Below are 55,143 nucleotides of genomic sequence, written 5' to 3'. Positions count from 1 at the left end.
CAGCGCTGCCAGGTCTGGTGCGGCGGGTGCCGGTTCGCCAAGCGCTTCGGCGATGGCGGCGCGGGCGTGGCGCAACAGGGCGTTGCCGAGTTCATCCATGATCGGCCTCGTGGAAGGCGAAGGCGGCGTAACCGACGACACGCTGGCGGTCGCCGGCGGTGTCGCCGGAGTTGCACAGGTCGAGCAGGGTCGGTCGCAGGCCGTGGCGTTGCGCGGCGAGCAGCAGACCGTTGACCGGGAAGGCACCACAGGCCTGGTGCGGGTCGATGTCCGTCGCCAGATCGAGGATGTGGCGGCAGGTCTCGCCGTCGACCTGTTGCGCCGTGGCGTAGGGCAGGAAATGCGACAAGTCGGAGCTGATGACGAGCAGCGTCTCCGGCCCGCCCCACAGCCGTTCGAGCACTTCGGCGACGGCCTCTGGCGACGCTTGGCCGACCGCCAGCGGCAGCAGGCTGAAGTCGTCGAGGGCGCGCTGCAGGAAGGGCAGATGAACCTCCAGCGAGTGTTCCCGGGCGTGCGCCGCATCGCTGACGACGACCTGCGGCAGACCGGCGAGCGCGGCGCGGGCGGCGACATCGATGCGCACTTCGCCGAGCGGCGTGGCGAAGGCTTCGCTGGCCGGCAGCGCCAACCCATGGACGGCGACGCGGTGGGTCGGCCCGAGCAGCACGACGCGGCGGATCGTCGCCCGCCACGGCGCCAGCGCCGCGTAGGCGCGGGCGGCGGTCGGCCCGGAATAGACGTAGCCGGCGTGCGGCACGATCAGCGCCTTGGGCTGCGCCATCGTCGATCCCGGCGCGGCGGCGAGCAGGCGGTCGACATCGGCCTGCAGGCTGGCCGCCGAGGCCGGGTAGAACATGCCGGCGACGGCCGGCGGGCGGATCGCGTTCATCATTCCTCCTTCACACCAGCAGCAGGCCGACGCCCATGCCGGCGCCGATCGCCAGCAGGCCGGGCAGCGCGTGGCGGGCCAGCGTCCGGCCGCCGATGCTGATCACCAGGCCGATCTTGAACACCAGGTTGGCGATCAGCGCCAGCGTCACGGCGATCACCGCGTCGGCGGCAAGCACGCGTTCGAGGTTGAACATGCGCAGCGTGGACAGCACGCTGGCGTCGGCGTCGGTCAGGCCGGAGACCAGGGCGACGATGTAGAGACCGCTGTTGCCGGCGATGTCCTGCAGCCAGGCGGCGGCGAGCAGGACGACGGCGTAGAGCAGGCCGAAGGAAACGGCGGTCTTCAGTTCGGTCGGGTTCTTCACTTCCGGCATCGGCAGTTCGCCGGCTTCGCTGAGGATCTTCCAGCCGTACAGCGACATGATCACGCCGGGCACGATGCCGCACGCAAAAATGACGGCAATCGGCCCGATCAGCCCGGGGGCGACGATGCTGGCGATGATGCCGAGGCGGATCATGACCATGACGTTGGCGATCAGGATAACGATCGCCGACATGCGTACCAGGTGGCCGTGTTCGGCGGCGTGCCGGGAGAACATCATGGTCGTCGCGGTTGACGACGCCAGGCCGCCGAAGATGCCGAGCACGGCGGCGCCGTGGCGGGCGCCGATGATGCGCAGGGCGAGGTAGCCGGCGAGCGCCAGGCCGGAAATCAGCACCACCATCCACCAGACCTGGCGCGGGTTGATCGCCGCGTAAGGGCCGAAGCTGGCGTTCGGCAGGATGGGCAGGATGACCAGCGAGAGCACGGCGAACTGCAGGATGGAATTGAGATCCTTCGGCGTCGTTCGTTCGCTGAACTGTTTCAGCTCGGCCTTGAAGTAGAGCAGCACCGTCGTCGTGATCGCCAGCATCACCGCCAGCGTCGCGTAATCCAGCCAGACCGCGGCGCCCAGGCCGTAGGTGACGATGATCGCCGCTTCCGAGGTGAAGCCGCGATACTGCTCTTCCTGCTGCGTGGAAAAATTGGAAGCGACCATCGATATCGCCAGCACTACCAGGCCGACCGCCAGTAGCCAGGGATTGCCGCTTTTCTCGCCGAGCATGGCGAACAGGCAGCCGAGCATGGCGACCAGTGAGAAGGTGCGCAGGCCGGCGGCGGAGTCCGGCCGCCGCTCCCGTTCCATGCCGATCAGCAGGCCGATGCCGAGCGCGGTGGCGAATGCTTCGACCGGTGCGGCCAGTTCGGGAGCGACGAAACTCATGCCCATCCTCTCTTTTGCGTGTTCTTCGCTAAAATTAAGCCATGCCCAGACATTACGCAATCGTTCCCGCTGCCGGCAGCGGCGCGCGCTTCGGCGCCGAGAAGCCGAAACAGTACCTCGACCTGCTCGGTCGGCCGCTGATTTTCCACACTTTGGCGGCGTTGACCGCCCATCCAGCGATCGAACGCGTCTGGGTGGTGCTGGCGCCGGATGACCCGTGGTGGCCACGTTACGACTGGTCGGCGCTCGGCGCCAAGCTGGAAACCGTGCGTTGCGGCGGTGCCACGCGCGCCGAAAGCGTCGGCAATGGCCTGCAGGCGGCGGCGACGGTAGCCGACGACGACTGGATCCTGGTCCATGATGCGGCGCGTCCCTGCCTCAGCCGGTCGATGCTCGACGCGTTGTGCGACGAGCTGGCCGACGATCCGGTCGGCGGTCTCCTCGCCGTGCCGGTCGCCGATACGCTGAAACGCGCCGACGCCGGCCAGCGCGTCGCCGCCACCGAGCCGCGCGACGGCCTGTGGCAGGCGCAGACGCCACAGATGTTCCGCTACGGTCGACTGGTCGAGGCCCTGGCAAAGCACAACGCGGTCACCGACGAAGCCGGCGCCATCGAGGCGCTGGGGTTGAAGCCGAAACTGGTGCGCGGCGATTCGACCAACCTGAAAGTCACTTTTCCGGCCGACCTGGCGCTGGCCGCGATGATCCTGAGAGGACGCAAATGAACATCCGGGTCGGGCAGGGCTACGACGTGCACAAGTTGGTCGAGGGGCGCAAGCTGATCCTCGGCGGCGTCGAGATCGATCATCCGACCGGGCTGCTCGGTCATTCCGACGCCGATGCGCTGCTCCATGCGATCACCGACGCGCTGCTCGGCGCCGTCGCGCTCGGCGACATCGGCCGCCATTTTCCCGATACCGACCCCCGCTACGCCGGCGCCGACAGCCGCGTCCTGCTGCGCGCCGCCGTCGCGCTGCTCGCCGAAAAAGGCTGGCGGACGGTGAACGTGGACGCGACGTTGATCGCCCAGAAGCCGAAGCTGGCACCGCACGCACCGGCCATGGTCGCCAACATCGCCGCCGATCTTGGCATCGGCGTCGATTGCGTCAACCTCAAGGGCAAGACCAACGAGAAACTCGGCTACCTCGGCCGCGAGGAAGCGATCGAGGCGCAGGCGATCGTCCTCGTCGTCCGTGGCGACTGAAACCGCCCGCGTTTTCTTCGCCCTCTGGCCGCCGGCCGCGCTGGCCGACGACCTCGCCGGGCTGGCCGGGCAACTGGCACCGACTTGCGGCGGCAGGCCGACACGCGCCGACACCGTTCATCTGACGCTGGCCTTCGTCGGCGACATTGACGCATCCCGCCTGCCCGATCTTGCCGCCGCCGCGCAGGGGTTGGCGCTGCCGCCGTTCGATCTGACGCTGGACCGCCTTGGCTACTGGCCGCACAACCGCATCGTCTGGGCCGGCTGCAACGCGCCGCCGGCAGCGCTGGGCGAACTGGCGGCGATCCTGCGCGCGCGGCTGATGGCGGCGGGGTTTGCGGTCAACCGGGGAGAAACCGGGTTCTTCCCGCATCTCACCTTGCTGCGCAAGGGCACGCGGGCACCGGCGGCCAGCCTGCTGGAACCGCCGGCGGCCTGGCGCTGTCAAGGCTTCGCCCTGGTCCGCTCGCAGCGCTCGGCGAGCGGGTCGCGTTATCGTGTCGTCCAGTCCTACCCTTTTCCGGAGAACCCCGCATGAATGCCCTGTTCGAACCGCTCAAGCTCGGTGCCCTGACCGTGCCCAACCGCGTTTTCATGGCGCCGCTGACGCGTTGTCGCGCCGAGCCCGGGCACGTTCCAGGCGCCCTGATCGCCGAGCACTACGCGCAGCGCGCCGGCGCCGGCCTGCTGATCGCCGAGGCGACGATGGTCATGGCCGGCAACAGCGCCTTCCAGAGCGAACCGGGGATTTACGACGCGGCGCAGGTCGACGGCTGGAAACGGGTGACCGACGCCGTGCACGCGGCGGGTGGCCGCATCTTCCTGCAACTCTGGCACGGCGGTCGCGCCTGCCACCCGCTGCTCAACGGCGGCGCGTTGCCGGTGGCGCCGAGTCCGCTCGCCATCACCAATGACGAGGTCCACACCCCGGAAGGCAAGAAGCCTTATGCCGTACCGCGCGAACTGCGCGACGATGAACTGCCTGGCATCGTCGACGCCTTCCGCCGGGCTGCGGAAAACGCGCTGCGCGCCGGTTTCGACGGGGTCGAGGTGCATGGCGCCAACGGCTACCTGCTCGACGAATTCCTGCGCGACGGCGCCAACCGGCGCAGCGGTCCCTACGGCGGTCCGCTGGCCAACCGCGCCCGATTGCTGCTGGAAGTGCTCGAAGCGACCTGCGCGGTGTGGGGCAGCGACCGGGTCGGTGTCCGCATCTCGCCGCTCAACAGCTACAACAGCATGATCGACAGCGATCCGGCCGGGCTGACCGCCTGGCTGGCCGGGCGCCTCAACGATTTTGGCCTGGCCTACCTGCACCTGATGCGCGCCGATTTTCTCGGCCAGCAGCAGGGCGACGTGATGACGCCGGCGCGCGCGGCGTACCGTGGCGTGTTGATCGGCAACATGGGCTACAGCGGTGCCGAGGCGGCGGCAGCGATCGCCGCCGGCCAGCTCGATGCGGTGGCTTTCGGCGTGCCCTTCATCGCCAACCCGGACCTGCCAGCCCGTCTGCGCAGCGGCGCGGCGCTCGCCAGCGCCAACCCGGCGACTTTCTATTCGCCGGGCGCGGCGGGGTACACCGACTATCCGGCCCTAGCCTGACTTGAGAACCAGCCGGGCGAGCAGGCCGCCGCCCGGGTTGGCCAGCAGTTCCAGCCGCCCGCCGTGCAGGCGGGCGATGCGCTCGACGATGGCGAGACCGAGGCCGGTGCCGGTGACGTCGGTGCGTGCCACTTCGAGCCGGGTGAAGGGGCGCTTCAGGCGCTCCAGTTCGCTTTCCGGGATGCCCGGGCCACGGTCGGTGACTTCGATGCGGATTTCGTCGCCGACCTCGCTGGCGCTCAGGCTGACCGCGCCGCCGCCGTATTTCCAGGCATTGTCGATCAGGTTGATCACCGCCCGGCTGACCGCCTTGGGGCGAATTTCGGCGCTGCTCACGCCGTCGAGGTCGACGTCCAGCGGCCGGCCAATGGCCGCCTGACGTTCGCCGATCGCCGCCAGCAGCGCGGCGAGGTCGGCGACTTCCGGCGCCTCGCCCGATTCGGCGCGGGCGTAATCCATGAACTGCGAGATCACCGATTCCATCTGCTCGATGTCGGCGACGATGCCCTGGCGCGCCGCTTCGTCGCTGACGCTCAACTCCGCTTCCAGGCGCAGGCGGGTGAGCGGCGTGCGCAGGTCGTGCGAGATGCCGGCGAGCACTTCCGAGCGATCCTTGTCGTGGCGTGCGAGGTCGCTGGCCATGGTGTTGAAGGCGGCGGCCAGCGCGCGCATTTCCTCGGCACCGTCTTCGGCCACCGGCGTCGGTGTCTGACCGCGGCCGACCGCCTGCGCCGAACGCGCCAGCGCCTTCAGCGGCCGGCTCAGGCGCGACGCGATCAGCCAGGCGACGACCAGCGCCAGACCCACCGCCAGCGCCGCCCAACTCAGCCAGCGTGCCGCGAAATCGCGCGTCACCCGCTCGCGCGGCAGGACCAGCCAGAATTCGTCCTCGTCCTTCGGGTCAAGACGGAAGCTGACCCAGAAACCGGGTTCGCCATTGACCTCGGCGGCGATCCGCGTCGTCGGGCCGAGGCGGGCGACGATCGTTTCCCGCATCAACTCGTGGAAGCGCGATTCCGGCATCGGCACCAGTTGATCCTGGTCCTCGGCGGGGAGCAGGCGGATGCCTTCGGTCGAGGCGAATTCGGCGAACAGGCGCGGACGTTTGTCCGGCGCGGCGGCGAAGATCGAGGCGCGGATCAGGTTGACCGCCGAGGTCGCCATCGCCGCCGATTCGCGGGCCCGCGGTTCGACGTCGATGTGGCTGAACAGCGCCAGCCAGCCGGCGGTGCTCGATAGCACCAGCAAGGCGAGCAGGAAGAAGGTGCGCGCCAGCAGCGAGCGCGGCATCAGCTTTCCCGGGCGGCGCCGTCCGGCATGAAGACGTAGCCGAAGCCCCAGACCGTCTGCAGGTAACGCGGTTGCGAAGGATCGTTCTCGATCAGCTTGCGCAGGCGCGACACCTGGACGTCGATGGCGCGGTCGAACGGTCCCTGTTCGCGGCCACGGGCCAGGGTCATCAATTTGTCGCGCGACAGCGGCTGCCGCGGATGCTGCAGCAGCACCTTGAGGACGGCGAATTCGCCGGTGGTCAGCGACAGGATTTCGTCGCCGCGTTTCAGCGTGCGGGCCGAGAAATCGACTTCGATGTTGCCGAAGCGGACGGCTTCCGGCGCTTCTTCCGGCGCCCCCGGCGGCACGTTGCCCTGGCGGCGCATCACGGCGTGGATGCGGGCGAGCAGTTCGCGCGGGTTGAAAGGCTTGGGCAGGTAGTCGTCGGCGCCCATTTCCAGACCGACGATACGATCGACTTCGTCGCCCTTGGCGGTGAGCATGATGATCGGCGTCCGGTCGCCCTGGCCGCGCAGCCGGCGGCAGATCGACAGGCCGTCCTCGCCGGGCAGCATGAGGTCGAGGACGATCAGGTGGTAATGCTCGCGGCTGCGCGTCTTTTCCATCTGCTGGGCATCGCCGACCGCCTTGACGACGAAGCCCTGTTCGCCGAGGTAGCGGGTCAGCAGGTCACGCAGGCGGGCGTCGTCATCGACGACGAGAATGTGCTGGTTGTTTTCGTTCATGCGGCAAGGATAAGGGGTGCGCCGGCTGGCAATGCGGGAAATGGTAACAAAGGATATCCCGGTCGGGCGCGGGAAACATTCGATTACAACTCGATCGATCCTTCGGGCGGCCCAAGTCGGACAATGGTTGCGTCTGGAAAACACTATAAAATGCTGCGCAAGATGAAAATCCGCCTGATCGTTCCGCTTCTCGCCATGCTGCTGTTGCCGGCAGGGCCAGCGGCTGCCGGCGACCATCGTTATGATTTTCCCTCCGACGACCGCCGGGAATTGCGTCGGCAGATGCGCGAGAACTGGCGCCAGGATGCTTACGACCGTCGGCAGCAGCGCGACGATCCCGGGCAGCGCTGGCAGGAGTGGCCGCGGGAAGAGCGGCAGCGCTTGCGCGACGAGATGCGCCAGCAGCATGAAAGGCAGGACCGGGACTGGCGCTACGAGCGGAGACATCGCCGCGACTGAACGCCGGCTGCCTCCGGTAGAATGTCGGCCCATGCAGATCCTGGCCCTTGAAACTTCGACCGAGCACGGTGGCTGTGCGCTGTGGCGCGATGGCGTCGTGCTCGAAAGCGCTTGCCCGGACGGGCGCTCGCACTCCGAAACCCTGTTGCCGCTGGTGCGCGAATTACTCGCCCGGGCCGGAACGACGGTCAATGCGCTCGACGGCATCGCCTTCGGCGTCGGCCCTGGGGCTTTCACCGGTTTGCGCGTTGCCTGCGGCGCCGCCCAGGGGCTGGCGCTGGCGGCCGATCTGCCGCTACTGCCGGTGACCAGCCTGGAATGCATGGCGGCAGCCAGCGGCGGCAGTCAGGTGCTGAGCTTGCTCGATGCACGCATGGGCGAGGTTTATGCGGCCGCCTACCGGAATGCTGATGCTTCGCCTGTCCTGATCGACGAGATTCGCGTCGTCCCGCCCGCCGAACTGACCTGGCAGGAGGCCGGGGCCGGCTGGCTGGCTTGCGGCAATGCCCTGGCGGCCTATCCCGTACTGGCCGAACGATTGATCTCCGCCGGTTTTTCGCTGCAGGCAGACGTACTGCCGCAAGCCGCCTGGGTTGCCCGGCTGGCGGCAGCGCGCCTGCAGGCCGGCGCCGGGGTCGATCCGGCACTGGCCGTGCCGCTGTACATCCGCGACAAAGTCGCGAAAACGGTTGCCGAACGTTTGCGCGAGGGGGGGCGGGCTTGACCGGCCTGACAGCGCTTGCCCTGGATTTTTTCCCCATGGGCGTTGCTGACCTCGACGCGGTGAGCGCGGTGGAGGCCACCCTGCAGGAGTTTCCCTGGACCCGGGGCAACTTCGCCGATTCGTTGCATGCCGGCTACAGTGCCTGGATCGCCAGCATCGGTGGCGAGGTGATCGGTTTTTCGGTGGTCATGCAGGTGCTCGACGAAGCGCATCTTCTCAACATCGGCATTGCGCCGCAGCATCAGGGGCGGGGCTTTGGTGCGCGCCTGTTGCGGCAGGCAATGACGAATGCCGCACAGAACGGAGCGCTCCGGATGTTTCTCGAGGTTCGTCCCGGCAATGCGCGAGCTGTCTCGTTGTATCGGCATTTCGGTTTTCACGAGATCGGCCGGCGCAAGGATTACTATCCGGCTCGCCAGGGCCGCGAGGATGCGCTGGTTTTCGAAAGGGAGTTGCCGGCATGCCACTGAGCCGTGAACAAATGCTGGTTGAAATGGGGATTTCGCCACTCTGGACCTTGCGCGAACCACTTTCTGCCGCCGCCGAGCCGCTGGCAATCGAAACGCCGGCGCCGGCGGCTGGCCCGTCTTCGGAAAATCCGGCGCAGACGGAGCCGGCAAGTGGCGTGGCTGAGTTCGACTGGCCAGCCTTGCTGGCGGGAATCCGCGATTGCCGGGCCTGCGAGCTCTGCAAGCAACGCCGCCAGGTCGTGCCGGGAATTGGCGACCACAACCCCGACTGGCTGTTCATCGGCGAAGGTCCGGGGGCCGAGGAAGATGCGCGCGGCGAACCTTTCGTCGGCCAGGCCGGCAGACTGCTCGACGCAATGCTGGATGCGCTGGGGATGACGCGCGGTACCAAGGTGTACATCGCCAACGCCGTCAAATGCCGGCCGCCCAACAACCGAACCCCGGAAGCGGCCGAGATGGCGGCCTGTCGTCCCTGGCTGGAACGGCAGATTGCGCTGCTCAAACCCAGGGTCATCGTTCTGCTCGGCAAGGCAGCCGCTCATACCATACTGGGCAACGACGGCGCCTTGGCGGGAATGCGCGGCAAGCGTTTCGAATACGCCGGCATCCCGGTCGCCGTGACTTATCATCCGGCATACCTGTTGCGCAGTCAGCTCGACAAGGCGAAGGCCTGGGAAGACCTGCTGTTCGCCAGGCGCCTGATCCCCTAGGGTAATACCCGGTTCCCCGATCCCCCCTTTGTTTCTAAGCTATGACGAACAACACGAAGAACAAGAAGGTGTTCGTCCATGTCGGATGCAATCGACGAGAACAAAGACGGGCAGGCGTGCAACCTGGATTACCTCTTGGTGAATCTGGGACGCAATCGAGCTGCAGCGGAACGGCTTATCCGCATTTTTCTGGAAAATTATCCTCAATTGGTTGCCCGCCTGGAGCGAGCTGCCACCGATCACGATATCCTGGCGATGCAGGATGCCGCGCATGACATCCGCAGCAGTTGCGTTCTGTTTTCCGCTCATCAGACGGTAGCGTTGGCGCGCGAGCTGGAATACATGCTCTATTGCCATCGCCGTGATGGCGTGCAGGTCGACTGGCTGGCACGCAGTACCCGCTTGCGGGATTCCATGGCTCTGGTCCATGCCGAACTGCTGAATTATCTGGAAGCGCAGGGCAGGCGGCCCTGATTTTCAGTAAACCAGGCCGTTCTGGACAGCAAAGCGGGTCAGGCCGGTCACGTCGCGGACGCCGATGCGCTGCATCAAACGGGCCCGGTGAAATTCCACGGTCTTTGGGCTGATTTCGAGTTGCCGGGCGATTTCCTTGGTCGTGCTGCCGCCGGCAACCAGACGCAGGATTTCGATCTGGCGCGTGGTCAGCCGCTCGCCGCGGTCGCCATCATTGCTGCCGGCGGGCTTGATCAGATCGCGGATCTTGGGTGACAGGAAGGAGCGGCCGGCGAGCACCGTCGCCAACGCCAACTGCAGTTCGTCGAGCAGGAAATCCTTGAGCAGGTAACCATTGACGCCGGCGTCCAGCGCCTGTTCGACGATTTCCCGTCGTTCGATGCTCGACAAGACGAGGATGCGCAACTCGCCGTCGTAGCTGCGCAGCATTTTAGCTACCTCGATACCCGAGGGGCCGGGCATGGCGATGTCGAGCAGCAGGACATCCGGTTGTCCGGCTGCAATCGCCGCCGGCACCTCGGCGCCGCTGGCGCATTCAGCTACGACGGTATAGCCGGGAAGGCTTTCGAGCAAGGCCCGGATACCGGCGCGAACCAGCAATTGATCATCGGCAAGTAGGATACGGACGCTTTTCATTTCATGAACAGCATAGGCGAAAGCAATGCTTTTGTGTTGCCGGGTTTGCGCGACATGTCGATTTCTAGCCGAAAGCCGGTAGCGTCAATTTGAAACGCAGGGCCAGCAGGCGCAGCAGCAGGACGACGCCCATCGCTACCCAGGCTGCGGCGACCGGTGTCATTCCCAGGGTTTGCAAGGCAATCAGCGACAAGGCGCCAAGCCAGGCCGCTGTCGCATACAGTTCGCCCTTGAGGAAGACGCTGGGGACATCGTTGCACAGGATATCGCGCAGTACGCCGCCGACAACGCCGGTGATGACGCCCATCAGGCTGGCCGCCAGCCATGGGGTATGCCATTGCAGCGCAACCTGGGTGCCGACGATGGTGAACAGCGCGAGGCCGATGGCGTCCGGAATCAGGAACAGGTTGGCCGGCAGGTGGCGGTGGCGGACGACGATGAAGGCGAGGATGGCGGTGCCCAGAGCGGCCACCAGGTAGGTTTGATCGACCACCCAGAAGACGTTGCGGTCGAGCAGGAGATCGCGTACGGTACCGCCGCCCAGTGCGGTGGCGACGGCAACCAGCAGGGCGCCGATCAGGTCCATCCGCTTGCGCGCCGAATCGAGCACGCCGGTCAGGGCATTGACGGCGACCGCTGCCATGCCCACCCAGTAGAGCAGGGTGTCCATGCTCATTGCGCTCAGCGCAGCTTTTCCTTCATTGCGCGTTGGGCCTCTCGTTTGCCTTCCTTCTCTTGCTGGTCGGCACGTTTGTCATGTTGCTTTTTGCCCTTGGCGAGACCGATTTCAAGTTTGATGCGGCCGCGGACGAAGTGCAGGTCGAGGGGGACCAGGGCGTAGCCGGCGCGCTCGACCTTGCCGATCAGCTTGCCGATCTCGCGGGCGTGCAGGAGCAGTTTGCGGGTGCGCACCGGGTCGTGCCGGTTGTGCGTGGAGGCGGTCGATAGCGGCGTGATGTGCATGCCGATCAGGAACAATTCGCCATGGCGGATGATCACGTAGGATTCCTTGATGTTCATCCGGGCGGCGCGGATCGCCTTGACCTCCCAGCCTTCGAGCACGATGCCGGCCTCGTACTTCTCTTCGACGAAGTAGTCGTGAAAGGCTTTTTTATTGACCGTGATGCTCATGCCGCCGCGCGTTCCTTTAAAATCCGCGATTCTACAGGATTACAGGAATACCGCTGCAGCATGGCCTTGGTCGAAAAAACTGTCTTGATCGAATACTCGGCGCTGCAGATGTTCGAACTGGTCGATCGTTGCGAGGACTATCCCGCTTTCCTGCCGTGGTGCAGCCGTACCGAGCTGAAGCAGCGGGACGAGCGGAAGACGATCGCTACCCTGCACATCAATTATCACGCCGTGAAGTCGAGCTTCACCACCGAGAACGACAAGGAAATCCCGACCTTGATGAAAATTCGTCTGGTTGATGGCCCGTTCCGTCGCCTCGAAGGGGCCTGGCATTTTCGTCCGCTCGCGGAGAACGCCTGCAAGATCGAGTTCCGCTTGCACTATGAGTTCTCCAGCAAGCTGTTCGAAAAGGTGATCGGTCCCGTGTTCAGCCATATTGCCAACACCTTTGTCGATGCCTTCGTGCGCCGCGCCGCACAGGTCTATGGAGCCGGTCATGGCCGATGAAATGATCAACGTCGAGGTCTGCTATCCCTTGCCGACACGCCAGGAGGTGGTCCGCCTGCGTCTGGCACCGGGTTCCACCTTGCAGCAGGCCGTCGAGGCTTCCGGGCTGCTGGCGAAATACCCGGAAATCGATCTTCAGAAAAACAAGTTCGGCATCTGGAATAAGCTTGCCAAGCTCGACGCTGCAATCCGCGATTTCGATCGCGTGGAGATCTACCGGCCGCTGCTCGCTGACCCGAAGGAAGTCCGCAAGCAGCGCGCCGCCGAAGGCAAAGTCATGAAAAAAGGCGCCGGGGATACCGACGCCTGATCGCGCTGAGCGTGACGCGCCTTACTTGCAGGCTTCCTGCATGATGCGGCGGGTCCGCTCGAGTTCCTGGCTACGCTTTGCATCATCCATGGTCTGCAGGTTTCCCTTGCTGTCCGCTTGGGAAATTTGCCGGTTGGATTGCAACATCCGGTAATTGTTGCGGGCGCGTTCGCAGGTGTCCCGTTTTTCGCGTGTCGCGGTTGCTTCCTTTTCGTCCTTTTCGGCCTTTTCCTTGGCTTCCTGCTGGCGTTTGCGGAATTCCAGCTCCTTCTCGGCGATGGTTTGCGGCGCATCGTTCTTGGCGCCTTGGGGCGTCTGATTTTGCGCTGGGGTTGCGTCACCGGTGCCGGTAACCACATTGGGTTGCTTGGTGCCAATGGAGCGGCTGTTTTTTGTCGAGCCCGGCGGCGGTGTGTCGGAAATCACGGTCTTGCCGGTGCTGTCTTTCCATTGATAGGTTTGCCCATGGGCAACGCTCGACATCAGGATGGGGGCAACCAACAGTGCGGCAAACAGGGCTTTGTTCATGATTGGCTCGTGAAGGCGTGGCTCGGATTTCTGTATAATACGATTTTGTGACCTTGGATCAAAGGCCATGCGACTTCTGCAAAAAGCCCTCACTTTCGACGACGTCCTGCTCGTCCCCGCCCATTCTCAAGTTCTTCCCCGTGACGTCAGTCTGTCCACCCGCCTGACCCGCGACATCACCCTGAATCTGCCGCTGCTTTCCGCCGCCATGGATACCGTGACGGAAGGTCGCCTGGCCATCGCCATGGCCCAGGAAGGCGGTATCGGCATCATCCACAAGAATCTCTCGTCCCGCGCCCAAGCCGCCGAAGTGGCCAAGGTCAAGCGTTTCGAGTCGGGTATCCTGCGCGACCCGTTTACTGTCACGCCGAACATGACGGTCCGCGACGTCATCGAGATCACCCGTCAGCACCGCATTTCCGGCCTGCCGGTGATCGACAAGTCGGGCAAGGTGGTCGGTATCGTCACCAATCGCGACCTGCGCTTCGAGACCAATCTCGACCAGCCGGTGAAGTCGATCATGACGCCGCGCAAGCGCCTGGTCACCGTTGGCGAGGACGCCAGCGTCGAGGAAGCCAAGGAGCTGATCCGCACGCATCGCCTGGAGCGCGTGCTGGTGGTCAATGACGCGTTCGAACTGCGCGGCCTGATCACCGTCAAGGACATCCTCAAGTCCACCGAGCACCCGCTCGCCAACAAGGACGCCAGCGGCCGCCTGCGCGCCGGTGCGGCGGTCGGTGTCGGTGCCGGGACCGAGGAACGCGTCGAACTGCTGGCCGAGGCCGGCGTCGATGTCGTCGTCGTCGATACCGCGCACGGTCATTCGCAGGGTGTGCTCGACCGCGTCAAGTGGGTCAAGAAGAACTACCCGCAGATTCAGGTCATCGGCGGCAACATCGCCACCGCCGACGCCGCGCTGGCGCTGGTCGATGCCGGCGCCGACGGCGTCAAGGTCGGCATCGGCCCCGGCTCGATCTGCACCACGCGCATTGTTGCCGGTGTCGGCGTGCCGCAGATCACCGCCATCCAGAACGTTTCCGAAGCGCTCAAGGGCAGCGGTGTGCCGATGATCGCCGACGGCGGCATCCGCTACTCCGGCGACATCGCCAAGGCGATTGCCGCCGGTGCCGACACGGTCATGCTCGGTGGCCTGTTCGCCGGCACCGAGGAAGCCCCGGGCGAGGTCGAGCTGTTCCAGGGCCGCTCGTACAAGTCCTACCGCGGCATGGGTTCGCTCGGCGCGATGCAGGCCGGCTCCTCGGATCGTTACTTCCAGGAGAACACCGGCAACGTCGACAAGTTCGTGCCGGAAGGTATCGAAGGTCGCGTCCCGTACAAGGGTTCGGTGCTCGCCGTGATCCACCAGCTGATGGGTGGCCTGCGCTCGTCGATGGGCTATCTGGGTACGCCGAGCATTGCCGATATGCACGAGAAGGCCTGTTTCGTCGAGATCACCTCGGCCGGCATCCGCGAGTCGCATGTGCACGACGTGCAGATCACCAAGGAAGCGCCGAACTATCACCTCGACTGATCGTTCCAGTGTCCAGAAGGGCGGCTAATTCAGCCGCCTTTTTCATTCAAGGTTGTGAACATGTCCCACCAGAAAATCCTCATCCTCGATTTCGGTTCCCAGGTCACCCAGCTGATCGCCCGCCGCGTGCGCGAAGCCAAGGTCTTCTGCGAGATCCATCCCTACGACGTCTCGGATGACTTCATCCGCAACTACGGCGCCAAAGGCATCATCTTGTCGGGCGGCCCGAATTCGGTCACCGAGGGCGATACGCCGCGCGCGCCGAAGATCGTTTTCGAACTGGGCATTCCGGTGCTCGGCATCTGCTACGGCATGCAGACCATGGCGCAGCAACTGGGCGGCCAGGTGATGACTGCCGAAGCCGCCGGCAAGGCGCGCGAATTCGGCTACTCGGAAGTGCGGGCGCACGGCCATACGGCGCTGTTGAAGGACATCGCCGATTTCACCACGGCCGAAGGCCACGGCATGCTCAAGGTGTGGATGAGCCACGGTGATTCGGTGATGGAACTGCCGCCCGGCTTCAAGACCATGGCGTCGACGCCGTCCTGCCCGATTGCGGCGATGGCCGACGAAAGCCGCGGTTTCTACGCCGTCCAGTTCCACCCGGAAGTCACTCACACGCTGCAGGGCAGGGGCATCCTCGAACGCTTCGTGCATGGCATCTGCGGTTGCGGTACCGACTGGGTGATGGGCGACTACATTGCCGAAGCCGTCGAAGCGATCCGCGCCCAGGTCGGCAGCGATGACGTCATCCTTGGCTTGTCCGGCGGCGTCGATTCCTCGGTGGCGGCGGCGCTCATCCACCGCGCGATCGGCGACCAGCTCACCTGCGTCTTCGTCGATCATGGCCTCTTGCGCCTGAACGAAGGCGACATGGTCATGGACATGTTCGCGCGCAATCTCGGCGTCAAGGTCATCCGCGTCGATGCGGTCGATGACTTCATGGGCAAGCTGGCCGGCGTCTCCGACCCGGAACAGAAGCGCAAGATCATCGGCAAGGAATTCGTCGAGGTCTTCCAGGCCGAATCGAAGAAGCTGGTGTCGGCCAAGTGGCTGGCCCAGGGCACGATCTACCCGGACGTGATCGAATCGGCCGGCAAGGGCAAGAAGGGCGCCCACACCATCAAGAGCCACCACAACGTCGGTGGCCTGCCGGAAGACATGCATCTGAAACTGCTCGAGCCGCTGCGCGAGCTGTTCAAGGACGAGGTCCGCGAACTCGGCGTGGCGCTTGGCCTGCCGCGCGAGATGGTCTATCGCCACCCGTTCCCGGGCCCGGGCCTGGGCGTGCGCATCCTCGGCGAAGTGACGTTGAAGGCCGCGCACCTGCTGCAACGCGCCGATGCGATCTTCATCGACGAACTGCGCGCCACCGTTGCCACCGAACGCGATGTCGCGGCTGGTGCCTGCACCGAGGCCGACATCGGCAAGACCTGGTACGACCTGACCAGCCAGGCCTTCGCGGTTTTCCTGCCGGTCAAGAGCGTCGGCGTCATGGGCGACGGCCGCACCTACGAGAACGTCGTCGCGCTACGCGCCGTCGTCACCAGCGACTTCATGACCGCCCACTGGGCGCATCTGCCGTACGAACTGCTCGGGCGCGTTTCCAACAGGATCATCAACGAAGTGCGCGGGCTGAACCGAGTAGTGTACGACGTCTCCGGCAAGCCGCCAGCGACGATCGAGTGGGAATGATCCCAAAGCTTCCGGCGACTATCGGTCGCCATCGGAAAACCCCTGAAACCCCCGGCAGATGCTGGGGGTTTTCTTTTATGCACTGTTGACCGTATTCGCATTCAGCCGGAAAACCGAAGCGATGTTTGGGCCAGTATTTGAAGAGTATTGGAGAGTCAGTTGATCTATTGCATAATCGTTTTTGAGCGAAGTGTATTTATTGCAATCGATTTCACGCAGTTTTAACCCGATAAATACCGAACCATTATTTGCATAATCGTTTTTGAGCAAACGAAAACAGTATTCCCTGGAGACGCCGCATGAGCGGATTACCGGCTGATTTGATTGGCGCTGCCTGGCTGGCGCAGACCTACGGCGTAATGCCGCTGGGCAAGCCGCCCGTGATCAGTCAGATCGGAGGGCGGCGTGCGACCCAGGTCGACAACGGCTTTCGTTCAGAGGTCTATACCGAGGCCATGCGGCCAGCGATGGAGCCAGCGGCACACCTGCAGTTTCACCTTCGTCACGAGGTGCCTCATCTGGAATTCCTCGCTCGCCTCTTCGAGCGAAGCGGTCCGGATTTCGTTCAGGCTTGGGTCATGGCGGAACCGACCGGCCAGTATGCCCGCCGCGCTGCCTTCATGTACGAATGGCTGACGGGTGAGACGCTGGCGGTGCCGGAACGTCTGGGGGGAAATTACGTCGATGCCATTGACGATGCCAAGCTGGTGGCAGCCTCACACGAGCGGGTCGTCAAGGTGCAGCGCTGGCGGGTGAATGACAACCTGCCGGGGACTCGGAGTTTTTGCCCCATGGTGGTCAAGACCGACGCGGTGAATCTGGCTGCCAGTCTCGACGTGCCGCGCCTGTTCGGGGAACTGACCGCTGAGTTTGGCGAAGACCTGCTGCTGCGGGCGGCAGTCTGGATGACGCTGCGAGAGAGCAAGGCCAGCTTCGCCATCGAAGGGGAAGGCGATCAGGCCGGGCGGGTGCAGCGTTTTGCGGAGGTGATGGCGCGGCGTACCGGTCAGGGAGATTTGCCGTTCAGCGATGTAGCATTGGCTGAGTTGCAGCAGGAAATCCTGGGCAGACGGACAACGATCTCCCATTTCGGGATGCGCCAGTCCCCGGTATTCGTTGGTGAGACAGTGCGCTATCAGGAGGTCGTGCACTACGTGGCGCCTCCGGCTGACGAGATCGCCGCGATGCTGGACGGGCTGCAGACATTCCTCGAAAGAACGCAAGGACAGTCGCCCACGATGCGTAGCGCCGTGGCGGCTTTCGGCTTCGTCTACATCCACCCGTTGGCCGACGGCAATGGTCGTGTGCATCGGTTTCTGGTCAACGACATCTTGCGCCGCGATGGCGTGATTCCGGCGCCGGTGATTCTGCCCGTATCCGCCGTCATCACGGACGACGCCGGGGAGCGGCGCGGCTATGACCGGGTGCTGGATGAGGTATCCAAGCCCTTGATACAGGCCGTTCGGGAGCAGGTCGTGTTCGAGCCGGTACGGACCACCTACCCGGATGGCGTGGTGTCGAATTTCGCCTTCCACGGTGCCGAACAGGCCAGACCGCTGTGGCGTTATCCCGATCTGGGACCTCATGTGGTTTTCCTCTCCAACGTCATCGGGCGAACCCTGACTGAACAGATGCGCGCAGAGTCACGTTACCTGCGCAGCCATGCCCGGGCACGCGCCGCGCTCAAGGAAGTGGTCGAGATGCCGGACCCGCAGGCGGACAGGGTGCTGCGCTCGATTGAACAGAACCGTGGCGAACTCAGCAATGTGCTTGCCAGGGAAATGCCAGTGTTGACGCAGCCCGGTGTGTGGGCGGAGATCGTCGAGGCCGTCAGCCGGGCGTTTCAGGATTAGGTCAGGAGTAGGCCACGGTGCGCATGTCAATCGCGCTACCAAGCCCGGATCACCGCTAACGCAAACGGCGCCCCGCAAGGCGCCGTTTTCATTTTCTGATCAGTGGCTTACTGCGCGATCGCCTCGATCGCGATATCGATGCGAACATCGTCGCCGACATAGGGTGCGTACTTGCCGGCGTTGAATTCGGAGCGCTTGATCACCGTCCAGGCGTTGGCGCCGATGGCGTTCTTCTTCAGCATCGGGTGCGGTGCCGCCTTGAAGTCGGTGACGGTCAGCGTTACCGGCTTGGTGACGCCCTTGATCGTCAGCTGGCCTTCGATCTTGGCCGGCTTGTCGCCTTCGAAAACGACTTTGGTCAACTTGAAGGTGGCGGTCGGGAACTTGGCGGTGTCGAGGAAATCCTCGCCCTGGATGTGCTCGTTGAAAGTGGCGTAGCCGGTATCGACGGATTTGGCGTCGATCACGATGTTGACCGTGCCGGTCTTGGCGGCGGCGTCATAGACGACCTTGCCGCTGGTGCTGTTGAAGCGCGAGAGCTGGGTCGAGTAGCCAAAGTGGCTGTACGAGAAGCGCGGGAAGGTGTGGGTGCCGTCGACCGTGTAGGTTTCCGGCGCGGCGAGGGCCGGGCTGGCGGCGGCGAGGGCGAGAACGAGGCTGGCGAGTTGCTTTTTCATGGGGTTTTCTCCTTGGGGTTGGGGGTTACCTGCCGCTGGCGGCGATACGGAACTTGAGGCGGACGTCGTTGGCGACGATGTCGAACTTGGCCCAGCTACCTTCGCCGATGGCGAAATCGGCGCGGCGCAGCGTGAAGGCGCCTTCGAAGATGCCGCTGGCGCCCTGCGCGGTGAAAGTGGCGGGAACGACGACATCCTGGGTGCGACCCTTGATCGTCAGCTTGCCGGCCACTTCGTAGCGATTGCCGCCGAGCGCCTTGACGCCGCTGGAAACGAAGCGGGCGACCGGGAAGGCGGCGGTGTTGAACCACGGCTTGCCGGCGACTTCGGCATCACCTTCCGGGGCACCGGTGTCGACGCTGGCCAGCTCGACGTCGAAGCTGACGCGGGCGGCGGTGGGCTTGGCCGGGTCGAAGGAGAGCTGGCCGGAAAACTTGCGGAACTGGCCGTCGACCGCGACGCCCATCTGCTGGTAGGTGAAGGCGACGCTGCTCTTGGCCGGCAGCACCTGGTTGTATTCGACGGCACCGGCACTTAGCGGCGACAGCGCGGCGAGCAGGGCGAGGGTGGTAATGGCGTGTTTCATGTCAGTTCTCCGTGGTGGGGCGGGCGGGCAGCATCCGGCTCAGGATGTCGTCGCGGTCGATGAAGTGGTGTTTGAGGGCGGCGGCGACGTGGCCGACGAGGATCAGGACGAAGAGCACGGCGAGCGTCGCATGCACGTTCTGCAGCAGATCGCCGAGCGCCTTGTCCTTGGCTAGCAGGTCGGGGATCGGCAGCAGGCCGAACCAGACGGTCTGGAAGCCCTTGGCCGAACTCATCAGCCAGCCGGATAGCGGCATCGCCAGCATCAGCCCGTAGAGCGCCAGGTGGCCGCCGTGCGCCGCCAGTTGCAGCGGCTTCGGCATGCCGGCCGGCAGCGGCGGCGGGCGGTGGCCGGCGCGCCAGGCAAGGCGGACGAGGACGAGCAGGAAGGCGGTGACGCCGGCCCACTTGTGCCAGGAATAGAGCTTCAGCTTCTCCGGCGACAGCGGCAGGTCCTGCATGTAGAAGCCGAGGGCGAGCAGGCCGATGATGAGGACGGCCAAGACCCAGTGCAGGGACTTGGCGGTGGCGGTGTAGTGGTTTTTCATGGTCAAGCTCTCGATTTGGGCAAAAACTGGTAGGCATCCATCGCCAGCACGTAGTCGTCGATGCCTGCGTGGAAACGTTCGACCTGCGCGTCGTCGCCGGCCGCGCCAAGGGCGACGAAGAGCGGCAGCAGGTGCTCTTCGGTCGGTTGCGCCTGAACGGCGCCGGGGGCTAGCCGGCGATAGTCGAGCAGGGCGTCGCGGTCGCCGGCAGCCAGATGCGCGTCCAGCCAGTCGGCGAATTCGTGCACGTAAGCGGGCGTCTGGCCACCAGCGGCGTAGGCGCGCTGGAAGTCGCGCAGGTTGTGGGTGATGTTGCCCGAGGCGACGACCAGGAAGCCGCGCCCGACCAGCGGCGCCAGCGCCCGGCCCAGTTGCCAGGCCTGCTGCGGTCCGCCCCGGCTCTGTAGCGACAGCGGGATGACCGGAATCTGCGCGTCCGGGAACATCAGCCGCAGCGGCACCCAGGCGCCGTGATCGAGCCCTCGCCCGTCGTCGATGTCGACCGCCAGGCCAGCGGCCGTCAGTGCGGCGGCGACTTCGCGGGTAGCTTCCGGACAGCCGCTGGCGGGGTAATTCAGCGCGTACAGTTCGCGTGGAAAGCCCCAGAAATCATGGATCGTTTCCAGCCGTTTTGCGCTGCCGACGGTGGCGACGGCGGTGTCCCAGTGCGGGCTGACGACGACGATCGCCCGCGGCAGCGGCAGCGTTGCCGCCTGCCGGGCCAGCGCGGCGCCGGCGGCGCCCGGCTGGAGCGCGAAAGTCGGCGCGCCGTGCGGTACGAAGAGGGTGGGAAGCGGTAAGGTCATGGCATGACTCCTGTGCGATGGACGTACTTTATTCGCCATCGTTCGCGCGAAATAGCCGACAATGTGGAAATAATTATTGCTGGAGTTGCAACAATGGACCGTCTCGACGCGATGCGCCTCTTCGTCCGGGTCGCCGAACTCGGCAGTTTTTCCGCCGTCGCCCAGCAGCTCGACGTCGCCCGCTCGGTGGTGACGCGCCAGATCGCCGGGCTGGAGAGCCGCCTTGGCGTCAAGCTGATGGCGCGCAGCACGCGACGCCTGTCACTGACCGCCGCCGGTGCGGCTTACCTGGAGAAATGCCGGGTCATCCTCAACCTGGTCGAAGCCGCCGAGAACGAGCTCACCGATGAGAATCAAGCGCCGCGCGGCCACTTGCGCGTCAGTGTGCCGCTCAGCTTCGGCCTCAAGCGGGTGGCGCCGTTACTGCTCGATTTCGCCCGCCGCTACCCGGAAGTGACGCTGGACATGGACTACAGCGACCGCCAGGTAAAGCTGATCGAGGAGGGCATCGACCTGTCGTTGCGCATCACCCGCCAGCTCGCCGGTGGCGACGTTGCTCGGCGCATCGGCAGCGTCCGCCTGCACGCGGTGGCGGCACCCGACTATCTGGCCCGCCACGGTCGGCCGCGCCATCCGGCAGAGCTGATCCACCACGAATGCCTGGGCTACGCGGCCGGCGGCAACGTGCAGCAATGGCAGTTCACGGTCGACGGTCAATTACAGGCATTTCCCGTGCGCAGCCGCATCCAGGCCAACAACGGCGACGTTCTGGTCGAGGCGGCGGCGCTGGGCATGGGCATCACGCTGCAGCCGGATTTCATCGTCGAGGCGGTGCTTGCCGCCGGCCGCGTCGAGACCGTGCTGGAGGATTTTCCGCAGCCGGAGCTCGGTATCTACGCGCTGCTCCCTGGCAACCGCCACATTCCGCACCGGGTTCGCGTGTTGATGGACTACCTGGCAGCCGGGCTCGGCTGAGCGGGTATACTTCGCGTCATCCCGTACCACATCGCTGATCATGACTTTGGATATCCCGCTCGACCTCCCGGCGCCCGGCCTTGGCGACGAGTATTTCATGCGCGAGGCGATTTCGCTGGCGCAGGCCGCCGAATGTCTGGGCGAAGTGCCGGTCGGCGCGGTCGTCGTCCTTGATGGAAAGATCGTCGGTCGCGGCTTCAACTCGCCGATCGGTGAGCATGACCCGACCGCCCACGCCGAGATTGCCGCCCTGCGCGATGCTGCCCGCAACCTCGGCAATTACCGTCTCCCCGGCTGCGCGCTCTACGTCACGCTTGAGCCCTGCGCGATGTGCGCCGGGGCGATCATGCATGCGCGGATCAGCCGGGTCATCTACGGCGCCCGCGATGCCAAGACCGGCGTCCATGGCAGCGTCGTCGACCTGTTCGGCGTCGAGCGCCTGAACCACCATGCGACGGTCGAGGGCGGCGTACTCGCCGACGAATGCAGCCGTCTGCTGTCTGCCTTCTTTGCCGGTCGCCGCCGGAAAGCGCAATGAAGCTGCTGGTTTCGGTCGCCCGCCAGGCGCTGCAGATCCTCGACGAGAATGGCGCTGTGTTGCGCGAATACCCGGTGTCGACCGCCAAGGCCGGGGTCGGCGAAATCTCCGGCAGCTTCCAGACGCCACGCGGCCGTCACCTCATCCGCGCCAAGATCGGTGCCGGCCAGCCGCTCAACACGGTTTTCGTCCGCCGTCGGCCGACCGGCGAAATCTGGACGCCGCAGCTCGCCGAGCAATTCCCCGGGCGTGACTGGATCCTCACCCGCATCCTCTGGCTCTCCGGCTGCCAGCCCGGCCACAACCGCCTCGGCTGCGTGGATACCATGCGCCGCTATGTCTATATCCATGGCTCGCCGGACAGCGCGGAAATGGGCGTTCCCGGTTCGCATGGCTGCGTGCGCATGCGCAATGCCGACATCGTCGAGCTGTTCGCCCTTGTGCCGTGCTACACCGAAGTTGAAATCCTTGAAGATTGAATAACTTGCCCGTCTGAGTTAAAGTTATTCTCGAAGAGTGTGATTGATCCATTGGTGTCGCGCAGCAGGACGGTCGAGGCGCGCGTGCCGTAATCCGCCGACTGCACGAAGACCGCCGAAAGCAGACGCTCCCAAGGCAAGGGCACGCCGGTGGCAGGCAAGCTTTCATCGGGCTCGATGGCCCGATCGGCGAGTAGCTCGAAGCAGGCATCGGGATCGGGCAGATGGCCGAGCGCTGCGGCAAAACGCTGACGGGCCTTGAGCAGCTTGGGCCAGGGCGTGTCGAGGCGATGGTTGGACAGCCCGTAGATGCCGGGCGCCAGCGGGCGCGGGCCGGCGTCGCGGTTGGACAGGTAGAGCAGCGTGTCCTGGTCGGCCAGCAGCAGGTTGAAGCCGGCGTAATCGTCGAGGGCGACGTTTGCTGCGTAGTTGGCGGGCGAACCGGTGGCCCGCAGGAATTCCGTCGTCAGGGCGCCGCGCGAGCGCCGGCCGGCCGGCTGGCCCGGTTCGCGGACATTGGTGACGGCGGCGAAGCGGCCGCCGCGCGTCGCCCCCAACCAAGTGCCACCGGCTTCGAGATCGCGGCCGCCGAGGATCTCCGGTTCCGCCGGCCAGAAGCCGGCGGAGGCGCTCGGTCGGGCATGAAACTCGTCACGGTTGGCAGCGACCAGCAGCGGGTAATCGGCATGCACCCGCCAGCCGACGACGATCAGGCACATGCCCGGCGCTCAGGCCGGATTGACGGCGACCGCCGAGACCGGTGCCCCTTCGCGCGAGCCGAGCCGCAGGTTGGCCGCGAAATTGGACTGCACGACGGCCAGCGCGACGTGACCGCCAGTCGCCGACGGCGCCGCGGTCATCACCTTGCCGGCCGCCTGTTCCAGGTTGTCGGGCGAGAACAGGTCGTCGCCGGCCTTGAGCGGGACGTCGGCGCTGAGGCGGTAGAGGTGGCGCTTGACCTTGCCCAGGTACTGGGTGCGGGCGACGACTTCCTGGCCCGGGTAGCAACCCTTGTGGAAGCTGACGCCGCCGATCTTCTCGAAGTCGGCCATCTGCGGCACGAATTCTTCCTTGGTCGCCAGCGTCACCAGTGGGAAGGCGGCCTGCACGTCGAGCCAGCGCCAGGCCGGCACGCCAGCCGGCCGCGCCTTGCCGCCAAGCTGTTGCCAGAGCGCCGGGGCTGCGCTGAGCGGGGCGGCGACGATGAAGCGCTGAGATTCGAGTTGCAGGACGGTGATGTCGCCGCTGACGGCGATCGCCAGTGGCGCTTCGGGCAAGGCCAGACCTGCATCGCCCAGCGCCTCGCCGGCTTGGGCGCCGGCCAGGCCGAGCAGTACCGTGTCGTCGCCGGCAGCGAGCTTGACCTTGTCGCGCAGCACGAACATCTGCAGGCGCTTGCGCGTGGCTTCCAGGAGGTCGGCGGCAAGCACCATGTCGTAGCGGCCGGCGTTGTGCCAGACGACGAAACTGGCCTGCATCCGCCCCTTGGCGGTGCACCAGCCGGCATGTTGCGCCTTGCCGTCGGCCAGATGATTGATGTCGTTGGTCAGTTGGTTGTGCAGGAAGCGTTGGGCATCTTCGCCTTCGGCGCTGAGCAGGGCGAGGTGGGTGAGGGGGACGAGAACGGTTTGCCGGCCGGCGGCGAGCAATTCGCCGGCAGCGTCGCCAAAGTCGAGAACGTCGGTCGCGTCGGCGGCGAAGTTCGCTTCGGCCGATTCGAGAAAGCTGCGCCAGTTGGGATTCATGGGGGCTCCTTGAGGTTTGGGCTATTATATCGCCCGTTTTGCCAGCCGCCCGATGCGCCTTGCCGTGCGGTTTCCGACCGGCAAGACCCGATTTCCGCCCGCGAGTTCCCATGCGTTTCGTGTTTCGCCTTGTCGCCCTGTTCCTGCTCGCCGCCGCTGCGCTCGCCGCCGCCTTCGTCTGGTGGGCGAACCGGCCGCTGAATTTGCCCGGAGAAGTCGTCGAATTCCGCGTGGCGCCGGGCAGCAGCCTGCACGGAACGATTCAGCAGATCAACGCGGCCGGCATCCCGCTGCAGGCCGATCTATTCAAACTGCTGGCCCGCTGGCAGGGCAAGGTCAATGCGATCAAGGCCGGCAGCTATGCCACCGAGAGCGGCGAGACGCCTTACTCCCTCCTCGTCAAGCTGGTCGAGGGCCGGGTCAGCCAGGCCAGCGTTACCCTGGTCGAAGGCTGGACCTTACGCCAGTTCCGGGCGCGGCTTGACGCCCATCCAGCGTTGCGCCATGACAGTAGCGCGCTCAGTGAGGCCGAGATCGGCGAACGTCTCGGCCTGCCCTGGCGGCAGCTCGAAGGCCGGCTGTTGCCGGACACCTATCTGTTCGACAAGGAATCCAGCGACCTCGAGGTGATCGCCCGGGCCGCCGCGGCGATGCAGAAGCAGCTCGGCGCAGCCTGGGCCGGACGCCCCGCCGGCCTGCCTTACCGTTCGCCGGACGAGGCGCTGGTCATGGCCTCGATCATCGAAAAGGAAACCGGACGCCCGGAAGACCGCCCCCATGTCGCTGCCGTCTTCATCAACCGCCTGCGCCAGGGTATGCGCCTGCAGACCGATCCGACGGTGATCTACGGCCTGGGCGAGAATTTCGACGGCAACCTGCGCAAGAGCCATCTGCAGACCGACACCCCGTACAATACCTACACCCGCGCCGGCCTGCCGCCGACGCCGATCGCGATGCCTGGCCCGGCCTCGCTGCGAGCCGCGTTCCAGCCGGCGGCCAGCGATGCCTTGTATTTCGTCGCGCGCGGTGACGGCAGCAGCCATTTTTCGCGGACGCTCGACGAGCACAACCGGGCGGTCAACCGTTATCAGCGAGGCGGCAAATGAGGGGCAAGTTCATCACTTTCGAAGGCATCGACGGTGCCGGCAAGAGCAGTCACGTCGAGTGGCTGGCCGAGTACCTGCGTCGCCAGGGGCACGTCGTCCAGGTGACGCGCGAGCCCGGTGGCACTCCGCTCGGCGAGCGCTTGCGGGAATTGCTGCTCAGCGAGGCCATGCACCTGGAGACGGAAACTCTGCTGATGTTCGCCGCTCGCCGCGAACATCTGGCCAGTCGTATCGAACCGGCGCTGGCACGCGGCGAATGGGTGATCTGCGACCGCTTCAGCGACGCCACCTGGGCCTATCAGGGCGGCGGTCGCGGGCTCGACAAGAGCAAGTTCCAGGTCCTGGAACACTGGGTCCATGAGCACCTGCAGCCCGACCTGACGCTACTCTTCGACCTGCCGCTGGAGGTTGCGCGCGAGCGCATCGTCCTGGCCAACCGGGTGCTCGACAAGTTCGAGCAGGAGCGGGCGGATTTCCACGAACGGGTGCGCCAGGCCTACCTCGACCGGGCGCACGCCCATGCCGGCCGGATGCGCGTGATCCAGGCCGACAATACGCTGGAAAATATTCGAGAAAAGCTTGAAGAAATCGTTTCAACGCTATGTTGATAAACGTTTTTGAACTCCATAAAGAAGTCTGGGCCAGCCTTATGGCGCGGCGCGATAGATTGCCCCATGCCTTGTTGATGATCGGCCAGAAAGGCCTCGGCAAGTACGCCCTGGCCCGCGAATTCGTCGCCTCGCTGTTGTGTGAGACGGGTTCGGCGGATGGTCGGGCGTGCGGTGCCTGCCTGGCGTGCAACTGGTTCACCCAGGGCAACCATCCCGACTTCCGCCTGTTGCAGCCCGATGCGCTGAGCGAGGAAGCGCCGGCCGAGGAGGGCAAGAAGAAGCCGAGCCAGCAGATCACCATCGATCAGGTACGCGAGCTCGACGAGTTTCTCGGCGTTGGCAGCCACCGTGGTGGTCTGAGCATTGTCTTGGTCAATCCGGCAGAGGCGATGAATCGGAACGCCGCGAACTCGATCTTGAAAACACTTGAAGAACCGCCACCAAATACCTTGTTTTTATTGGTTTCAAGTGATCCATCTCGTCTTCTTCCGACGATCCGCAGCCGTTGTCAGTCGATTCCTTTCGTCACGCCGTCACGCGAAACCGCGACACGCATTCTCGGTGCCGCCGGCCTGCGCGACGCCGAACGCTGGCTGGCGATCAGCGGCGGTTCGCCGCGGCTGGCCCTGGAACTGGCCGAATCCGGGCAGGTCGCCTGGCTCGACCGGCTGACGACGAATCTTGCTGCCGGCGGCAAGGCCGATGCGCTGGCTTGTGCAGCCGAACTCGACAAGGCGATCAAGGACAGCAAGGGCGGGTTGCAACTCAAGCAAATCGTCGAGGCCTTTCAGAAATGGACGATCGATCTGACGCTGGCCGGAAACGGCTTGCCAATCAGATATTTTCTGGCGCAGCAGCCCCAAATAACGGCGCTCGCTGCTATGATTCCGCCTGTGCGTCTGATCCATCAGTACCGGGACATGAACCAGCGTCGCCGCGAGGCAGAACAGCCTCTCAATGCACGATTGTTTCTGGAAAGTGTTTTTTTGGACTATCGAGCCATGTTTAGCCGTTGATCTAGGATGAGCGAAGTCAAACCCGTACCACAACGCCCCAGCGTCCTGTCGCTGAACATCAACTCGAAATCCGCCCTTTATGCCGCGTTCATGCCGCATCTGCGCAATGGCGGCATCTTCATTCCGACGACGCGCGTCTATGCGCTGGGTGACGAAGTCTTCATGCTTCTTTCGTTGATGGACGATCCGACCAAGCTGCCGATCGCCGGCTCGGTGATCTGGGTGACACCGGCCGGCGCCCAGAACGGCAGGGCACAGGGCATCGGTGTCCATTTCAACGACGACGAAAGCGGCCAGGAAGCGCGTCGCAAGATCGAAGGCCTGCTCGGCGGCGTCCTGCAATCGGCCCGGCCGACGCATACCCTGTAGCCGACCGATGCTGGTCGATTCCCACTGCCACCTGGATTTTCCGGGGCTGAACGAACGCTTGCCGGCGGTGCTGGCCGCAATGCGCGAAGCCGGGGTTGGCGCGGCGATGACGATCGGCGTCAATCTCGAAGACTTACCCGCGGTGCTGGCCATCGCGGAGCGGGCCGACAACCTTTATGCCTCGGTCGGCGTACACCCCGAATATACCGATTGCCAGGAACCCGATGTCGGCGCGCTGGTCGCCCTGGCGCAGCATCGCAAGGTACTGGCGATCGGCGAGACCGGTCTCGACTACTACTGGCACAAGGATCGTCCGGAATGGCAGCGGCAACGTTTCCGCACCCATATCCAGGCGGCGCGGGCCTGCGGCAAGCCGCTGGTCGTGCATACCCGGGAGTCGGCCGAAGACACCATACGACTCTTGCGCGAGGAAGGCGCGGAAGCGGTCGGCGGCGTCATGCACTGCTTCACCGAAAACTGGGAAATCGCCAGTCAGGCGCTGGACATCGGCTTCCACCTCTCCTTTTCGGGTATTGTCACCTTCAAGAATGCGACCGTTGTCAAAGAGGTCGCCAGCCGCTGTCCGCTGGATCGCTTACTGGTCGAAACCGACGCACCATATCTGGCGCCTGTGCCTTACCGAGGCAAACCAAACCAGCCCGCCTACGTTCGTTACGTGGCCGAGGAAATCGCCCGCTTGCGCGATCTCTCGCCCGAGGCGGTCGCCGACGCCAGCACCGAGAACTTCATCCGGCTGTTCAAACCGGACCTTCCTGAGCGATGGGATTCATGAAAAAACACCTGCTGACCCTGATGCTTGCCGCTGCGCCTTTCTGCGTCACGGCGGGCACCTATGACGACCTTGTGCATGGCGCGCAAATGGGCGACGCGGCGACGATCCGACCGCTGCTGGCGCGGGGTGCCTCGGTGGATACGACCGATGGCGAAGGCAATACCCTGCTGATGCTGGCGGCGCGGGACGGGCACGAGGAGTTGGTCAAGCTGCTGATCGATTACCGCGCCAAATTGAATGCGCGCAATGCTGCGGGTGATACCGCGCTGGCCATGGCGGCCTTGCGCGGGCAGCGCAAAATTGTCGAGATTCTGGTTGCGGCAGGGGCTTCGCAAACGGTTCCGGGATGGCCGCCACTGGTTTATGCGGCATTCGGCGGTCATCAGGAAATCGTGGCTCACCTGTTGGAAAAAGGGGCGGACATCAACGTCACCAGCGAGGGCGGCATGACCGCCTTGATGGCGGCCGCCCGCAACGGTCACCTGGCGATTGTGAGGGCCTTGCTGGCTGGTGGCGCCGATGCCGAGCGGCGCACCGATCGCGGGGATAGCGCCCTGGATATCGCACAACGCACCGGCAACAGCGAAATCGCAACCTTGCTCGCGGCGGCGCGCAAGGCTCGATAAGCCGCTAGTCGCTCAGGGCAGGGTGATGGTCAGGGTTGGCGCTCTTGGTGCCAGCTGGACGATGTTCTGGAATGGCGCCAGTTTTTCTTCGACCTGCTTGCCGGCGTGCCAGGCCATGCCGACGTAGGCAACGAGTCCGAAGAGTGCCAGTACCGAGTTGATCACCCAGAGCGGCACATCGCGCTTGATCGTGTTGCTGATGCTGTCGGGCGCTGCCCAATGCGGGGCGAAGGACGCAGCCCGGCCCTTGATGTGGGCGATTTGCTCGCCGAGCTGGGCCACCAGGTACTTCAGTTTTTCCGGTCCCTCGAGCAGGTAGCGGCCCTTGAATCCAGTCAGCAGGCACATGTGAAAGACTTCAAGCGCCTGGATCCGTGAAGCTCCGTTGTTGCGAGCGATTTCCAGGCGGTCGAAAAAGTGCTCGCCGGCCAGTTGATCACCGAACAATTCGAGCTGCAGCGGACGGCGCTCCCAAGTGTCGCGGATGTTCATCTTCGAGGTCAGTACCGCCTCATCGACCGCCGCGCACAGTGCGTACTTGGCGTCGAAAACGTCGTCGGCGCTGAAGTTCCGCTTGCGCGCCGTTCGTTCGAAGTCTTCGAGAAATTGCCGGATACTGGCCGAAAACGCGTTCGCATCGGTCGGTACGCTGCGACCGTGAAGCAGGATCAGCAAATAGAAGCCATCGTAGAGGAGGTTGACCAGGTTTTTTCCCTGGCTTTCCTGTTGCGGAAATTCCGCTTGCGGGACGCTGGTGGGTGGAAACGAGAGCAGGCTGGGGGCTGGATTCATGGCGTGACGGCAATCAGTTCGAGATTCAGTTCTCGGTAGCTTTCCGGTGCGTAGATCATCACCGACTGGGCTTTGAGCATTCGTTCATACAGGGCGCCATGGGCATCCAGCGCGAAATAACAGGCACCGGGACGCACCGGAATGGGAGCCGGTACTTGCGCGGCATGGCTCAGGCGAACCCCGGACATGGCGGAGAGGACCAGTTTTTCGACATCGTCCGGCGCGCCGACCTTGAGCCGTAGCGGCGCCGTTTCAATGATTTCCGATTGCGGATGGGCGGCGGATACGGAAATGTAGAAGGCCGTATCGCTGTTGATCCGTTCCGAATCGAGATGCCCGGCATAGAAGGCCGGCTTGGGCTGATTCAGGGCGATCGCGAAATAGCGCGTCGAAATGACGGTGTCGAGCAACTCGCGGACGATCGCGTCGAGGCGCCAGAAGCCTGGGCCGGGCTGCGCATGATCGTAGGTTGGCAGGTCGTTGAGGGTGTGAGTCTTGGAAAACGTCATCAAACCGCCAGCGAGACGCAGCAACTCCTGGAACAACCGCTCCGGTGCGGTTTCGGTATTGCGGAAAAGATGCGTCAGTGCCGCGCAGGCACTGCTCGCCGTGTGCAACAGCCAGAACGAGGCGATGTCACCGGAGCGGAATTCGATCACGTGGCGCGACGGTTCGCGGTGAAAACCGTACAACGCGTCGACCTTTGCCAGCAGGGCGTCGATCTGCCGGCGCAGCATGTGCAGCAGGCTAGGCGCGCTGCGCAGACTGAGCGACGGCGGCAGAAAGGATGGATCGATTTCGAATCCGTTACTGGCTGTGCGCTTGATTCGGGCGGCAGGCAAAGTCAGGTACTGGTCCCGTGGTTCGTTGGCCGACTTTACGCGGCAGATCTTGCTCAGTGTCGTTACCTCGGCTTCCGCGGCATCGGTGAATAGATCTGCTGCCTCCAGCGGTAGGGACAGGTAGCGAGCCTGGGTTGCGGTTTCCTGGCTTTCGGCGGCATTTCCACCATGGGGGTTGAGGTGATGCAGCGCCAGGAAAAACTCGATGCTTCCGTCTTCGGTCACGGCATCGGCTAGCGCCAGCGGTGGCGGAAGCTGGTCGATTTCCGGGGCGATCAGCGAGTCGCCGTTGGCGAACAGGACATCCACGCGGTTGAAGCGCAGAACGCCGTTCTTCAACGCGTCGCGATCGACCTCCAGTTCCCGGACACCCCAGGCGTAGGGGTTTGCAGTTAGCAGTACCTGTCTTGCCGTGGCATTCCAGTGCAGGTCCTGCAACTGAAAATGCTGGGGGCGAAGGAACAGCCCTTCGCCCCAGAGCAGTTGAGCTCCATTCATTCCATTTCCTTCCGGTCAACCATGACAGCGCACATCGGACAACGAGCGAACCGATTCGGCGCTGATGTCATTGACGAGAATTCCTTCGCTCAAGCTCAGGGCGCAAGCATGCGCCGTGGCGATGATGCCTTCGGAAACCGATTCCTGGGCATCAAGCGCAATTCGCCAGCGGTTGGGGGACGGCGAGCGATACATGCCGACGATGGCGAGGGTTTTGGCGTCCCCGGGGATTTTAAGACTAAGGTCATAAGATCTGCCTGGAATGAGTATGACCTCGCGAGTCGATATCAGCTCGTCGCCGAAAAGCGCGGCTTCCGATGTGCTTTCCGATAGTTCAGCGTAACTCAGGCTTCTCAGTCGCTCGGGGGAGCGAAGGACGTAGATCTTGGTTACCAGCGACATTGGAATGCCCTCACTGGTCTGGTTCAGTGTCTTGTCGGCCACCAGTTTTACGGAGATGTCGCGGGGGCGGTTGTCGCGCTTGATCAGTCCGCCGGCTTCGAGGACCGCACCAATCGCGGCGCCGGCAGCCTGCACGCCGGAGGTGGCGCAACCGGTCAGGGTCATGGATAGCAGCGTAACCGCAAGCAGAATGCCAGCAGCCGATATCTTGGAGCGATGCTTTTTATATTTGATGTCAAAAAACAACAATGGCATATATGCAAACGTGTTGATTTTTCCGGGATCGTTAATGTACTATGCCTCCCTGTTTCAGGCAAACCCATCGGCATTATGTGGCATGACAATTACAAGCCGGTATTTCAACATGGAGCAACCATGACCAGCCCCGCAAGGCTCTTTCTTTCAGTAACCCTTTGTGCCACAGCCATTTTCAGCGGGTGTGCGACAACATCACCCGCTTCCTCGGATGAGCAGTTTTCCGAGTTGATGATGCAGACCGAGATTCGGATTTCCGAATCGCTCGAGAGCGGCAACAAGGATGATGCCGTGCGCATCGTCAGCGGATTGGCGACGGCCAATCCGGGGCGCAAGGAGCCGTGGATCAGGATCGCCAAGATTCATTTTGACGCGACCGATTACGCTGAAGCCATCGTCGCCGCCGATGAAGCCCTGAAGATCGACAACAGTGACCGTACCGCCAAGAGTATCCGTGCGGTATCCGGCCTGCGGGTTGCCGCCCAGTCGCTGGCCGATCTGCGTAACGATGCCGAACTCAAGGGCAATGCCCGTGCCGATGCTACCGGCCTGGCGATGACCATGCGCGACATTCTGGGCGAAGACGTGCTGGTTCCCCCCGCCGAGCTGGAAGCCAGGAAGCGCCGCGAAGCCAGGGCGAAAAGAGAGGCAGCGCTTGCCTCGCGCCCCAGGAGCGTTCGGGCCGAACCGCCGCAGCCGACCAGGGAAGCCACGGCGACCGCAACGGGCAATCCTTTCGGAAATCTGAAGTAGAGGGTAGGGGGCACCGGTCGCCACGGACCGGTAAGCCGAGGCATTTTTCGATCCATCGGGAGATATTTGTGGCAAAGAAAGAAAGCGTCCAGAAGCGTCTGCAAAAGGTCAGGCCACCGCGTGTACAACTCACTTACGATGTCGAAATCGGCGATGCCGTCGAGGTCAAGGAAATCCCCTTCGTCGTCGGCGTACTGGGTGATTTCGCAGCCCAGAGCAAGGCCCCGCAGGGGCGGGTTCGCGACCGCAAGTTCGTCAATATCGACCTCGACAACTTCGACGATGTCATGACCGGCATGGCGCCGCGTGCCACGTATCGCGTCAAGAACCGGCTTTCCCCCGAGGGCGGAGAAATCGGCGTCAATCTCGAATTCCAGAAGTTCGAGGACTTTCGTCCGGAAGCCGTGGTGCAGCAGGTCGAGCCCCTGCGCAAGTTGCAGGAAGCCCGCTCCAAGCTGGCCGACCTGCGTAACAAACTGGCCGGCAACGAGAAACTCGAGGACCTGCTCAGCGACGTGCTGAGCAACACCGAGCAACTGCACGAACTGGACAGCGACGGGGGTGAAAAATGAGCATGCAGCAGGCAGTTGCCCAACCGGTTGCCCAGGCGCAGGCGGGAATCCTCGATCAAATCATCGCCGAAAGCCGCGTTGCCCAATCCGACCAGGAACGCCACCGGGCTCGCGATATCATCAGTGAGCTGGTTCGTCAGGTCTTGCAGGGCGAAGTGGTGGTGTCGGAAAACCTGGCGGCGTCGCTCGATGCCCGGGTTGCCGAACTGGACCGGCTGATTTCCGAGCAACTCAGCGAGGTCATGCATGCGCCGGAGTTCCAGGCGCTGGAAAGTGCCTGGACTGGCCTGCATTACCTGTGCAAGCAGACGTCGACCGGGGAGATGATGAAGATCAAGCTCCTCAATGTCGGCAAGCGTGAACTGGTCAAGGATTTCAAGACAGCGATCGACTTCGACCAGAGCGCGCTGTTCAAGAAAGTTTACGAAGAGGAGTTCGGCACCTTCGGTGGCGCTCCTTTCGGCGCCCTGATCGGTCAATACGAACTGAACCGCCAGGCCGAGGATATGTACTTCATCGAGCAGATGTCGCATATCGCGGCGGCAGCTCACGCGCCCTTCGTCGCGGCGGCGTCGCCGCAGCTTTTCGGGCTCGACAGTTTCACTGAACTGAGCAAGCCGCGCGATATGTCCAAGGTCTTCGATACCGTCGAATACGCCAAATGGAAGTCGTTCCGGGAGTCCGAGGATTCTCGCTATGTCGGGCTGGCGCTGCCGCGCTTCCTCGGGCGCTTGCCATTCAATCCGATCGACGGTGAAGTGACCGAGGGCTTCAACTTCGTCGAAGAAGTTAACGGGACGAATCACGACAAGTACCTCTGGTGCAACGCCGCCTTTGCCTTTGCCGCAAGACTCACCTCGGCTTTTGAAAACTACGGCTGGTGTGCCGCCATTCGTGGCGTCGAAGGAGGCGGTCTGGTCGAGGATCTGCCGACACATACCTTCCGGACGGATGATGGCGAGGTCGCGCTCAAGTGCCCGACCGAAGTTTCGATCACCGATCGGCGGGAAAAGGAATTGAGCGATCTCGGCTTCATTCCGCTGGTGCATTGCAAGAATACCGATTACGCAGCCTTCTTCGGTGCGCAATCGGCACAGCGGCCCAGGAAATACGACACCGATTCCGCCAATGCCAATGCCTCGCTGTCGGCGCAGTTGCAGTACATGTTCGCGGTGTCGCGCATTGCGCATTACATGAAATCGATGATGCGCGACAAGATCGGCAGCTTTGCCTCGGCGGCGAACGTGCAGAACTATCTGCAACGCTGGGTGGACCAGTACGTGACGGCGGACGATTCCGCCTCCCAGGAAACCAAGGCGCAATTCCCGTTGCGCGAAGCGTCGATCGAGGTGGCCGAAGTGGCAGGCCGTCCCGGCGTCTATCGGGCAGTAGCGTTCATCCGGCCGCATTTCCAGCTGGATGAGCTTTCAGTTTCATTGCGTTTGGTCGCAGAGTTGCCGCAGTCCGGCAAAGCCTGATCTGTCTTTGTTTTTAACCAAGGAGAAAGTAGGAAATGAAGGATATATACGTTGAGTTCAAGGGTAGCGACATCAAGGGCGATTCCCGCGATGCCAAGCACAAGGATCAGGTTGAAGTTTCGACCTGGAGCCACACGATGCGTCAGCCGAAGTCGGCGACCGCCTCGGGTTCTGGCGGCCATACCGCCGAGCGCGTCGAGCATGGCGAAATGTTCTTCACCAAGGACATCGACGGTTCCAGCCCGAAGCTGTACCAGGCCTGCTCCTCCGGCCTCGTCGTCAATGACGTGGTGATCTACTTCTACCGCGCCTTCGGCGGCAAGAACACGACCGGCACCCCGTCGGGCACGCAGAACCGCCACCAATACCTGAAGATCGAACTGAAGAACGTGATCATTGCGTCCGTTTCGCCGTCGGTCGACAGCGAGGACATCCCGTCCGAGACCTTCTCGCTCAAGTATTCGGCGATCAAGTGGACCTACGACGAGCTGAACATCGATGGCAACAAGTCCGGCAAGGTCAACATCCAAGGTGCCTGGAACCTGGCCACCAACACGCCGAGCCTGACCTGATCTCCGATTCGTGCACGAAATGGCGGAACTCGTTTCCGCCTTTTTTATGAACAAAGGTTTCGAGCCTTCCCTGTTCGACAAATTGTTCGACGACCGGCCGGTCGCCGCCGTCAGGCGGCGGCTGTCGATCGAGCAATTGAAGGACACCGTCGCTCGCGATCTGGAATCGCTGCTCAATACCCGAACCCTGATCGACGAAGCACAAGGCAGCGATTTTCCGCTTGCCAGTCGTTCGGTCGCGGCGTTTGGCATGGGGGATTTTGCCGGACTGAGTCTGGCCAGCGTATATGACCGGAAGCGCATCTGCAGCGCCATCGAACAGGCGATTTCCGCGCACGAACCGCGTCTGCGGGATGTCAGGGTGACCCTTGAACTGCATCGCAAGACGATCAACGCCTTGTATTTTTCGATCACCGCCGTACTGCAGGTGAAACCTGCCCAGGAGCCGGTCGCCTTCGATGCGCTGCTGCAGCCGACCAGCCTTCAATATTCGGTGCACCGCCAGAAACCTCGCCCAGGAATGTAATTGGAAGACCTGCTTCCCTACTACGAACGAGAACTCGCTTTTCTCCGCCAGCATTCCCGGCAGTTCGCCGAGCGTTACCCGAAGCTGGCGGCACAATTGCTGCTGTCCGGCGAGGGCTGCGACGATCCCCACGTCGAGCGGATGATCGAATCCTTCGCGTTGCTGACGGCGCGCGTCTCGAAAAAGCTCGAAGACAGCTATCCGCAGTTCACCGAGGCCCTGCTCAACGTCCTCTATCCGCATTACCTGCGCCCCTTCCCGAGCTGTTCGATCGCCCATTTCGACGATGGCGGCAATACCGACACGACGACGATCATTCCCCGCCATACCGAACTGCATTCGCGGCCGATCCGCGGCGCGGTCTGCAGGTTCCGCACGGCCTGGGCGCTCAAGCTGGCGGCGGTCGATCTCGACCAGCTCGTCTTCAATCCGATCGCCAGCGCACCGAGCGACATCCGCCTGCCGGTCGGCAGCAACGCACTTTTTTCCTTCTCGCTGGGCGTGCGCGGACACAACGCCGACGAAGGTTTTCAGCGCATCGGCAAGCTGCGCTTTTACATCGATGCCGAGCCGTCGGTCGCCTCGGCGCTGCGCGATGCGCTGTTCCTGCGTACGCTGAAGGTGTACGCGGCCGGCGATGACGAGCGCTGGCATGCCGTCGATCGGGGAATGATCGGCGAAGTCGGTTTCGCGGCCGACGAGGCGCTGATCGAGATGCCCGATACCGCGCACGACGCCTATCGTTATCTCACCGAATATTTCTGCTTTCCCGAGAAGTTCAATTTCTTCGAACTCGATCTCGGTAAATTGCCGTCACGCCTGCGCGGCGAGCGCAAGGTCCGCCTGCACATCGTCTTCGGCAATCTGCGGGCGGATAGCGATGCTTCGCGCCTGATGCAGACGCTGACCACGAAGAACCTGCGCCTGGGTTGCGTGCCGGTGGTCAATCTGTTTCCGCAACGCGGCGACCCGATCCGCGTCAGCCATCGCCTGTCGTCCTACCCGGTTGTCGCCGACGGGCGCCGCGCCTACGCCTACGAAGTCTATGCCATCGACTCGGTACGCCGCGTCAGGCAAACGCCGCAGGGTGAATCGATCACCGAGTTCCGACCCTTCTTCGCCCTGCGTCACGGCGAAACGCCGGAACAGAACGGCTATTACTGGTATGCCCAGCGCGACCCGATCGTTGCCGAAAGCAGCCCCGGCTACGAAACCTCGCTTGCCATCGTCGACGCCGATTTCGATCCGGTGCAGCCAAAGACCGATGTGCTCAGCCTGCAACTGACCTGCACCAACCGCGATCTGCCGACCATGATGTCGGTCGGCCTGCCTTCCGGCGACCTTTTTCTCGAAGGCGGTTCCGGCGTGCGCTCGATCCGTCTGCTGCGCAAGCCGACCGCGCCGCACCGCTTCGATCACCGGCGTGACGGGCAGTGGCGGATCATTTCGCATCTGTCGCTCAACCAGTTGTCGCTGACCGGCAACGGGCTGAAAGCCCTGCAGGAAATGCTGGCGCTCTACGACCTGCCACGCACGGCCGGTACCCGGCGGCAGATCGAAGGCGTGCTCGGCGTCGAACACCTGCAGCGTACCGTCTGGATGCCGGGCAAACCTTTCGCCTGCTTCATCCGTGGCCTGGAAATCCGCCTGACCATCGACGAATCGAGTTTCGCCGGCAGCGGTCTCGACGTCTTCACCCGCTGTGTCGACCGCTTTTTCGGGCTTTACGTCAGCCTCAACAGCTTCATTCAGCTGGTCGTCGTTTCCAAACGAACCGGAGAGGAGTTGATCCGATGCGCACCCCGCAACGGCGAATCGATCCTGGGCTGATCGAGCAGACCCGCGAGGCGCCGGAGCGCTTCGAGTTCTTCCAGCTCGTGCGCCTGTACGAGAACGTCTTCGCCCGGCAAGGCGGTGATGCCGTCAGCGAGCGCATCCGTTTCCGCAACTCGCTGCGTCTCGGCTTTGCCCCCAGCCAGGTCGACGCGATGCAGAGTCATGAGCGCCTCGACGAAGACGGCAACGCCACCGGCGAACTGGCGCAGGTCGAGATCACGCCCAGCTTCATGGGCATGCTCGGCGTCAATGGCACCTTGCCCGTTCATTACACCGAGCAGGTCATCGACCACGAACGTTTCAAGCGCGATACCTCGGGGCGGGCTTTCCTCGACCTGTTCACCAACCGCGCCGTCGGTCATTTCTACCGCGCCTGGAAAAAATACCGTCTGCCGATCCAGTACGAGACCAATCGCCGCAACCGCTTCCTGCCGCTGATCCTGGCGCTTGGCGGCATCGGCTTCGATGCCCTGCGCGAGCGTCTGAACGATGCGCCGGGCGCCATCGAGGACGAGTCGATCGCCTATTTCGCCACTTTGCTGCGGCAGCGGCCGGTATCCGGCGAGGCGATGGCGCGGGTGCTCAGTGCCTATTTCCGGACCCCGGTTCGTGTCGAGCAGTTCGTCGGCCGCTGGTACGTGGTGCCACGGGCGCAATGGACCACGTTGGGCGGCCAGAACTGCGCGCTGGGTGTCGATTCCCTGGTTGGCGAACGGGTCTGGCAGCGCAATCTGCGCATCCGCATCCACGTCGGGCCGATGGCGCACGAACAGTACATGGGCTTCATGCCGCGCGGCGAACTCGCCCATGCCCTGGAAAAGCTGCTCGAGCTGGCCACCGGCGGCCAGTTCGAATACGAAATCCGTCCCATCCTGCGCGCCCCGGACGTCAGGCCGGTCTCCCTGAGCGGCGGCCGCCTCGGCTACGACAGCTTCCTGATCAGCCGCCCCGAAACCCGCGACCGCAGCGATTGCCGCTACCTGACCCAGACCATTCATTAGCGATTCCCAGCGAAAGAAGCACCGATGAGCACCTCCCTGAAAACCCTGATCAGCAAACTCAACACCACCTGCCGCCAGGCCACTGAACGCGCCGCCGGCCTGTGCATGGCGCGCGGCAATTACGAAGTCGATTTCGAGCACCTGCTGCTGGCCCTGCTCGAACAGCAGGACAGCGACCTGACGACGATCCTGCGCCGCTGCAAGATCAGCCCGAGCGGCCTGGAGCGCGAGCTGCACGACGAAGTCGGCCGTTTCCGTAACGGCAACACGCGCACGCCGGTGTTCTCCACGCACATCATCAAGCTGTTTGAGCAGGCATGGCTGATCGCCTCGCTCGACACCCGCCTGCCGCGCATCCGCTCTGGACACCTGCTGCTGGCGCTGCTCACCGAGCCGGAACTCGCCCAACTGGCGACGCGCGGCGCCCACCTGTTGGCCAAGGTCCGGCTCGACGAACTCAAGCACAAGTTCGACGAAATCACCGAAGGTTCCGCCGAAGCCGCCGAAGTGACTGGCTTGTCCGGCAAACCGGCCGAGGAGGAGGGCGGCGACCCGCTGCAGGGCAGCGCGCCGCAGGCCGGCAAGACGCCGGCGCTCGACCAGTTCACCACCAACCTGACGCAGCGCGCGCGCGACGGCAAGGTCGACCCGGTGATCGGCCGCGACGCCGAAATCCGCCAGGCCATCGACATCCTGATGCGCCGCCGCCAGAACAACCCGATCCTCACCGGCGAAGCCGGCGTCGGCAAGACCGCCGTGGTCGAGGGCCTGGCCCTGCGCATTGCCGCCGGCGACGTGCCGCCGCCGCTTGCCGAGGTCGAACTGCACAGCCTCGACATGGGCCTGCTGCAGGCCGGCGCCAGCGTCAAGGGCGAGTTCGAGAACCGCCTGAAGAACGTCATCGACGAGGTCAAGAAAAGCCCGAAGCCGATCATCCTGTTCATCGACGAAGCCCACACCATGATCGGCGCCGGCGGCCAGTCCGGCCAGAACGACGCCGCCAACCTGCTCAAGCCGGCGCTGGCGCGCGGCGAACTGCGCACGGTGGCGGCCACCACCTGGGCCGAATACAAGAAGTACTTCGAGAAGGACGCGGCGCTTGCCCGCCGCTTCCAGGTGGTCAAGGTCGAAGAACCGTCCGAGCCGCTCGCCGCCGCCATGCTGCGCGGCATGGTGCCGTTGATGGAAAAGCACTTCGGCATCCGCGTCATGGACGAAGCAGTTACCGAAGCCGTCCGCCTGTCGCACCGCTACATCAGCGGCCGGCAACTGCCGGACAAGGCGATCGGCGTTCTCGACACCGCCTGCGCCAAGGTTGCCCTCGGCCAGAGCGCTAACCCGGCGCTGATCGACGAAACCGAGAAGCGCCTGCTGCGCGAGCGCGCCGAACTCGCCGCGCTCGAACGCGAAGCCGCCAGCGGTGCCTGGCACGACACGCGGATTGGCGAACTGAAGGCGCAGATTGCCGCGCTGGAAAGCGATCTGGCCATCCACCGCGCCCGCTTCGACGAAGAAAAGGCGCTCGTCGCCCGCATTCTCGAACTGCGTGCCGCGCTCGAAGCCGGCGAGCCGTCGCCCACGGCCGACGCGGAAAAGGTCAAGAAACCCGCGCGCCGCAGCAAGAAAGCCGGCACGCCAACCTCCGGCAATGCCGAACTCGACCAGGCGATGGCCCGCCTGCGCGAAATGCAGGGCGAAACGCCAATGGTGCCGCTGCAGGTCGACGGCCATGTCGTGGCCGAAATCGTCGCCGCCTGGACCGGCATTCCGCTCGGCAAGATGGTCAAGGACGAGATCAAGACCGTGCTCAATCTGCAGCCCCTGCTGCAGGAGCGGGTGATCGGCCAGGACCATGCGCTGGCGGCGATCGTGCAGCGGGTGCGCACGGCGCGGGCGAACCTGGAAGATCCGAACAAGCCCAAGGGCGTCTTCCTGTTCGTCGGGCCGTCCGGCGTCGGCAAGACCGAAACCGCGCTGGCGCTGGCCGACATCCTGTATGGCGGCGAGCGGAAGCTGGTCACCATCAACATGAGCGAGTACCAGGAAGCGCACAGCGTCTCCGGCCTCAAGGGCTCGCCGCCGGGCTACGTCGGCTACGGCGAGGGCGGGGTGCTGACCGAGGCGGTGCGCCGCAATCCGTACAGCGTCGTGCTGCTCGACGAAGTCGAGAAGGCGCACCCGGACGTGCTCGAGCTCTTCTTCCAGGTCTTCGACAAGGGCGTGCTCGACGACGCCGAAGGGCGCGAGATCGATTTCCGCAACACGCTGATCATTCTGACCAGCAACGTCGGCTCCAGCCAGATCATGCAGGCCTGCCTGAACAAGCCGGCGGAGGAACTGCCGGCTGCCGACGCGCTGGCCGAAGCGCTACGCCCGGTGCTCTACAAGTCGTTCAAGCCGGCCTTCCTCGGTCGCCTGAAGGTGGTGCCGTACTACCCGATTTCCGACGAGGTGCTGCTGCAGATCATCGAACTCAAGCTGCGCCGCATCCAGGCACGCATCGCCGCCAACCACAAGGCCGAGTTCAGCTGGGACGACAAGCTGGTCGAAGCAGTGCTGGCGCGCTGCACGGAAGTCGATTCCGGCGCCCGCAACGTCGATCACATCCTCAACGGCACGCTGCTGCCGGAGATCGCCGAAGCGGTGCTGACGCGCATGGCGGAAGGCACGGCGATCGGCCGTATCCGCGTCAGCGCGGCGAAGAACGGCAACTTCAAGTACAGCCTGGCGTCATGAATCGGCTCCTCGACCTGATCGGCGGCGCGGCGGGTTGGCGGCAAACCGACCGCCTGCTGACGCTGACCACCCCGGCCGGCCCCGACGCGCTGCTGGCGGAGACGGCGCACATCGAGGAAGCGCTCGGTCCGGTGGCCGGCCACGCCGGCTTTCGCATCGACCTCACCGTGCTCACCGCCGACGCCCACCAGTCGCTGACCGGGCTGCAAGGGCAGCCGGCGCGGCTGGAACTGCAGACCGCGCTGTCGCGCACCGCACACCGGCCCTTCCATGGCCACATCAGCGGCGTCGAACGGCTCGGCGCCAACGGCGGCTTTGCCCGCTACCGGCTGCGCATCGAACCCTGGCTCGCCTTTCTCGACCACAACACCGACAACTACCTGTTCCAGGACAAGAGCGTCATCGAGATCGTCGATGAACTCCTCGGCGACTGGCACGGCCGCGGCAAGCTGGTGCCGGCCTGGCGCTGGGACCTGACCGATGCGGCCGTCTACCCGAAGCGCGGGATGACCGTGCAGTACCAGGAAAGCGATCTCGCCTTCTTGAAACGCCTGCTGATCGAAGAAGGCCTGTTCTGCTGGTTCGAACACGCCCAGGAAGAGGGCGAGACGCTGGGCAAGCACACGCTGGTCATCGCCGACCACAACGGCGTCTTCGCCGACAACGCCCAGCCGCGCATCCGCTACACCCAGCCCGGCGCCACCTTGCCGGAAGACAGCGTGGACCGCTGGCTGGCGCGCGAGCGCATCGACACCGCAGAAAGCCTGAGCCAGAGCTGGGACTACCGCAGCCTCGCCGGTCGCCCGCAAAGCGCCTTGAGCGCGCGCGCCGCCGGCGCGCTGCCGGCCACCGCCGCCTGGCACGACCCCGGCCAGTACGCCTGGCAGAGCCAGGCCGACGGCGAACGCATGCTCGGCAACCTGCGCCAGGCGCTCGACGCCCGGCTCGCCCGGCAGAGCGCCGAAGGCAGCGTGCGCACGGCCATGCCCGGCAGCTTCTTCACGCTTGCTGATCATCCGGCCGGCGACGGCCGCTACCTGATCACCGCCGTCAGCCACCGCGCCCGCAATAACCTCAACGAGCGGGTACCGCAACTTAGCGAACTGCTCGGCCCGGCGCCGGACGAAACGCCGGAACACTTCGCCAAGCCGGCCGACCTCTACCGCAACCGCCTCGAAACCGTCGCCGCCGACCAGCCCTGGCGGGCGCTGATCGCCGACGCCCACGGCCGCCACATCGCCCCGCGGCCGACCGGGCGCGGCACGCTGACCGCCGTCGTCGTCGGCCCCGGCGACCCCACGCATACCGACCGCGACCTGCGCGTGCGCGTCCAGTTTCCCTGGCAACGCGGCAGCCAGGCCGGCGGCCGGCACAGCCACCCGACCGGCGCCGACAACGCCCCGGCCAGCGACGCGCTCGGCGTCTGGCTGCGCGTCGCCACCCCGGTTGCCGGCGCCAACTGGGGCGGCCACCTGACGCCGCGCCCCGGCCAGGAAGTCGTCGTCGCCTTCCAGAACGGCAACATCGACCGCCCGGTCATCGTCGGCACCGTCTACAACGGCCAGGGGCAGGGCGACGCCCAGGGCAACCGGATCGCCGGCAGCACTCTGAATGCCAGCGCCAACGCGCCGACCTTCTTCGCCGGCGAACAAGCCGAACCGCACAGCCACGGCGCCAGCCTGTCCGGGCTCAAGACCCAGCAACTGGCCAACACGCGCGACGGGCAGGGCGGCTACAACCAGCTCGTCTTCGACGACACCCCGGGCCAGGCGCGCATCGAACTATCCACCACCGAATACCAGAGCCGCCTGCAACTCGGTCACCTGCGCGAACAGGACGACAACGCCCGGCTCAACCACCGCGGCCACGGCGCCGACCTCGCCACCCAGGCCAGCGCCGCGCTACGCGCCGGCAGCGGCCTGCTGATCAGCGCCGACGTGAGGAACAACGCCAGCAGCACCCACCTCGACAGCCGCGAACCGATCGCCCAGACGGAAAACGCGCAGAGCCTCTCGCGCAGCCTGGCCGACGTCGCCGCCAAACAGAATGCCGCCCTCAAAGGCGACCCCGCCGCCGAGCAACTCCCGGCCCTCGACGCCCTCAAGCACAGCATCGAAGTCCTCGAAACCACCGACACCCGCGGCCCCGCCCAAGCCGCCGACGGCCCGATCAAGACCACGCGCGGCGGCGACGGCACCGTCCCGGCCTGGAGCGAACCGCGACTGCACTACGCCGCCCCGGCCGGCATCGCCCAACTGACGCCGAACAACCACTTCCTGTTTGCCGGCAAGAACCTCTCGATCGCCAGCGGCCAGGACAGCAACCTGATCGCCCAGGGCAACCAGAGCGTCGCCGTCAAGGACGGCATCGCCCTCTTCACCGTCGGCAAGGCCGGCAACCCCCAAAAGCCCAACCAGGAAACCGGCACCCACCTGCACGCCGCCAGCGGCAAGGTCAGCCTGCAAAGCCAGAGCGGCAAGACGATGGCCGCCGCCGACAAGAAAGTCACCTTCGCCAGCACCCACGCCAGCCTCATGGTCGGCGCCCCCAAACACGTCCTCGCCACCGCCCAGGGCGCCTATCTCAAACTCGAAGGCAGCAACATCCAGCTCCACGCCCCAGGCAAGGTCGAATTCAAGGCCAGCAGCAAGAGCTGGACAGGGCCGAAGAGTGATTCGAGTAGCTTGAGTCTGCCGAAGGCGGGGGATTTGAAGGGGTGTGCTTTGAAGCTGCTGTCAGCTACACAATCTGGTGCAGCAGGCGTCGATTTTTGAAATGACTGATGTGATACATAACGGCATGCTGTACAACTTTTGCCGCCAGTTGCAGCAATGCGATGTGTTGGTTGATCCCTACGCAGACGAAACATGGGCCGAGTGCCTCTCCAATGTACCGGCCGACGAATTACCGAGAGTGCAATTGCGTCACCCAATATTCGACAAGAACTCTCCGGAGGCGCCTTGGTTAATACGGGTGCCGCTCAAACACCTTGAGGTTCTTGAGAGGCTGAGTGTCCGTGCGCAAGAAGAGGCGGTTGATCCGTGCCGCCAAATCCGCTCGGTGTGTGGTTTTATTCAGAGCGAACTTCCCCTGGTGCGTCTAGCTTGCCTCTTGGAAAACCAATTGGCTGTGAAAGTCGAGCAACGAAGAATCTACTTCCGCTATTTCGACCCACGTGTGATGCATCACTTACCCGCCCTGCTGCCTCCAGAGCGCTTGGCGTTGAACGCCCTGACGGCATGGGGATACTTCACTTGGGAAGGCAACTGGGCGGAACATGCTTTCGCTGGCATTGCCAAAGATCACTTCCAGAACCGCGCTTTGAGTTTGACAAAAGACGAATGGCACCCTTTTGACGCAATTGAGCACTTCAATGCGACAGTCAGCGCTTTTCTGTGCGCTGGACTGGCCTGTCCGGTCAAGGAAACCGACAGCCTCCGGCGCTCCGTTCTATCGACACTGGCCTTGGGCATAAGAGAACCCAAGGACGTGGCTTGTTATCTCATCCGTTCTCTCCAATTGGGAGTCCCGGTTAACCAGCATCCCAATTGGGCAACAATTCAGAACCTGTTGCGTGATGGTGTCCCTCTCGCTGATGTACTTGACGAAAGTTGTCCGTCAGGCCAACAGGAAAGCACGCTGTAACGAACTCCCCTAAACCTGAGATACGACCTTTGACCTCCGCAACCATGAGTGCAAACAAAGACTGCAAATTCTGTAACAAGACAGGGCTGCGCATGCTGCCGCTGATCTATGCGGTGCTTTCCTCTGGCAGGCCGGAAGATCTGGCAGCTTTGCCAGCGCTGCCCGAGAAATTGGGTTCAGGTGTCACCGATATCAAATTGGGCGAGTCCTCCAAATATGCCGTACGTATTTTGCGAGAGGGCTATCTTTATGTGCTGCTGGAGCGTGCCAAGATCAAATACTGGACCGCTTACGCCATCCTTGAGGACGCCTTCCTGTATGCCTTTGACGCGGAAACCCCGCCGCAAGAGACGAAGCCATTCACTTGTGCGCGGTCGTCCTGTGGAATCGATGCATCAATGATCGATATCCCCAACGCGAAAGATGTCGCCAACGCTTGGCTTATGTTCACACCCAGCCCGCTGACGAAGGCCAAGCTAGCTGAATATAAAAGCAATGCGGAAACCTTTGCCAAGCAAGGAAAGCTGCAACATTTCAGCCCCGCCGGGTGGCTAGAAGGAAATACCCGTCAAAAACACACCCTTTTGGCAACCGAAGTGCCGAAAACTGTCCCGGAATATCTGCTTTACGGGCAATCGGGGGTGAGAAGCCGGAGTGGACTTGGCGAGCTGCTGACTAATCAATTGTTTCCTTCCTGCCAGGATGCCGTCGGTTTGCCGTTGGAGGGTGAAAAGAAAGTACCCAACATCCGACTTGAAGCGCTCAACAAGGACATGGTCAAGAAAGGCTATGGCGCGATCGCGCTTTATGACCATATTGGCATTGCGCAGTCGCTCAACGACTTCCGCAATGACTCATTCCAGCCGGTTGACACCTTTATGGGAAAGAAGGTTGAAACAAATGTAGACAACACCTACCGTTTTGATATCTACAACGCGATTGGCCAACTGCGTACCGCATCGGAAAAAGGTTTTCTGGAGGATGCGCAAAACTCCGTCGAACTGGCCGATGCCAAGCGCCGCGCCAAGGTTGAGCCAATCTTTCCGGACGACAGCGCTCAAATGCGCCGTTTCAAAATGCAAGCAAACAATGCTTACACCCATCCTTCCCGCGTCGACTGGGAGGCGAAAAATCCGGACAAGGTAGCGATGTTGGAGGCCGGGCGCGAGCGTGATGAAGAACGGCTGATCGAAAATGCAGGAAAACGAGCAGCGGCCGAGTGGGAAGAGGTCTACCTTCCGTTGCTCGATGAAAAAGAGATGGAAACCTTCATTGGTGATTTCCGCAAGCTTTCAAATCAGGCACGCAAGGATGCTGACATCCGTTCGCCACAGCATTTGAGCTGGTTGAAAAGCAGGCAGGTTCTGGCGGCATTCGATATTTACGATCCGAACAATCCCCCCTCGGGCGAAGCCTTGCGTGCCCAAGTGGTGGGGTGCATCTTCGGCATGGAAGCCTCGAAGGAAGCTGAAGCCGTATTGACCGACTGGGCTGCCGCTACCAGCATCACACGCCAAAACCTCCTAATGCGCGCCTTTACCCGCGATCAGAATTCGGTGAAAAAGCAGGCAGACATGGCCCTGGCCGAAGCAACGGCGCTGGCGGCGGGCATGACCCAACTATCCGCCGCGCCAGCTACCAAATGGGATAAGGCCACTAAAGGACTGGTCAGCGCCATCAAGAGCACCGATTCGGCGCTGGACGAATGGATGCGCAACCAAGGCCAGAGCAAGAACTACCTCAACCCCAAGCACCTTGCCAATGTCGAGGCACGTTTCTTCTACCTCGTATCCACGCTGACACGCTCCGTTGCCCGAAAAGGGGTGGGCAATAAACTGGACATAGCCTTCGCCACGCGCGCCAATGCGATCATGATTGGTTTTCTCGGCGATCTAGCCACGGAAATCGAGTACAAGACCTTGTGTGCTCAGATCAAACCGGAGGACTGGGAAGATCTGAAACGCAAACATGCAAACGCCGAAAAGCTCGAAAAAGCGTCAGCAGCCAGAAAAGATGCCCAGCAAAAACGCGCCTACCGGCAAGCCAAAAAAAGCAAGGCTGCGCTGGAAATGGCGGCGATTGATTTGATTACCGACGCCCAGCTTAAGGCCAAGCTGCAACTGGCCGAAGGCGCAAGACGTTTGGGGTGGAACGATCTGCAAAAGCAGATGGAAGCCAGCGCAGCACAGCATGCCAACTATAAAAAGGAGGTCGATGCTCTTAAGAAAAATCCACTGCCGCAAGATAGGGTTCCGTCTACGCCCAGTCCCACCAACAATTTCCATCAGGTACGTATCGGCGGCGTATTAGCCGCCATTGAAACCATTTCTCTGATGGGCAAAGTTAAAGAGCTGGATGGTTTCAATATTGCGCTGGCCGATGCGACAGCATCACTATTGAGTTTGGCAAGCATCGGCCTGGATATGATATACGCCTACACGAAATCGGTGCGGGAATTGCCGAACTACAACGCCGTCCATGGTGTTGAAAAAGGCTTGGATATTGTACGAGGCGGGTTCAAGCTGGCTGCGGGTGCCTGTGCGGCAATTGCGGGTTCCTTTACGGCTTATATAGATTGGAATGCGGCGGGCAATACCAAAGACCCGATTCAATACGGGATTCTTAGGTCAAGGGCAGTAGTTGGAGGTGCGAGCGCTATTAGCGGTTCACTTGCCGCGTTTTCCTATGCAGGCCCTTGGTTGGAACATCACGCTCAAAAAGCCGGGCGATCCAAGTGGGCTGCCGGGCAATTTGGCAAGTGGGGTGGCCGCGCACTAGCTTTCAATAAGCGCGTTTGGCTTCTCCGCACAGTTGCTTGGCTGGGCTGGGTAGGGGTTGTGATCACCGTGGTAGACCTAAGTTACGCTGGCTACCGCTGGTATATGGATACTACGGCCCTGCGTCGCTGGTGCGGTCGCAGCCTATTCCGCAAGGACAAATCTCGACAACCCTATCGCGATGAACAGGAAGAATTGAAAGAGCTTGCCAAGGCGCAGCATCCAGGCCAAGAGGTTGAATAAGCTGGACTCAGGACAGAAGCAGCACCATCACTCAACTACTCCTTGGTAGGGCCATGAGCATGAACGTTTCAACCAAGTTATTTACCATCGAAGGTCCATTGCAGGCGATTCGCATTGCGGCTGGCAAGCTCAATCTCATCGAAGACATGCAAAAAGGCGCGATCTTCACCGGGGTTGCAGCCGGGCTGGCCGGACAGGCAGGGGTGTTGGCCAATTCGGCCTCACTGGCAATGTATGACGGTGAAGATGTAGAGCATATCGTTTGCCTGATCAACGGCAAGCTGGCCATAGGCACATTTGAATGGCTGGAGGATGTTCACGTTGACGACGACGTAAAACTCGTGGTCTCTGAAATTGAAGATGGCCCGCTCTACATTCACGCTATTTTGCGCCAGAAAGATCAGTTACTTTGGCTACCATATGGTGTTGATCATACCAGATGGGGAGTGATCGTGAATGGGTTGAAAATATCAAGCCTCATTTATGGCCTTACGTGCGGAATGTTTGCAATATTCCATCTGATCAGTGATCGAGCATTATCATTCAAAAGCATTATTGAGGATTTTTTCCTCTGTTTCTTAATAATCGCTCTTGTCGGTTTCCTCAGTACACGGAGTTCCATGTCAGAAGGCCGACAGGCCGAGGCTATTTTCAAAGCACTTGATATACAAAACTATAAATCATTCAATATAACAAATTATTCACTCATGTTGGATTTTCAGGATAAAAACATAACTAATCGCCAAAACAAGGGTTACGTTTTCAAGTTTGCAGAGGCATTATTAGCACATAAGAACCGATTCAATTTATCTTGACTACGGATTTGGAATGAACGCAGTGTCCTCTCCAACTGGTCCACGCAGCCACTCCCATCGCTAAAACCGCGATTTTTTTGCCGTTCGACAGCCTCAAACACCATCGAACGCGTATTTTTCCGCCCGTCCCGGCGCTTCCGCCAAGGTATTTTCAGCATTCAAGCCGCAATTCGCCGGGGCAGGACGAGCGTTTTCCCGTCTAACTGCGGACAGTGTCTTTTGTGCTTGCCTTCCCGCGTTGTTGTCCGCTACCGCCGCAGGTAATACCCGACGAGCAAGCCGCCAAGCGCCGAGATGATTCTGGTCTTGCGCACCGGCGGCAACGCTTGCACGCTGGTTTTCCACACCTCGGCGGGCGTCTGCCCGGCAAGAAGAATTAAAAGAACTGGCTAAGGCACAACATCCTGGTCAGGAAGTGGAATCGCTTGATGATTCAAGAAAACCATCCGTCGCTGGCCAGATTCCTTCCTAAGGATCACTAAAGTGTCTGTTTCATCCGAGTTTTTTACCGTCGAAGGCCCGTTGCAAGCCGTACGTCTTGCTTCGGGAAAAATCAACTTACTCGAAGACATGCAGAACGGTGCGCTCTTCACTGGGATTGCAGCTGGGCTGGCCGGACAGGCAGGGGTATTGGCCAATTCGGCCTCGCTGGCAATGTACGACGGCGAAGATGTCGAACACTTGGCCTGCCTGCTCAACGGCAAGCTGGCGGTCGGTACATTTGAATGGCTGGAGGATATTCACGTTGACGATGACGTGAAGCTCGTGGTCTCGGAAATTGAAGATGGCCCACTCTACATTCACGCCATTTTGCGCAAGCGGGATCAGCTTCTCTGGTTGCCATATTCGGTGGGCCATACGCGCTGGGGATGGATCATGCACTCGGTAAAGTTGTGGGGAGGCCTGCTGGTTGGTGGGTGGTTGTTCTTGGGACTCATACTCTTATTTAGTGGCAAAGGACTTTCAGGAGCTGATTTCGTAACGAATATTGCTATTAGTTTTTCGATTTTTGGTTTGGTCAGCTTTCTCGGCACCAGGGATATGATGCCGCTGGGCGGCCAAGCTGAGGCTATCTTTAAAGCATTGAATATTCCGCACCATAGGCGATTCAGGATAAAGCCGTATTCGTTAATGATGGAAATCGGCATAGAGAATCGACAGCGGAAGGGTGGGGTATTCAGATTTGACAATGCTTTGTCCGCTCACAAGGAGCGATTCAACTTGCCTTGAACATTTTCAAGATGAATGCGTATTCCAACCAAGCTGGACAGTGATTCCACGGGAAGCTGGACACGCATTCCAGAGCAAGCTGGACAGTCGGCGCGTAGCGACGCGGGGTTGTTGGGGTTTTACACGGGTAATGGTGGCCGCTTTGCCCTGGGCAGGGCAAAGCTTCGGCGGTGCTCGGGGATGGTCTGGCGCCGCCCGGCTTGGGCTTCACTTGGCCGGTAGCCCGCTACCGGCACGGCGTTCCAGCCCGGCGCCGGATCGGACGCCATCCCACCCCGATCATCCGCCGCCCACCTCGCGCCCGCCTCGCGGACGAGATCAAGACCGTACTCAACCTGCAGCCCCTGCTGCAGGAGCGGGTGATTGGCCAGGACCATGCGCTGGCGGCGATCGTGCAGCGGGTGCGCACGGCGCGGGCGAACCTGGAAGATCCGAACAAGCCCAAGGGTGTCTTCCTGTTCGTCGGGCCGTCCGGCGTCGGCAAGACCGAAACCGCGCTGGCGCTGGCCGACATCCTGTATGGCGGCGAAAGGAAGCTGGTCACCATCAACATGAGCGAGTACCAGGAAGCGCACAGCGTCTCCGGCCTCAAGGGCTCGCCGCCGGGCTACGTCGGCTACGGCGAGGGCGGGGTGCTGACCGAGGCGGTGCGCCGCAATCCGTACAGCGTCGTGCTGCTCGACGAAGTCGAGAAGGCGCACCCGGATGTCCTCGAACTCTTCTTCCAGGTCTTCGACAAGGGCGTGCTCGACGACGCCGAAGGGCGCGAGATCGATTTTCGCAACACGCTGATCATCCTGACCAGCAACGTCGGCTCCAGCCAGATCATGCAGGCCTGCCTGAACAAGCCGACGGAAGAGCTGCCGGCTGCCGACGCGCTGGCCGAAGCGCTACGCCCGGTGCTCTACAAGTCGTTCAAGCCGGCCTTCGTCGGCCGCCTGAAGGTGGTGCCGTACTACCCGATTTCCGACGAGGTGCTGCTGCAGATCATCGAACTCAAGCTGCGCCGCATCCAGGCGCGTATCGCCGCCAACCACAAGGCCGAGTTCAGCTGGGACGACAAGCTGGTCGAAGCGGTGCTGGCGCGCTGCACGGAAGTCGATTCCGGCGCCCGTAACGTCGATCACATCCTCAACGGCACGCTGCTGCCGGAGATTGCCGAAGCGGTGCTGACGCGCATGGCAGAGGGCACGGCGATCGGTCGTATCCGTGTCAGCGCGGCGAAGAACGGCAACTTCAAGTACAGCCTGGCGTCATGAACCGCCTCCTCGACCTGATCGGCGGCGCGGCGGGTTGGCGGCAAACCGACCGCCTGCTGACGCTGACCACCCCGGCCGGCCCCGACGCGCTCTTGGCGGAGACAGCACACATCGACGAAGCGCTCGGTCCGGTGGCCGGCCACGCCGGCTTTCGCATCGACCTCACCGTGCTCACCGCCGACGCCCACCAGTCGCTGACCGGGCTGCAAGGGCAGCCGGCGCGGCTGGAACTGCAGACCGCGCTGTCGCGCACGGCACACCGGCCCTTCCATGGCCACATCAGCGGCGTCGAACGGCTCGGCGCCAACGGCGGCTTCGCCCGCTACCGGCTGCGCATCGAACCCTGGCTCGCCTTCCTCGGCCACAACACCGACAACTACCTGTTCCAGGACAAGAGCGTCATCGAGATCGTCGATGAACTCCTCGGCGACTGGCACGGCCGCGGCAAGCTGGTGCCGGCCTGGCGCTGGGACCTGACCGACGCGGCCATCTACCCGAAGCGCGGGATGACCGTGCAGTACCAGGAAAGCGATCTCGCCTTCTTGAAACGTCTGCTGATCGAAGAAGGCCTGTTCTGCTGGTTCGAACACGCCCAGGAAGAGGGCGAGACGCTGGGCAAGCACACGCTGGTCATCGCCGACCACAACGGCGCCTTCACCGACAACGCCCAGCCGCGCATCCGCTACACCCAGCCCGGTGCCACCTTGCCGGAAGACAGCGTGGACCGCTGGCTGGCGCGCGAGCGCATCGACACCGCGGAAAGCCTGAGCCAGAGCTGGGACTACCGCAGCCTCGCCGGCCGCCCGCAAAGCGCCTTGAGCGAGCGCGCCGCCGGCGCGTTGCCGGCCACCGCCGCCTGGCACGACCCCGGCCAGTACGCCTGGCAGAGCCAGGCCGACGGCGAACGCATGCTCGGCAACCTGCGCCAGGCGCTCGACGCCCGGCTCGCCCGGCAGACCGCCGAAGGCAGCGTGCGCACGGCCATGCCCGGCAGCGTCTTCACCCTCGCCGATCATCCGGCCGGCGACGGCCGCTACCTGATCACCGCCGTCAGCCACCGCGCCCGCAACAACCTCAACGAGCGGGTGCCGCAACTCACTGAACTGCTCGGCCCGGCGCCGGACGAAACGCCGGAGCACTTCGCCAAGCCAGCCGATCTCTACCGCAACCGCCTCGAAACCGTCGCCGCCGACCAGCCCTGGCGGGCGCTGATCGCCGACGCCCACGGCCGCCACATCGCCCCGCGGCCAACCGGGCGCGGCACGCTGACCGCCGTCGTCGTCGGCCCCGGCGACCCCACGCACACCGACCGCGATCTGCGCGTGCGCGTCCAGTTTCCCTGGCAACGCGGCAGCCAGGCCGGCGGCCGGCACAGCCACCCGACCGGCGCCGACAACGCCCCGGCCAGCGACGCGCTCGGCGTCTGGCTGCGCGTCGCCACCCCGGTCGCCGGCGCCAACTGGGGCGGCCACCTGACACCGCGCCCCGGCCAGGAAGTCGTCGTCGCCTTCCAGAACGGCAACATCGACCGCCCGGTCATCGTCGGCGCCGTCTACAACGGCCAGGGGCAGGGCGACGCCCAGGGCAACCGGATCGCCGGCAGCACGCTCAACGCCAGCGCCAACGCGCCGACCTTCTTCGCCGGCGAACAAGCCGAACCGCACAGCCACGGCGCCAGCCTGTCCGGGCTCAAGACCCAGCAACTGTCCAACACGCGCGACGGGCAGGGCGGCTACAACCAGCTCGTCTTCGACGACACCCCGGGCCAGGCGCGCATCGAACTATCCACCACCGAATACCAGAGCCGTCTGCAACTCGGTCACCTGCGCGAACAGGACGACAATGCCCGGCTCAACCACCGCGGCCACGGCGCCGACCTCGCCACCCTGGCCAGCGCCGCGCTGCGCGCCGGCAGCGGCCTGCTGATCAGCGCCGACGCCAGGAACAACGCCAGCAGCACTCACCTCGACAGCCGCGAACCGATCGCCCAGACGGAAAACGCGCTCAGCCTCTCGCGCAGCCTGGCCGAGGTCGCCGCCAAACAGAACGCCGCATTGAAAGGCGACCCCGCCGCCGAGCAGCTCCCGGCCCTCGACGCCCTCAAACACGGCATCGAAGTCCTCGAAACCACCGACACCCGCGGCCCCGCCCAAGCCGCCGACGGCCAGATCAAGACCACGCGCGGCGGCGACGGCACCGTCCCGGCCTGGAGCGAACCGCGACTGCACTACGCCGCCCCGGCCGGCATCGCCCAACTGACGCCGAACAACCACTTCCTGTTCGCCGGCAAGAACCTGTCGATCGCCAGCGGCCAGGACAGCAACCTGATCGCTCAGGGCAACCAGAGCGTCGCCGTCAAGGACGGCATCGCCCTCTTCACCGTCGGCAAGGCCGGCAACCCCAAGAAGCCCAACCAGGAAACCGGCACCCACCTGCACGCCGCCAGCGGCAAGGTCAGCCTGCAAAGCCAGAGCGGCAAGACGATGGCCGCCGCCGACAAGAAAGTCACCTTCGCCAGCACCCACGCCAGCCTCATGGTCGGCGCCCCCAAACACGTCCTCGCCACCGCCCAGGGCGCCTATCTCAAACTCGAAGGCAGCAACATCCAGCTCCACGCCCCAGGCAAGGTGGAATTCAAGGCCAGCAGCAAGAACTGGACGGGGCCGAAGAGCGATTCGAGTAGTTTGAGCTTGCCCGTCGTCGCGCCGTTCCCTAACTCGGTTTGCATTCCGTGCATGCTCAAGGCTGCGCGATCCGGTAGTGCATTTGCCGCGAAGGGCTGATATGGCGATTGATAAAATCCCGCTCGCCAATATTCGCGCCGTGACTGAAGCGTTTTTCCAGGAAGTGGTCTGCCCGGAAGATGGCACGCTGGCAGCGCTCATCGACCACTCCCTCGCACCGGAAATCGCGCTGCTGGATACCTGGCCCGGCGGGCGGCCCGACGCGTTCAATCTGCTGCATCAATTGAGCTGCGCCGAAGAGTGGGTTTCTCCGCTCCTGGTCGAGTTGCCGGCTAGTCCGGAAGGACAACGCCAGGTCATTGCCTACCTGCTGAAACAATGCAACGGGCGCCCGATGTTCAGTATCCTGGCCAGCCCGCTAACCTTTACTAAGCTTGCGGCACATCTCGTACACTTCACGCAAATCCGGCTGCCGCCCGACGACCAAGAATACCTGCTACGCTTTGCCGACACGCGGATCGTGCCAACGCTTGTTGAGGTACTCTCACCGGCACAAAGCAGCCGGATGTTCGGGCCGATTTATTTCTGGCGCTACCTTGATCGGGAAGGGAAGTGGACCGAAATCCCCAGTGGCGACACAATGGACATCGCCGACGGCCCGCTCCTTACGCTCACTGAGGCGCAACTCGATGCTTTCGAGCGTGCCACGATGCCGGACATGTTCATCGCCCAGTTGTGCCAAGAATTTCCCGAGTTTGCTGCGACGCAACCATCAGCCCGCCATCGTCTGGTCATTTACTGGATCAGCCGGGCCGAAGAAGCAGCCGGCGGACGGGCAGAACCCAGTGCGTGCCTGTCGTACTGCAAGGAAAGCCTTGTCGCAACTCAATAGGACAATATCCCATGACGACACGAAGCCTCGCTCCTCGCAGCCTGCTCGCTGCACTCTGCCTGACCTTGCTGGCCTGCGAACCGCAAGCCGGCCCTGAGCAAATCAGCGCGGCAGCGAAGTCAGAATCGTCGATAGCGGGTGTCATGGTCGATAGCGTCAATTACATGCACGACCGAGGCATGAAATACGCACTCTATGACATCAGCGATGGCGCAAAAAAGCCGGTCGGTGGCAGCATTGTTGATCCGCTGGGCAGTGGCGGTGCCAAGGAATGCTGTTTCAGCCTGCCCAGAGCCTGGCACGCCGGTATCAAACTCCGCGTGGAGTGGCAGGATTCGAATTACGAGCGCACCCATCCTGAGATTTACGTCAAGGAGCTCGAACTCCCCCGTTACGACCACCCGGCAGATGTCTATGTCGTGTTCTACCCTCTGCACGACGTGGAAGTCT

At 63.3% G+C, this 55,143-nt stretch carries 58 protein-coding genes (2 of these 58 only partly in view); 40 read left to right on the top strand and 18 right to left on the bottom strand.

The window, feature by feature from the left end:
* The 3 genes in view from amrA to AC0KWY_RS03910 are tightly spaced (at most 10 nt apart) and all read right to left on the bottom strand, a layout consistent with a single transcriptional unit that may run on beyond the window.
* Positions 1-99, bottom strand: partial view of an AmmeMemoRadiSam system protein A gene (amrA, locus tag AC0KWY_RS03920; protein ID WP_474028346.1) — the beginning only. It extends 450 nt beyond the left edge of the window; only the first 99 of its 549 coding nucleotides appear in the window; it begins with the start codon at positions 97-99; its stop codon lies beyond the left edge, outside the window.
* Positions 92-892, bottom strand: a complete 801-nt coding sequence (gene amrB, locus AC0KWY_RS03915; RefSeq protein ID WP_474028345.1) for an AmmeMemoRadiSam system protein B — start codon at positions 890-892, stop codon at positions 92-94. The genes amrA and amrB overlap by 8 nt, the downstream gene beginning before the upstream one ends.
* A 10-nt stretch (positions 893-902) precedes the next feature.
* The gene (locus tag AC0KWY_RS03910) at positions 903-2,159 is read right to left on the bottom strand and encodes an MgtC/SapB family protein (protein ID WP_474028344.1); all 1,257 of its coding nucleotides are present in this window, start codon (positions 2,157-2,159) and stop codon (positions 903-905) included.
* 41 nt (positions 2,160-2,200) lie between these two features.
* Here AC0KWY_RS03910 and ispD point away from each other — a divergent pair, with 41 nt between their 5' ends.
* From ispD to AC0KWY_RS03890, 4 genes are read left to right on the top strand one after another with little or no spacing between them, the layout of a single operon-like run.
* On the top strand, positions 2,201-2,884 hold the full coding sequence (gene ispD / locus AC0KWY_RS03905; RefSeq protein ID WP_474028343.1) for a 2-C-methyl-D-erythritol 4-phosphate cytidylyltransferase: 684 nt from the start codon (positions 2,201-2,203) through the stop codon (positions 2,882-2,884).
* Complete coding sequence (gene ispF, locus AC0KWY_RS03900; RefSeq protein ID WP_474028342.1) at positions 2,881-3,363, top strand: 2-C-methyl-D-erythritol 2,4-cyclodiphosphate synthase; 483 nt, start codon at positions 2,881-2,883, stop codon at positions 3,361-3,363. The genes ispD and ispF overlap by 4 nt, the downstream gene beginning before the upstream one ends.
* Positions 3,353-3,901 carry an RNA 2',3'-cyclic phosphodiesterase gene (thpR, locus tag AC0KWY_RS03895; RefSeq protein WP_474028341.1) on the top strand — a complete coding sequence of 183 codons (549 nt, stop codon included), beginning with the start codon at positions 3,353-3,355 and terminating at the stop codon, positions 3,899-3,901. The genes ispF and thpR overlap by 11 nt, the downstream gene beginning before the upstream one ends.
* The gene (locus AC0KWY_RS03890) at positions 3,898-4,965 is read left to right on the top strand and encodes an alkene reductase (RefSeq protein ID WP_474028340.1); all 1,068 of its coding nucleotides are present in this window, start codon (positions 3,898-3,900) and stop codon (positions 4,963-4,965) included. The genes thpR and AC0KWY_RS03890 overlap by 4 nt, the downstream gene beginning before the upstream one ends.
* On the opposite strand, the gene AC0KWY_RS03885 is transcribed toward AC0KWY_RS03890, so the two are convergent.
* Positions 4,957-6,255 (bottom strand): ATP-binding protein, encoded by a 1,299-nt coding sequence (locus AC0KWY_RS03885; RefSeq protein ID WP_474028339.1) that lies wholly within the window; start codon positions 6,253-6,255, stop codon positions 4,957-4,959. The genes AC0KWY_RS03890 and AC0KWY_RS03885 overlap by 9 nt on opposite strands.
* Positions 6,255-6,983: an osmolarity response regulator transcription factor OmpR gene (gene ompR, locus AC0KWY_RS03880; protein WP_474028338.1), complete on the bottom strand. Its 729-nt coding sequence runs from the start codon at positions 6,981-6,983 to the stop codon at positions 6,255-6,257. Before ompR ends, AC0KWY_RS03885 begins: the two co-directional genes overlap by 1 nt.
* A gap of 150 nt (positions 6,984-7,133) precedes the next feature.
* On the opposite strand from ompR, the gene AC0KWY_RS03875 reads away from it, so the two are divergent.
* The 5 genes from AC0KWY_RS03875 to AC0KWY_RS03855 all read left to right on the top strand — a co-directional run bounded on the left by AC0KWY_RS03875 (position 7,134) and on the right by AC0KWY_RS03855 (position 9,820).
* Positions 7,134-7,442 carry a hypothetical protein gene (locus tag AC0KWY_RS03875; protein ID WP_474028337.1) on the top strand — a complete coding sequence of 103 codons (309 nt, stop codon included), beginning with the start codon at positions 7,134-7,136 and terminating at the stop codon, positions 7,440-7,442.
* 31 nt (positions 7,443-7,473) lie between these two features.
* Positions 7,474-8,166, top strand: coding sequence for a tRNA (adenosine(37)-N6)-threonylcarbamoyltransferase complex dimerization subunit type 1 TsaB (gene tsaB, locus AC0KWY_RS03870; RefSeq protein WP_474028336.1), 693 nt, complete (start codon positions 7,474-7,476; stop codon positions 8,164-8,166).
* On the top strand, positions 8,163-8,636 hold the full coding sequence (gene rimI / locus AC0KWY_RS03865) for a ribosomal protein S18-alanine N-acetyltransferase (protein WP_474028335.1): 474 nt from the start codon (positions 8,163-8,165) through the stop codon (positions 8,634-8,636). Before tsaB ends, rimI begins: the two co-directional genes overlap by 4 nt.
* Positions 8,627-9,346, top strand: a complete 720-nt coding sequence (locus tag AC0KWY_RS03860; RefSeq protein ID WP_474028334.1) for a uracil-DNA glycosylase — start codon at positions 8,627-8,629, stop codon at positions 9,344-9,346. Before rimI ends, AC0KWY_RS03860 begins: the two co-directional genes overlap by 10 nt.
* Before the next feature lie 78 nt (positions 9,347-9,424).
* Positions 9,425-9,820, top strand: coding sequence for an Hpt domain-containing protein (locus tag AC0KWY_RS03855; protein ID WP_474028333.1), 396 nt, complete (start codon positions 9,425-9,427; stop codon positions 9,818-9,820).
* A gap of 3 nt (positions 9,821-9,823) precedes the next feature.
* Here AC0KWY_RS03855 and AC0KWY_RS03850 read toward each other — a convergent pair whose 3' ends face one another.
* The 3 genes from AC0KWY_RS03850 to smpB form a co-directional block, all read right to left on the bottom strand.
* Positions 9,824-10,456, bottom strand: a complete 633-nt coding sequence (locus AC0KWY_RS03850) for a response regulator (protein ID WP_474028332.1) — start codon at positions 10,454-10,456, stop codon at positions 9,824-9,826.
* A 64-nt stretch (positions 10,457-10,520) separates the two neighbouring features.
* Entirely contained in the window at positions 10,521-11,132 is a 612-nt protein-coding gene (locus tag AC0KWY_RS03845) for a trimeric intracellular cation channel family protein (RefSeq protein WP_474028331.1), read from the bottom strand.
* 5 nt (positions 11,133-11,137) lie between these two features.
* Complete coding sequence (gene smpB, locus AC0KWY_RS03840) at positions 11,138-11,587, bottom strand: SsrA-binding protein SmpB (protein WP_474028330.1); 450 nt, start codon at positions 11,585-11,587, stop codon at positions 11,138-11,140.
* A gap of 60 nt (positions 11,588-11,647) precedes the next feature.
* Between smpB and AC0KWY_RS03835 the strand changes: the two genes are divergently transcribed.
* The gene (locus AC0KWY_RS03835) at positions 11,648-12,094 is read left to right on the top strand and encodes a type II toxin-antitoxin system RatA family toxin (RefSeq protein ID WP_474028329.1); all 447 of its coding nucleotides are present in this window, start codon (positions 11,648-11,650) and stop codon (positions 12,092-12,094) included.
* Positions 12,084-12,404 carry an RnfH family protein gene (locus AC0KWY_RS03830; protein WP_474028328.1) on the top strand — a complete coding sequence of 107 codons (321 nt, stop codon included), beginning with the start codon at positions 12,084-12,086 and terminating at the stop codon, positions 12,402-12,404. The genes AC0KWY_RS03835 and AC0KWY_RS03830 overlap by 11 nt, the downstream gene beginning before the upstream one ends.
* A 21-nt stretch (positions 12,405-12,425) precedes the next feature.
* On the opposite strand, the gene AC0KWY_RS03825 is transcribed toward AC0KWY_RS03830, so the two are convergent.
* Entirely contained in the window at positions 12,426-12,932 is a 507-nt protein-coding gene (locus tag AC0KWY_RS03825; RefSeq protein ID WP_474028327.1) for a DUF4124 domain-containing protein, read from the bottom strand.
* A gap of 67 nt (positions 12,933-12,999) precedes the next feature.
* On the opposite strand from AC0KWY_RS03825, the gene guaB reads away from it, so the two are divergent.
* From guaB to AC0KWY_RS03810, 3 genes are all read left to right on the top strand, one after another.
* Positions 13,000-14,463 (top strand): IMP dehydrogenase, encoded by a 1,464-nt coding sequence (gene guaB, locus AC0KWY_RS03820; protein ID WP_474028326.1) that lies wholly within the window; start codon positions 13,000-13,002, stop codon positions 14,461-14,463.
* Positions 14,464-14,523: 60 nt separating this feature from the next.
* Positions 14,524-16,158, top strand: a complete 1,635-nt coding sequence (gene guaA / locus AC0KWY_RS03815; RefSeq protein WP_474028325.1) for a glutamine-hydrolyzing GMP synthase — start codon at positions 14,524-14,526, stop codon at positions 16,156-16,158.
* A gap of 299 nt (positions 16,159-16,457) precedes the next feature.
* The gene (locus tag AC0KWY_RS03810; protein ID WP_474028324.1) at positions 16,458-18,011 is read left to right on the top strand and encodes a Fic family protein; all 1,554 of its coding nucleotides are present in this window, start codon (positions 16,458-16,460) and stop codon (positions 18,009-18,011) included.
* Between the two features lie 107 nt (positions 18,012-18,118).
* On the opposite strand, the gene AC0KWY_RS03805 is transcribed toward AC0KWY_RS03810, so the two are convergent.
* From AC0KWY_RS03805 to AC0KWY_RS03790, 4 genes are read right to left on the bottom strand one after another with little or no spacing between them, the layout of a single operon-like run.
* Positions 18,119-18,688: a YceI family protein gene (locus AC0KWY_RS03805; protein WP_474028323.1), complete on the bottom strand. Its 570-nt coding sequence runs from the start codon at positions 18,686-18,688 to the stop codon at positions 18,119-18,121.
* A gap of 25 nt (positions 18,689-18,713) precedes the next feature.
* A complete protein-coding gene (locus AC0KWY_RS03800; protein WP_474028322.1) occupies positions 18,714-19,274 on the bottom strand; it encodes a YceI family protein in 561 nt (186 codons plus the stop codon).
* A 1-nt stretch (position 19,275) separates the two neighbouring features.
* On the bottom strand, positions 19,276-19,821 hold the full coding sequence (locus AC0KWY_RS03795) for a cytochrome b (RefSeq protein ID WP_474028321.1): 546 nt from the start codon (positions 19,819-19,821) through the stop codon (positions 19,276-19,278).
* A gap of 2 nt (positions 19,822-19,823) precedes the next feature.
* The gene (locus AC0KWY_RS03790) at positions 19,824-20,627 is read right to left on the bottom strand and encodes a DODA-type extradiol aromatic ring-opening family dioxygenase (protein ID WP_474028320.1); all 804 of its coding nucleotides are present in this window, start codon (positions 20,625-20,627) and stop codon (positions 19,824-19,826) included.
* 93 nt (positions 20,628-20,720) lie between these two features.
* On the opposite strand from AC0KWY_RS03790, the gene AC0KWY_RS03785 reads away from it, so the two are divergent.
* The 3 genes from AC0KWY_RS03785 to AC0KWY_RS03775 are packed head-to-tail and all read left to right on the top strand — an operon-like array spanning position 20,721 to position 22,619.
* Complete coding sequence (locus AC0KWY_RS03785; protein WP_474028319.1) at positions 20,721-21,602, top strand: LysR family transcriptional regulator; 882 nt, start codon at positions 20,721-20,723, stop codon at positions 21,600-21,602.
* Positions 21,603-21,642: 40 nt separating this feature from the next.
* Positions 21,643-22,140 (top strand): tRNA adenosine(34) deaminase TadA, encoded by a 498-nt coding sequence (gene tadA, locus AC0KWY_RS03780; protein WP_474028318.1) that lies wholly within the window; start codon positions 21,643-21,645, stop codon positions 22,138-22,140.
* On the top strand, positions 22,137-22,619 hold the full coding sequence (locus tag AC0KWY_RS03775) for a L,D-transpeptidase family protein (RefSeq protein WP_474028317.1): 483 nt from the start codon (positions 22,137-22,139) through the stop codon (positions 22,617-22,619). The genes tadA and AC0KWY_RS03775 overlap by 4 nt, the downstream gene beginning before the upstream one ends.
* Here AC0KWY_RS03775 and AC0KWY_RS03770 read toward each other — a convergent pair.
* Both AC0KWY_RS03770 and ygfZ read right to left on the bottom strand, forming a co-directional pair.
* The gene (locus AC0KWY_RS03770; protein ID WP_474028316.1) at positions 22,589-23,338 is read right to left on the bottom strand and encodes an NRDE family protein; all 750 of its coding nucleotides are present in this window, start codon (positions 23,336-23,338) and stop codon (positions 22,589-22,591) included. The two genes, AC0KWY_RS03775 and AC0KWY_RS03770, sit on opposite strands and share 31 nt — an antisense overlap.
* Before the next feature lie 9 nt (positions 23,339-23,347).
* A complete protein-coding gene (gene ygfZ, locus AC0KWY_RS03765; protein ID WP_474028315.1) occupies positions 23,348-24,364 on the bottom strand; it encodes a CAF17-like 4Fe-4S cluster assembly/insertion protein YgfZ in 1,017 nt (338 codons plus the stop codon).
* A 110-nt stretch (positions 24,365-24,474) separates the two neighbouring features.
* On the opposite strand from ygfZ, the gene mltG reads away from it, so the two are divergent.
* Genes mltG through AC0KWY_RS03735 form a run of 6 tightly spaced genes read left to right on the top strand, consistent with a single transcriptional unit; the run spans position 24,475 to position 28,885 of the window.
* Entirely contained in the window at positions 24,475-25,470 is a 996-nt protein-coding gene (gene mltG, locus AC0KWY_RS03760; protein ID WP_474028314.1) for an endolytic transglycosylase MltG, read from the top strand.
* Positions 25,467-26,078 (top strand): dTMP kinase, encoded by a 612-nt coding sequence (gene tmk, locus AC0KWY_RS03755; RefSeq protein WP_474028313.1) that lies wholly within the window; start codon positions 25,467-25,469, stop codon positions 26,076-26,078. Before mltG ends, tmk begins: the two co-directional genes overlap by 4 nt.
* Positions 26,072-27,097: a DNA polymerase III subunit delta' gene (holB, locus tag AC0KWY_RS03750; protein ID WP_474028312.1), complete on the top strand. Its 1,026-nt coding sequence runs from the start codon at positions 26,072-26,074 to the stop codon at positions 27,095-27,097. Before tmk ends, holB begins: the two co-directional genes overlap by 7 nt.
* A gap of 6 nt (positions 27,098-27,103) precedes the next feature.
* Entirely contained in the window at positions 27,104-27,466 is a 363-nt protein-coding gene (locus AC0KWY_RS03745; protein WP_374328503.1) for a PilZ domain-containing protein, read from the top strand.
* A 7-nt stretch (positions 27,467-27,473) separates the two neighbouring features.
* Positions 27,474-28,259, top strand: coding sequence for a TatD family hydrolase (locus AC0KWY_RS03740; protein ID WP_474028311.1), 786 nt, complete (start codon positions 27,474-27,476; stop codon positions 28,257-28,259).
* A complete protein-coding gene (locus tag AC0KWY_RS03735; protein ID WP_474028310.1) occupies positions 28,256-28,885 on the top strand; it encodes an ankyrin repeat domain-containing protein in 630 nt (209 codons plus the stop codon). The genes AC0KWY_RS03740 and AC0KWY_RS03735 overlap by 4 nt, the downstream gene beginning before the upstream one ends.
* Before the next feature lie 12 nt (positions 28,886-28,897).
* Here AC0KWY_RS03735 and icmH read toward each other — a convergent pair whose 3' ends face one another.
* The 3 genes from icmH to tssJ form a co-directional block, all read right to left on the bottom strand.
* Positions 28,898-29,677 (bottom strand): type IVB secretion system protein IcmH/DotU, encoded by a 780-nt coding sequence (icmH, locus tag AC0KWY_RS03730; protein ID WP_474028309.1) that lies wholly within the window; start codon positions 29,675-29,677, stop codon positions 28,898-28,900.
* Positions 29,674-30,957, bottom strand: coding sequence for a type VI secretion system baseplate subunit TssK (tssK, locus tag AC0KWY_RS03725; protein WP_474028308.1), 1,284 nt, complete (start codon positions 30,955-30,957; stop codon positions 29,674-29,676). Before tssK ends, icmH begins: the two co-directional genes overlap by 4 nt.
* 75 nt (positions 30,958-31,032) lie before the next feature.
* Positions 31,033-31,668, bottom strand: coding sequence for a type VI secretion system lipoprotein TssJ (gene tssJ / locus AC0KWY_RS03720; RefSeq protein ID WP_474028307.1), 636 nt, complete (start codon positions 31,666-31,668; stop codon positions 31,033-31,035).
* A gap of 126 nt (positions 31,669-31,794) precedes the next feature.
* Between tssJ and AC0KWY_RS03715 the strand changes: the two genes are divergently transcribed.
* The 17 genes from AC0KWY_RS03715 to AC0KWY_RS03635 form a co-directional block, all read left to right on the top strand.
* Positions 31,795-32,427, top strand: coding sequence for a tetratricopeptide repeat protein (locus tag AC0KWY_RS03715; RefSeq protein WP_474028306.1), 633 nt, complete (start codon positions 31,795-31,797; stop codon positions 32,425-32,427).
* Between the two features lie 68 nt (positions 32,428-32,495).
* The gene (gene tssB / locus AC0KWY_RS03710; RefSeq protein WP_474028305.1) at positions 32,496-32,999 is read left to right on the top strand and encodes a type VI secretion system contractile sheath small subunit; all 504 of its coding nucleotides are present in this window, start codon (positions 32,496-32,498) and stop codon (positions 32,997-32,999) included.
* Entirely contained in the window at positions 32,996-34,477 is a 1,482-nt protein-coding gene (gene tssC, locus AC0KWY_RS03705) for a type VI secretion system contractile sheath large subunit (RefSeq protein ID WP_474028304.1), read from the top strand. Before tssB ends, tssC begins: the two co-directional genes overlap by 4 nt.
* 35 nt (positions 34,478-34,512) lie before the next feature.
* The gene (locus AC0KWY_RS03700; RefSeq protein ID WP_474028303.1) at positions 34,513-35,049 is read left to right on the top strand and encodes an Hcp family type VI secretion system effector; all 537 of its coding nucleotides are present in this window, start codon (positions 34,513-34,515) and stop codon (positions 35,047-35,049) included.
* A gap of 19 nt (positions 35,050-35,068) precedes the next feature.
* Entirely contained in the window at positions 35,069-35,575 is a 507-nt protein-coding gene (gene tssE / locus AC0KWY_RS03695; RefSeq protein WP_474028302.1) for a type VI secretion system baseplate subunit TssE, read from the top strand.
* On the top strand, positions 35,576-37,405 hold the full coding sequence (gene tssF / locus AC0KWY_RS03690) for a type VI secretion system baseplate subunit TssF (RefSeq protein ID WP_474028301.1): 1,830 nt from the start codon (positions 35,576-35,578) through the stop codon (positions 37,403-37,405).
* Positions 37,369-38,412: a type VI secretion system baseplate subunit TssG gene (gene tssG / locus AC0KWY_RS03685; RefSeq protein WP_474028300.1), complete on the top strand. Its 1,044-nt coding sequence runs from the start codon at positions 37,369-37,371 to the stop codon at positions 38,410-38,412. The genes tssF and tssG overlap by 37 nt, the downstream gene beginning before the upstream one ends.
* A 24-nt stretch (positions 38,413-38,436) precedes the next feature.
* Entirely contained in the window at positions 38,437-41,148 is a 2,712-nt protein-coding gene (gene tssH, locus AC0KWY_RS03680; RefSeq protein WP_474028299.1) for a type VI secretion system ATPase TssH, read from the top strand.
* Positions 41,145-43,922, top strand: coding sequence for a type VI secretion system Vgr family protein (locus AC0KWY_RS03675; protein WP_474028298.1), 2,778 nt, complete (start codon positions 41,145-41,147; stop codon positions 43,920-43,922). Before tssH ends, AC0KWY_RS03675 begins: the two co-directional genes overlap by 4 nt.
* Position 43,923: 1 nt before the next feature.
* Positions 43,924-44,793, top strand: coding sequence for a DUF4123 domain-containing protein (locus tag AC0KWY_RS03670; protein ID WP_474028297.1), 870 nt, complete (start codon positions 43,924-43,926; stop codon positions 44,791-44,793).
* A gap of 92 nt (positions 44,794-44,885) precedes the next feature.
* The gene (locus AC0KWY_RS03665; protein ID WP_474028296.1) at positions 44,886-47,813 is read left to right on the top strand and encodes a T6SS effector BTH_I2691 family protein; all 2,928 of its coding nucleotides are present in this window, start codon (positions 44,886-44,888) and stop codon (positions 47,811-47,813) included.
* 53 nt (positions 47,814-47,866) lie between these two features.
* Positions 47,867-48,628 (top strand): hypothetical protein, encoded by a 762-nt coding sequence (locus AC0KWY_RS03660; protein WP_474028295.1) that lies wholly within the window; start codon positions 47,867-47,869, stop codon positions 48,626-48,628.
* Positions 48,629-49,111: 483 nt separating this feature from the next.
* On the top strand, positions 49,112-49,858 hold the full coding sequence (locus tag AC0KWY_RS03655) for a hypothetical protein (protein WP_474028294.1): 747 nt from the start codon (positions 49,112-49,114) through the stop codon (positions 49,856-49,858).
* A 200-nt stretch (positions 49,859-50,058) separates the two neighbouring features.
* Positions 50,059-51,117, top strand: a complete 1,059-nt coding sequence (locus AC0KWY_RS03650; protein WP_474028293.1) for an AAA family ATPase — start codon at positions 50,059-50,061, stop codon at positions 51,115-51,117.
* Positions 51,114-53,900 (top strand): type VI secretion system Vgr family protein, encoded by a 2,787-nt coding sequence (locus AC0KWY_RS03645; RefSeq protein WP_474028292.1) that lies wholly within the window; start codon positions 51,114-51,116, stop codon positions 53,898-53,900. The genes AC0KWY_RS03650 and AC0KWY_RS03645 overlap by 4 nt, the downstream gene beginning before the upstream one ends.
* A gap of 1 nt (position 53,901) precedes the next feature.
* The gene (locus AC0KWY_RS03640; RefSeq protein ID WP_474028291.1) at positions 53,902-54,693 is read left to right on the top strand and encodes a DUF4123 domain-containing protein; all 792 of its coding nucleotides are present in this window, start codon (positions 53,902-53,904) and stop codon (positions 54,691-54,693) included.
* An 11-nt stretch (positions 54,694-54,704) separates the two neighbouring features.
* A protein-coding gene (locus AC0KWY_RS03635) for a DUF3304 domain-containing protein (RefSeq protein WP_474028290.1) crosses the window boundary here: on the top strand, positions 54,705-55,143 show its 5' portion. 260 nt of this gene lie beyond the right edge of the window; 439 of the gene's 699 nt are visible here — the first part of the coding sequence; its start codon is at positions 54,705-54,707; its stop codon lies beyond the right edge, outside the window.

The sequence above is a fragment of the Azonexus sp. MM2026_4 genome, assembly GCF_055901855.1.
The sequence above is the reverse complement of the archived record's forward strand: the minus strand, read 5'-3'. Positions and strand labels throughout refer to the sequence as shown.

Coding starts and splice junctions, on each gene's coding strand:
- amrB (WP_474028345.1), bottom strand. CDS start 892: ATGAACGCGATCCGCCCGCCGGCCGTCGCCGGCATGTTCTACCCGGCC.
- AC0KWY_RS03910 (WP_474028344.1), bottom strand. CDS start 2,159: ATGAGTTTCGTCGCTCCCGAACTGGCCGCACCGGTCGAAGCATTCGCC.
- ispD (WP_474028343.1), top strand. CDS start 2,201: ATGCCCAGACATTACGCAATCGTTCCCGCTGCCGGCAGCGGCGCGCGC.
- ispF (WP_474028342.1), top strand. CDS start 2,881: ATGAACATCCGGGTCGGGCAGGGCTACGACGTGCACAAGTTGGTCGAG.
- AC0KWY_RS03890 (WP_474028340.1), top strand. CDS start 3,898: ATGAATGCCCTGTTCGAACCGCTCAAGCTCGGTGCCCTGACCGTGCCC.
- AC0KWY_RS03885 (WP_474028339.1), bottom strand. CDS start 6,255: ATGCCGCGCTCGCTGCTGGCGCGCACCTTCTTCCTGCTCGCCTTGCTG.
- ompR (WP_474028338.1), bottom strand. CDS start 6,983: ATGAACGAAAACAACCAGCACATTCTCGTCGTCGATGACGACGCCCGC.
- AC0KWY_RS03875 (WP_474028337.1), top strand. CDS start 7,134: ATGCTGCGCAAGATGAAAATCCGCCTGATCGTTCCGCTTCTCGCCATG.
- tsaB (WP_474028336.1), top strand. CDS start 7,474: ATGCAGATCCTGGCCCTTGAAACTTCGACCGAGCACGGTGGCTGTGCG.
- AC0KWY_RS03860 (WP_474028334.1), top strand. CDS start 8,627: ATGCCACTGAGCCGTGAACAAATGCTGGTTGAAATGGGGATTTCGCCA.
- AC0KWY_RS03855 (WP_474028333.1), top strand. CDS start 9,425: ATGTCGGATGCAATCGACGAGAACAAAGACGGGCAGGCGTGCAACCTG.
- AC0KWY_RS03850 (WP_474028332.1), bottom strand. CDS start 10,456: ATGAAAAGCGTCCGTATCCTACTTGCCGATGATCAATTGCTGGTTCGC.
- AC0KWY_RS03845 (WP_474028331.1), bottom strand. CDS start 11,132: ATGAGCATGGACACCCTGCTCTACTGGGTGGGCATGGCAGCGGTCGCC.
- smpB (WP_474028330.1), bottom strand. CDS start 11,587: ATGAGCATCACGGTCAATAAAAAAGCCTTTCACGACTACTTCGTCGAA.
- AC0KWY_RS03835 (WP_474028329.1), top strand. CDS start 11,648: ATGGCCTTGGTCGAAAAAACTGTCTTGATCGAATACTCGGCGCTGCAG.
- AC0KWY_RS03830 (WP_474028328.1), top strand. CDS start 12,084: ATGGCCGATGAAATGATCAACGTCGAGGTCTGCTATCCCTTGCCGACA.
- AC0KWY_RS03825 (WP_474028327.1), bottom strand. CDS start 12,932: ATGAACAAAGCCCTGTTTGCCGCACTGTTGGTTGCCCCCATCCTGATG.
- guaB (WP_474028326.1), top strand. CDS start 13,000: ATGCGACTTCTGCAAAAAGCCCTCACTTTCGACGACGTCCTGCTCGTC.
- guaA (WP_474028325.1), top strand. CDS start 14,524: ATGTCCCACCAGAAAATCCTCATCCTCGATTTCGGTTCCCAGGTCACC.
- AC0KWY_RS03810 (WP_474028324.1), top strand. CDS start 16,458: ATGAGCGGATTACCGGCTGATTTGATTGGCGCTGCCTGGCTGGCGCAG.
- AC0KWY_RS03805 (WP_474028323.1), bottom strand. CDS start 18,688: ATGAAAAAGCAACTCGCCAGCCTCGTTCTCGCCCTCGCCGCCGCCAGC.
- AC0KWY_RS03800 (WP_474028322.1), bottom strand. CDS start 19,274: ATGAAACACGCCATTACCACCCTCGCCCTGCTCGCCGCGCTGTCGCCG.
- AC0KWY_RS03795 (WP_474028321.1), bottom strand. CDS start 19,821: ATGAAAAACCACTACACCGCCACCGCCAAGTCCCTGCACTGGGTCTTG.
- AC0KWY_RS03790 (WP_474028320.1), bottom strand. CDS start 20,627: ATGACCTTACCGCTTCCCACCCTCTTCGTACCGCACGGCGCGCCGACT.
- AC0KWY_RS03785 (WP_474028319.1), top strand. CDS start 20,721: ATGGACCGTCTCGACGCGATGCGCCTCTTCGTCCGGGTCGCCGAACTC.
- tadA (WP_474028318.1), top strand. CDS start 21,643: ATGACTTTGGATATCCCGCTCGACCTCCCGGCGCCCGGCCTTGGCGAC.
- AC0KWY_RS03775 (WP_474028317.1), top strand. CDS start 22,137: ATGAAGCTGCTGGTTTCGGTCGCCCGCCAGGCGCTGCAGATCCTCGAC.
- AC0KWY_RS03770 (WP_474028316.1), bottom strand. CDS start 23,338: ATGTGCCTGATCGTCGTCGGCTGGCGGGTGCATGCCGATTACCCGCTG.
- ygfZ (WP_474028315.1), bottom strand. CDS start 24,364: ATGAATCCCAACTGGCGCAGCTTTCTCGAATCGGCCGAAGCGAACTTC.
- mltG (WP_474028314.1), top strand. CDS start 24,475: ATGCGTTTCGTGTTTCGCCTTGTCGCCCTGTTCCTGCTCGCCGCCGCT.
- tmk (WP_474028313.1), top strand. CDS start 25,467: ATGAGGGGCAAGTTCATCACTTTCGAAGGCATCGACGGTGCCGGCAAG.
- holB (WP_474028312.1), top strand. CDS start 26,072: ATGTTGATAAACGTTTTTGAACTCCATAAAGAAGTCTGGGCCAGCCTT.
- AC0KWY_RS03745 (WP_374328503.1), top strand. CDS start 27,104: ATGAGCGAAGTCAAACCCGTACCACAACGCCCCAGCGTCCTGTCGCTG.
- AC0KWY_RS03740 (WP_474028311.1), top strand. CDS start 27,474: ATGCTGGTCGATTCCCACTGCCACCTGGATTTTCCGGGGCTGAACGAA.
- AC0KWY_RS03735 (WP_474028310.1), top strand. CDS start 28,256: ATGAAAAAACACCTGCTGACCCTGATGCTTGCCGCTGCGCCTTTCTGC.
- icmH (WP_474028309.1), bottom strand. CDS start 29,677: ATGAATCCAGCCCCCAGCCTGCTCTCGTTTCCACCCACCAGCGTCCCG.
- AC0KWY_RS03715 (WP_474028306.1), top strand. CDS start 31,795: ATGACCAGCCCCGCAAGGCTCTTTCTTTCAGTAACCCTTTGTGCCACA.
- tssC (WP_474028304.1), top strand. CDS start 32,996: ATGAGCATGCAGCAGGCAGTTGCCCAACCGGTTGCCCAGGCGCAGGCG.
- AC0KWY_RS03700 (WP_474028303.1), top strand. CDS start 34,513: ATGAAGGATATATACGTTGAGTTCAAGGGTAGCGACATCAAGGGCGAT.
- tssE (WP_474028302.1), top strand. CDS start 35,069: ATGGCGGAACTCGTTTCCGCCTTTTTTATGAACAAAGGTTTCGAGCCT.
- tssG (WP_474028300.1), top strand. CDS start 37,369: ATGCGCACCCCGCAACGGCGAATCGATCCTGGGCTGATCGAGCAGACC.
- tssH (WP_474028299.1), top strand. CDS start 38,437: ATGAGCACCTCCCTGAAAACCCTGATCAGCAAACTCAACACCACCTGC.
- AC0KWY_RS03675 (WP_474028298.1), top strand. CDS start 41,145: ATGAATCGGCTCCTCGACCTGATCGGCGGCGCGGCGGGTTGGCGGCAA.
- AC0KWY_RS03670 (WP_474028297.1), top strand. CDS start 43,924: ATGACTGATGTGATACATAACGGCATGCTGTACAACTTTTGCCGCCAG.
- AC0KWY_RS03665 (WP_474028296.1), top strand. CDS start 44,886: ATGCTGCCGCTGATCTATGCGGTGCTTTCCTCTGGCAGGCCGGAAGAT.
- AC0KWY_RS03660 (WP_474028295.1), top strand. CDS start 47,867: ATGAGCATGAACGTTTCAACCAAGTTATTTACCATCGAAGGTCCATTG.
- AC0KWY_RS03645 (WP_474028292.1), top strand. CDS start 51,114: ATGAACCGCCTCCTCGACCTGATCGGCGGCGCGGCGGGTTGGCGGCAA.
- AC0KWY_RS03640 (WP_474028291.1), top strand. CDS start 53,902: ATGGCGATTGATAAAATCCCGCTCGCCAATATTCGCGCCGTGACTGAA.